Annotated in this window: 47 protein-coding genes and 1 other RNA gene (1 of these 48 running past the window's edge); 27 read left to right on the top strand and 21 right to left on the bottom strand. The window is 70.5% G+C overall.

The features are described from left to right. From pyrH to ACO0E1_RS17280, 7 genes are all read left to right on the top strand, one after another. Positions 1-247: the final stretch of a UMP kinase gene (gene pyrH / locus ACO0E1_RS17310; RefSeq protein ID WP_422875301.1), read on the top strand. The gene continues 473 nt to the left of window position 1, outside the view; the window shows 247 of its 720 coding nt (coding positions 474-720); the start codon falls outside the window, past its left edge; it ends in the stop codon at positions 245-247. A 46-nt stretch (positions 248-293) separates the two neighbouring features. Beyond that, the gene (gene frr, locus ACO0E1_RS17305) at positions 294-848 is read left to right on the top strand and encodes a ribosome recycling factor (protein ID WP_281264853.1); all 555 of its coding nucleotides are present in this window, start codon (positions 294-296) and stop codon (positions 846-848) included. Further along, a complete protein-coding gene (locus ACO0E1_RS17300) occupies positions 848-1846 on the top strand; it encodes a phosphatidate cytidylyltransferase (RefSeq protein ID WP_422875300.1) in 999 nt (332 codons plus the stop codon). The genes frr and ACO0E1_RS17300 overlap by 1 nt, the downstream gene beginning before the upstream one ends. A 50-nt stretch (positions 1847-1896) precedes the next feature. Further along, complete coding sequence (locus ACO0E1_RS17295; protein ID WP_422875299.1) at positions 1897-2454, top strand: DivIVA domain-containing protein; 558 nt, start codon at positions 1897-1899, stop codon at positions 2452-2454. 131 nt (positions 2455-2585) lie between these two features. Beyond that, positions 2586-3578: an aggregation-promoting factor C-terminal-like domain-containing protein gene (locus ACO0E1_RS17290; RefSeq protein ID WP_422875298.1), complete on the top strand. Its 993-nt coding sequence runs from the start codon at positions 2586-2588 to the stop codon at positions 3576-3578. 15 nt (positions 3579-3593) lie between these two features. Next, a complete protein-coding gene (locus ACO0E1_RS17285; protein WP_422875297.1) occupies positions 3594-3902 on the top strand; it encodes a hypothetical protein in 309 nt (102 codons plus the stop codon). Next, a complete protein-coding gene (locus ACO0E1_RS17280) occupies positions 3899-4657 on the top strand; it encodes an alpha/beta hydrolase (protein WP_422875296.1) in 759 nt (252 codons plus the stop codon). Before ACO0E1_RS17285 ends, ACO0E1_RS17280 begins: the two co-directional genes overlap by 4 nt. Positions 4658-4722: 65 nt before the next feature. Here the strand turns inward: ACO0E1_RS17280 and ACO0E1_RS17275 are convergent, their stop codons facing one another. Further along, positions 4723-6534 carry a coiled-coil domain-containing protein gene (locus ACO0E1_RS17275; protein WP_422875295.1) on the bottom strand — a complete coding sequence of 604 codons (1812 nt, stop codon included), beginning with the start codon at positions 6532-6534 and terminating at the stop codon, positions 4723-4725. Between the two features lie 187 nt (positions 6535-6721). On the opposite strand from ACO0E1_RS17275, the gene ACO0E1_RS17270 reads away from it, so the two are divergent. After that, positions 6722-8464: a DUF8094 domain-containing protein gene (locus ACO0E1_RS17270; RefSeq protein ID WP_422875294.1), complete on the top strand. Its 1743-nt coding sequence runs from the start codon at positions 6722-6724 to the stop codon at positions 8462-8464. Continuing rightward, positions 8461-9444, top strand: coding sequence for a tetratricopeptide repeat protein (locus ACO0E1_RS17265; RefSeq protein WP_422875293.1), 984 nt, complete (start codon positions 8461-8463; stop codon positions 9442-9444). Before ACO0E1_RS17270 ends, ACO0E1_RS17265 begins: the two co-directional genes overlap by 4 nt. Positions 9445-9636: 192 nt before the next feature. On the opposite strand, the gene glgB is transcribed toward ACO0E1_RS17265, so the two are convergent. The 3 genes from glgB to ACO0E1_RS17250 form a co-directional block, all read right to left on the bottom strand. Beyond that, on the bottom strand, positions 9637-12315 hold the full coding sequence (glgB, locus tag ACO0E1_RS17260; RefSeq protein ID WP_422875292.1) for a 1,4-alpha-glucan branching protein GlgB: 2679 nt from the start codon (positions 12313-12315) through the stop codon (positions 9637-9639). After that, positions 12312-14312 (bottom strand): maltotransferase domain-containing protein, encoded by a 2001-nt coding sequence (locus ACO0E1_RS17255; protein ID WP_422875291.1) that lies wholly within the window; start codon positions 14310-14312, stop codon positions 12312-12314. The genes glgB and ACO0E1_RS17255 overlap by 4 nt, the downstream gene beginning before the upstream one ends. A 278-nt stretch (positions 14313-14590) precedes the next feature. Further along, positions 14591-16618, bottom strand: coding sequence for a glycogen debranching protein (locus ACO0E1_RS17250; RefSeq protein WP_422875290.1), 2028 nt, complete (start codon positions 16616-16618; stop codon positions 14591-14593). A 59-nt stretch (positions 16619-16677) separates the two neighbouring features. Here ACO0E1_RS17250 and ACO0E1_RS17245 point away from each other — a divergent pair, with 59 nt between their 5' ends. The 11 genes from ACO0E1_RS17245 (at position 16678) to ACO0E1_RS17195 (ending at position 26565) form a co-directional block, all read left to right on the top strand. Beyond that, positions 16678-17841 carry a cysteine desulfurase family protein gene (locus ACO0E1_RS17245; RefSeq protein WP_422875289.1) on the top strand — a complete coding sequence of 388 codons (1164 nt, stop codon included), beginning with the start codon at positions 16678-16680 and terminating at the stop codon, positions 17839-17841. A 9-nt stretch (positions 17842-17850) separates the two neighbouring features. Next, entirely contained in the window at positions 17851-18321 is a 471-nt protein-coding gene (locus ACO0E1_RS17240; RefSeq protein ID WP_422875288.1) for a 2'-5' RNA ligase family protein, read from the top strand. Between the two features lie 134 nt (positions 18322-18455). Continuing rightward, entirely contained in the window at positions 18456-19460 is a 1005-nt protein-coding gene (locus ACO0E1_RS17235; RefSeq protein ID WP_422875287.1) for an alpha/beta hydrolase, read from the top strand. 9 nt (positions 19461-19469) lie between these two features. Then, positions 19470-19832 (top strand): hypothetical protein, encoded by a 363-nt coding sequence (locus ACO0E1_RS17230; protein WP_422875286.1) that lies wholly within the window; start codon positions 19470-19472, stop codon positions 19830-19832. 90 nt (positions 19833-19922) lie between these two features. Beyond that, positions 19923-21032: a peptide chain release factor 2 gene (gene prfB, locus ACO0E1_RS17225; RefSeq protein ID WP_422875285.1), complete on the top strand. Its 1110-nt coding sequence runs from the start codon at positions 19923-19925 to the stop codon at positions 21030-21032. A gap of 61 nt (positions 21033-21093) precedes the next feature. Continuing rightward, positions 21094-21852: a cell division ATP-binding protein FtsE gene (gene ftsE, locus ACO0E1_RS17220; protein WP_281264836.1), complete on the top strand. Its 759-nt coding sequence runs from the start codon at positions 21094-21096 to the stop codon at positions 21850-21852. Further along, positions 21849-22763, top strand: a complete 915-nt coding sequence (gene ftsX, locus ACO0E1_RS17215) for a permease-like cell division protein FtsX (protein WP_422875284.1) — start codon at positions 21849-21851, stop codon at positions 22761-22763. Before ftsE ends, ftsX begins: the two co-directional genes overlap by 4 nt. Before the next feature lie 146 nt (positions 22764-22909). Next, positions 22910-23386 carry an SsrA-binding protein SmpB gene (smpB, locus tag ACO0E1_RS17210; protein ID WP_144765472.1) on the top strand — a complete coding sequence of 159 codons (477 nt, stop codon included), beginning with the start codon at positions 22910-22912 and terminating at the stop codon, positions 23384-23386. Between the two features lie 96 nt (positions 23387-23482). Further along, positions 23483-23860: a transfer-messenger RNA gene (gene ssrA / locus ACO0E1_RS17205) on the top strand. 136 nt (positions 23861-23996) lie between these two features. Continuing rightward, positions 23997-24770, top strand: coding sequence for a hypothetical protein (locus tag ACO0E1_RS17200; RefSeq protein WP_422875283.1), 774 nt, complete (start codon positions 23997-23999; stop codon positions 24768-24770). A gap of 127 nt (positions 24771-24897) precedes the next feature. Continuing rightward, positions 24898-26565, top strand: coding sequence for an APC family permease (locus tag ACO0E1_RS17195; protein WP_422875282.1), 1668 nt, complete (start codon positions 24898-24900; stop codon positions 26563-26565). 136 nt (positions 26566-26701) lie between these two features. Here ACO0E1_RS17195 and ACO0E1_RS17190 read toward each other — a convergent pair whose 3' ends face one another. Further along, on the bottom strand, positions 26702-28009 hold the full coding sequence (locus tag ACO0E1_RS17190) for an LLM class flavin-dependent oxidoreductase (protein ID WP_422875281.1): 1308 nt from the start codon (positions 28007-28009) through the stop codon (positions 26702-26704). After that, positions 28010-29392, bottom strand: a complete 1383-nt coding sequence (locus ACO0E1_RS17185) for an O-acetylhomoserine aminocarboxypropyltransferase/cysteine synthase family protein (RefSeq protein WP_422875280.1) — start codon at positions 29390-29392, stop codon at positions 28010-28012. It abuts the gene before it with no gap. A gap of 101 nt (positions 29393-29493) precedes the next feature. On the opposite strand from ACO0E1_RS17185, the gene ACO0E1_RS17180 reads away from it, so the two are divergent. Both ACO0E1_RS17180 and ACO0E1_RS17175 read left to right on the top strand, forming a co-directional pair. After that, positions 29494-30069, top strand: coding sequence for a uridine kinase family protein (locus ACO0E1_RS17180; RefSeq protein ID WP_422875279.1), 576 nt, complete (start codon positions 29494-29496; stop codon positions 30067-30069). A 49-nt stretch (positions 30070-30118) separates the two neighbouring features. Continuing rightward, positions 30119-31333, top strand: a complete 1215-nt coding sequence (locus ACO0E1_RS17175) for an amidohydrolase family protein (protein ID WP_422875278.1) — start codon at positions 30119-30121, stop codon at positions 31331-31333. Between the two features lie 18 nt (positions 31334-31351). Here ACO0E1_RS17175 and ACO0E1_RS17170 read toward each other — a convergent pair whose 3' ends face one another. The 8 genes from ACO0E1_RS17170 to aroA all read right to left on the bottom strand — a co-directional run bounded on the left by ACO0E1_RS17170 (position 31352) and on the right by aroA (position 42800). After that, positions 31352-31891, bottom strand: coding sequence for an NUDIX hydrolase (locus tag ACO0E1_RS17170; protein ID WP_422875277.1), 540 nt, complete (start codon positions 31889-31891; stop codon positions 31352-31354). Between the two features lie 20 nt (positions 31892-31911). Beyond that, positions 31912-32628: a M50 family metallopeptidase gene (locus ACO0E1_RS17165; RefSeq protein WP_422875276.1), complete on the bottom strand. Its 717-nt coding sequence runs from the start codon at positions 32626-32628 to the stop codon at positions 31912-31914. A 134-nt stretch (positions 32629-32762) separates the two neighbouring features. Continuing rightward, entirely contained in the window at positions 32763-34544 is a 1782-nt protein-coding gene (gene glmS / locus ACO0E1_RS17160) for a glutamine--fructose-6-phosphate transaminase (isomerizing) (RefSeq protein WP_422875275.1), read from the bottom strand. A 401-nt stretch (positions 34545-34945) separates the two neighbouring features. Next, on the bottom strand, positions 34946-37657 hold the full coding sequence (locus tag ACO0E1_RS17155; RefSeq protein WP_422875274.1) for a helix-turn-helix transcriptional regulator: 2712 nt from the start codon (positions 37655-37657) through the stop codon (positions 34946-34948). 590 nt (positions 37658-38247) lie between these two features. Beyond that, a complete protein-coding gene (locus ACO0E1_RS17150) occupies positions 38248-39030 on the bottom strand; it encodes an inositol monophosphatase family protein (protein WP_422875273.1) in 783 nt (260 codons plus the stop codon). 20 nt (positions 39031-39050) lie between these two features. Beyond that, positions 39051-40214 (bottom strand): ABC-2 transporter permease, encoded by a 1164-nt coding sequence (locus tag ACO0E1_RS17145; protein ID WP_422875272.1) that lies wholly within the window; start codon positions 40212-40214, stop codon positions 39051-39053. Positions 40215-40342: 128 nt separating this feature from the next. After that, complete coding sequence (gene rsgA, locus ACO0E1_RS17140) at positions 40343-41401, bottom strand: ribosome small subunit-dependent GTPase A (RefSeq protein WP_422875271.1); 1059 nt, start codon at positions 41399-41401, stop codon at positions 40343-40345. A gap of 4 nt (positions 41402-41405) precedes the next feature. Next, on the bottom strand, positions 41406-42800 hold the full coding sequence (aroA, locus tag ACO0E1_RS17135) for a 3-phosphoshikimate 1-carboxyvinyltransferase (RefSeq protein ID WP_422875270.1): 1395 nt from the start codon (positions 42798-42800) through the stop codon (positions 41406-41408). Between the two features lie 36 nt (positions 42801-42836). On the opposite strand from aroA, the gene ACO0E1_RS17130 reads away from it, so the two are divergent. Further along, complete coding sequence (locus tag ACO0E1_RS17130; protein ID WP_422875269.1) at positions 42837-43667, top strand: sigma-70 family RNA polymerase sigma factor; 831 nt, start codon at positions 42837-42839, stop codon at positions 43665-43667. Continuing rightward, positions 43664-43906, top strand: coding sequence for a zf-HC2 domain-containing protein (locus ACO0E1_RS17125; protein ID WP_281264820.1), 243 nt, complete (start codon positions 43664-43666; stop codon positions 43904-43906). Before ACO0E1_RS17130 ends, ACO0E1_RS17125 begins: the two co-directional genes overlap by 4 nt. A gap of 10 nt (positions 43907-43916) precedes the next feature. Here the strand turns inward: ACO0E1_RS17125 and ACO0E1_RS17120 are convergent, their stop codons facing one another. Continuing rightward, positions 43917-45338 (bottom strand): LamG-like jellyroll fold domain-containing protein, encoded by a 1422-nt coding sequence (locus tag ACO0E1_RS17120; protein ID WP_422875268.1) that lies wholly within the window; start codon positions 45336-45338, stop codon positions 43917-43919. A 61-nt stretch (positions 45339-45399) separates the two neighbouring features. Then, entirely contained in the window at positions 45400-45981 is a 582-nt protein-coding gene (locus ACO0E1_RS17115; RefSeq protein WP_422875267.1) for a hypothetical protein, read from the bottom strand. A 118-nt stretch (positions 45982-46099) separates the two neighbouring features. Here ACO0E1_RS17115 and ACO0E1_RS17110 point away from each other — a divergent pair, with 118 nt between their 5' ends. After that, entirely contained in the window at positions 46100-46540 is a 441-nt protein-coding gene (locus ACO0E1_RS17110) for a GNAT family N-acetyltransferase (protein ID WP_422875266.1), read from the top strand. 104 nt (positions 46541-46644) lie between these two features. On the opposite strand, the gene ACO0E1_RS17105 is transcribed toward ACO0E1_RS17110, so the two are convergent. Beyond that, positions 46645-50382, bottom strand: a complete 3738-nt coding sequence (locus ACO0E1_RS17105) for a multifunctional oxoglutarate decarboxylase/oxoglutarate dehydrogenase thiamine pyrophosphate-binding subunit/dihydrolipoyllysine-residue succinyltransferase subunit (protein ID WP_422875265.1) — start codon at positions 50380-50382, stop codon at positions 46645-46647. 144 nt (positions 50383-50526) lie between these two features. Here ACO0E1_RS17105 and guaB1 point away from each other — a divergent pair, with 144 nt between their 5' ends. Next, positions 50527-51966, top strand: coding sequence for a GMP reductase (gene guaB1, locus ACO0E1_RS17100; protein WP_422875264.1), 1440 nt, complete (start codon positions 50527-50529; stop codon positions 51964-51966). Positions 51967-52106: 140 nt separating this feature from the next. Here guaB1 and ACO0E1_RS17095 read toward each other — a convergent pair whose 3' ends face one another. The 4 genes from ACO0E1_RS17095 to ACO0E1_RS17080 form a co-directional block, all read right to left on the bottom strand. Continuing rightward, positions 52107-53147 (bottom strand): hemolysin family protein, encoded by a 1041-nt coding sequence (locus ACO0E1_RS17095; RefSeq protein ID WP_281264814.1) that lies wholly within the window; start codon positions 53145-53147, stop codon positions 52107-52109. Next, on the bottom strand, positions 53144-54514 hold the full coding sequence (locus ACO0E1_RS17090; RefSeq protein WP_422875263.1) for a hemolysin family protein: 1371 nt from the start codon (positions 54512-54514) through the stop codon (positions 53144-53146). Before ACO0E1_RS17090 ends, ACO0E1_RS17095 begins: the two co-directional genes overlap by 4 nt. Positions 54515-54674: 160 nt before the next feature. Further along, entirely contained in the window at positions 54675-55757 is a 1083-nt protein-coding gene (locus ACO0E1_RS17085) for an NADH:flavin oxidoreductase/NADH oxidase (protein ID WP_422875262.1), read from the bottom strand. Then, positions 55754-56386: an HAD family hydrolase gene (locus ACO0E1_RS17080; protein WP_422875261.1), complete on the bottom strand. Its 633-nt coding sequence runs from the start codon at positions 56384-56386 to the stop codon at positions 55754-55756. Before ACO0E1_RS17080 ends, ACO0E1_RS17085 begins: the two co-directional genes overlap by 4 nt. 24 nt (positions 56387-56410) lie before the next feature. On the opposite strand from ACO0E1_RS17080, the gene ACO0E1_RS17075 reads away from it, so the two are divergent. Continuing rightward, complete coding sequence (locus ACO0E1_RS17075; protein WP_422875260.1) at positions 56411-57256, top strand: ADP-dependent NAD(P)H-hydrate dehydratase; 846 nt, start codon at positions 56411-56413, stop codon at positions 57254-57256. Positions 57257-57671: the final 415 nt, after the last annotated feature.

Below are 57671 nucleotides of genomic sequence, written 5' to 3'. Positions count from 1 at the left end.
CCTGGTCGCCAAGAACGGCGTCGACGGCGTCTACTCGGCCGACCCGAAGAAGGACCCGACCGCCGAGAAGCTCCACCACGTCACCTACCAGGACGCACTGCTGAAGGGACTGAAGGTCGTCGACGCCACGGCGTTCTCCCTCTGCATGGACAACGGCATGCCGATGCACGTGTTCGGGATGGAGCCGGGTGGCAACGTCCAGGCCGCGATCCGGGGTGAACGCATCGGCACGGTGGTCAGCAACTGACCTGCACGGCTGACTAGACTCGACGACGTACCGAAGGAGAACCACCGTGATCAGTGATGTCATGACCGAAGCCACCGAGAAGATGGCGAAGGCGGTCGACGTCGCCAAGGACGACTTCGCAACCGTCCGCACCGGCCGCATCAACGCCGCGCTCTTCCAGAAGATCCCGGTGGACTACTACGGGTCGCCGACGCCGCTCGCGCAGCTGGCGTCCCTGCAGACACCGGAAGCCCGCACGCTCATCGTGACGCCGTACGACAAGTCGGCGCTCAAGGAGATCGAGCGCGCGATCGCGACGTTCCCGAACCTCGGCGCCAGCCCGACGAACGACGGCGAGATCGTCCGCGTGACGATCCCGGAGCTCACGCAGGACCGCCGCAAGGAGTTCGTGAAGCTCGTCCGTGGGAAGGGCGAGGACCACAAGGTCGTCATCCGGAACATCCGCCGCAAGGCGAAGGACGACCTCGACGCGCTGAAGGGCGAGATCTCGGACGACGAGATCTCCCGCGGTGACAAGGACCTCGAGGTCCTCACGAAGAAGCACGTCGACCAGATCGACGACGCGCTGAAGAAGAAGGAAGCCGAACTCCTCGAGGTCTGATGCCGCGTCGAGACGAGGGCGTCGACCGCCCGACAGCAGATGACCCACGGCCACCGGCGAAGGGGCTCAGGCACGACTTCGATGCCAGGGCCCGCGCCGCGCGGTCGGACTTCGAGGCGCAGATCCGACAGCGCCGCGCGTCCTTCGACGCCCGGAACGAGGCGCTGACCGCGCGGACCGGCAGGAACCTCCCCGCAGCCATCGCGATCGCCCTGGCCTTCGCCGTGGTGATGCTCGGCTCGCTCCTGATCTGGACCCCGGCGTTCATGGTCGTCGCCGCGTTCCTGATCGGGTTCGCCGCGTGGGAACTCGCGAGTGCGATGCGGTTCGCGGGGCGCGACGTCCCGCGGATCCCGAGCGTCGCCACCGGCATCGCGATGGTGCCGGCCGCGTTCCTCGGTGGTCAGGTCGAGGCGCTCTTCACGATCCTCGGCGGCATCGTCCTGATCACCGTCTGGCGCTTGGTGGAGGTCGCGGTCAGTCGCGATCGCCCGTCGGCGGCGAACGTGTTCCGCGACCTGACGAACGGGCTGTTCGTCCAGGCGTACGTCACCCTGCTCGGCGCCTGCGTGGTGCTGCTGTCGGCACAGGACGGCGGGCCGCTGTGGGTCGTCGGGTTCATCCTGGTCGTCGTCGCGGTCGACACGGGTGCCTACGCGACGGGTCTGAACCTCGGCAAGCACCCGATGGCGCCGCGGATCAGCCCGAAGAAGACCTGGGAGGGCTTCGCCGGCTCCGTCGCCGCGAGCATCCTCGTCGGCATCATCGTGTCGTGGCTTATGCTCGGGCTCCCGTGGTGGGCGGGCATCGTCCTCGGCGTGCTGATCTCGGGGTCGGCCACGCTCGGCGACCTGACCGAGTCGATGATCAAGCGCGACCTCGGCATCAAGGACATCTCGTCGTTCCTGCCCGGTCACGGTGGGCTCCTCGACCGCATCGACAGCATCCTGCCGTCCGCTGCCGTCGCGTACGTCCTGTACCTGATCGTCAACCACTGAACGAACCCGGTCCGCGCGTCCAGCTTCCACCAGGGGAGTGGGCTGGCAGAATGTCGCCCGTGCCCACGACGTTCCCGACAGCCCCCCGCTCGGTCCTCGGCTACGACATCGACGAAGTCGAGCGTTTCCTCGAGGACGCGCGTCGCGCCTACACGGCGAACGACAGCGCACCCGGCATCGAGGCGGCGAAGATCCGCGCGACGGCCTTCTCGATGAAGAAGGGCGGGTACTCGACGCAGCACGTGGACGCCGCACTCGAACGGCTCGAGGACGCGTTCGCCACCCGCGAGCGGGAGCGTGAGATCGCCGACGTCGGGCAGAAGACCTGGTACGCCGAGGCGCGGACGAAGGCGTCCGACGTCGTGGAGCGGCTGGACCGCCCGGACGGGCAGCGCTTCCACCGCGTGAACGTCCTGTCGACCGGCTACCACCCGAAGGACGTCGACGCCTTCGCCAAGCGCCTCGGCGGGTACTTCCGAGAGGGCAAGCCGCTCAGCCTCACCGAGGTGCGGTCGATCGTGTTCCGCCCGAAGCACGGCGGCTACCGCGAGGCCCAGGTCGACGCGCTCCTCGACGCGGTCGTCGAGGTCATGCTGGCCGTCCGCTAGCCGGAGACCGACGCGCGGGGTGCAGGTGCTTCGCTTTCCGTGATCGTTCCGTTATCCTGGTCGAACTCATGGGCAGGCACACGGCAGACATTCGATCCGACCGCGCAACCCGGCAGCAGCAGGACCACCCCGTGGTCAGCGAACGCCGCGCGGCACTGAACCGAATCCGCACCGCGGAGACTCCGGTTCCACTGGCGAACCCGGCAGCAGCGAAGCCGGCAGCAGCGAACCAGGCTGCGGCGAACCCGATGGCCCAGGCCGCGGTGCAGCCTGAGCCGGTCATCGCTCCCAAGTCTGTCGCGGACAACCGCGTCAGCGACGCCGCACAGGCCGTCGCACACGGAGAGGCCGTCGCCCGCGCGGAGGCCGCCCCGTCGACGCCCTCGGACCCGCGCATCGTCAAGCAGCGCCGCGCGACGACCGCGCAGCGCCGCCCAGGACTCGCGCTGTCGCCGTCGACGGCCACGACCGCCGACACGACGCTCAACGGCTTCATGCGCCGTCGCGCGACGATCCCCGCGCTGTCCTTCTTCGCCGTGGCGTTCCTCGCCGGCGGCTCGCTCTTCAACCCGCTGCAGGCCGACGTCGCCCAGGCCGCGGTGTCGACGCCCGTGCTGACGAAGGCCCCGGCCCCGCAGGTCTACACGGCCCACGGCACGTACGGCTCGTTCGAGGTCTCCCGTGACGGCTACGAAGTCACGAAGCCCGCGCCGAAGGTCGTCACCCCGCCGGTGACCGAGACCGACGACACGGCTGCGACCTCGACCGCGAAGAAGGCCGTCACCCCGTCGAACAGCATCGCCGCCGTCGCCGCGACCCCTGACCCGGGCAGCGCGCAGGCCATCGCGCTCGAGCTCGTGTCCGCCCGCGGGTGGGGCACCGACCAGTACAACTGCCTCGTCTCCCTCTGGAACAAGGAGTCGGGCTGGCGTGTCAACGCGTACAACCCGAGCGGTGCCTACGGCATCCCGCAGGCGCTCCCTGGCAGCAAGATGGCCTCGGCCGGTGCCGACTGGCAGACGAACCCCGCGACGCAGATCACGTGGGGTCTCAACTACATCTCGGGCGTCTACGGGACCCCGTGCGGTGCATGGGGTCACAGCCAGTCCTTCAACTGGTACTGATCGGCGGTTCCGCAGGTGCCGCGCAGCAATCGGCCGCGGCGCCCTCGGGGCGACCGTCGCCCGGACGACGTCCAGGAACCGGTCGGTCTCGAACGCCTGATGAGCGGGTGGAAGCGGACCGAGGTCCGTCGCGGGCGTGAGTACGCCGTCCAGCCGATCTCGGCAGCGTCCGCGCAGAAGGAGTACCTCTGCCCGGGGTGCGGCCTGACCATCGAGCCCGGCGTCGCGCACGTGGTGGTGTGGCGTGCCGACGGTGTCCTCGGCGACGCAGCGGACCTCGCATCGCGTCGGCACTGGCACAACCACTGCTGGAGGACCGCATGAGCGACGCCGCGGACGCACCCGGAACCGAGGACACCGAGATCCGGTCCGGCACGGTGCTCCCCGCCGTGCGCACGGACATCGAGCTCGTCACCGACGACCACCTCACCCTCGTCGGGGAGCTCGCGGCGCCGCTGGGCCGTCCGGCGCGCGGCACGATCGTCACGCTCCACCCGCTGCCGACCGCGCACGGGTTCATGGACTCGCACGTGCTGAAGAAGGCGGCTGCCCGCTTGCCGGAGCTCGCGGACATCGCCGTGCTGCGGTTCAACTTCCGCTCGGTGACCTCGCCCCGCGGAACATCAGAGGGCACGTTCGGCGACGGTGTCTCCGAGGGGTTCGACCTCCGTGCTGCGGTCGCCGACGTCACGGCACGCGGACTGCCCACCCCGTGGCTGGTCGGCTGGTCCTTCGGCACCGAGGTGATCCTCAAGCACGCGCTCGAGCACGTCGACGCCGGGACCGTCGCCGGCGTGGTCCTGCTCTCGCCGCCGCTCCACCGCACGACCGATGACGAGCTCGCACGGTGGGCCGACGTCGCCGTGCCGGTCGTCGCCTTGGTCCCGGAGCACGACGACTTCCTGCAGCCGGAAGCGGCCGAACGGCGCTTCGCCGTCGCGCCGAACGTCCGCGTCGTCCCGGTGGCGGGCGCGAAGCACCTGTGGGTGGGGGAGCGGTACGTCCGGATCGTGCTGGACGCGATCGCGGACCTGGTGGTGCCCGGCAGCGCGCCGCTGCCGACGCACGTCACGCACTGAGACCGACCGCCTGTCGGCGGTGACCGGACAGGAGGCCCGGTGCAGGGCCTCCAGTCCGGGCCGGTTCAGGAGTCGGTGGCGTTCGCGTCGGCCGGGAACTCGATGACGCCGGCAGCGTGCGACAGCACGCCACGGAGGTTCTCGAGGTACCCGGCGACGGCTTCGCGCTCGGTGCGGATCGCGGCGAGGCGGTCCTCCGCCTCGGCGATCTGCGCGGCCGAGCGCTCCTCGGCCTCGGCGACGAGGCGGTGCGCACGTTCCTGCGCCTCGGCGAGGACGGTGCGGGCGCGCTCCTCGGCGTCGGACGTGCTGGTGCGCTCCAGGTCGTTCGCCTCTTGCTGGAGCCGCTCCGCACGCTCGCGTGCCTCGGTCGCGCGGCGCGTGGCCTCCGCGAGCTGGAGGTTCGCCTCGTCGAGGTACTTCTGCGTCTCGGTGACCGTCTCGTGGTGCTTCTGGAGGTAGTACTGCTCGGCGTCGTCGCGGCGGGCGGCGAGCTCGGACTCGAGGGTCGTCCGAGCCTCGTCGCGGTCACGGGCGATCTCGGCCCGGACCTCGTCGCGCTCCTTGGCGAGGCCGGCGCGTGCGGTGTCGATCTCCTGTCGGAGCGCGGTGCGCTCGGCTTCGAGGGCGTCGAGCTCGGCGCTGCGGCGCTCGGCGATCTCGGTGTCGACCTCGGCGTGCTCGCGCTCACGACGCGCGGCGAGCTCGGCGGCGTGCTCCTGGGCGAGCCGTTCGGCGGACGCGGTGGCCTCGGCGCGCTCGCGCTCGATGCGTCCGCGGTGCTCCTCGGTCTCGCGGGCGATGCGGTCAGCGGTCTCCCGCACGAGCCGCTCGTTCTCGGCTGCGGTGTGCTCCTGGTCGACGCGCAGTTGCGCACGAGCCGCTTCGAGCTCCTGCTCGAGTGCCGCCCGGGCGGACGCGAGCTCGCGATCCCACCCTGCGCGGCCGGCGGCGAGCTCCTCGTCGAGGAGTCGGCGGCGGTCGGCGAGCTCCGACTCGAGCTCGTCGCGGCGGCCGTCCACCTCGGCGGCGAGGTCAGCCCGACCGGTTGCGATCTCGAGCTCGAGCGCTCGGGAGCGTTCGCCGTGCTCGTGCTCCCACGCGGCCCGGCCGTCGGCGATCTCGCGCTCGAGGGCGTCGCGGCGGGTGCGCTCGTCGCGGTCGAGGTCCTCGGTCCGTCGGCTGTGGTCGGCCTCGAAGACACTGCGGCGGTGTTCGGTCTCGCGGTCCAGCTCGGCCGCTGCGCTCCGTGCGTCGGCGGACTCGCGCTGGGCGAGTTCGCGGAGTTCGGCGACCTCGTGCTCGACGCCTGCGCGGAGGGCGTTGGTCTCGCGGATCGCGATCGAACGGGTCTCCGCGGCCTCGGTGACCGCTGCACCGCGGATCGCCGCGGACTCGTTGCGGGCGTCCTGCGTGAGCATCCCGGCCTCGGCGCGGGCCCGCTCGACGGTGTCGGCTGCCTCGGCCCGGGCGCGGGCGAGTTCGTTCGTCGCCCGGGTCCTGGCGTCCTCGAGGGTGTCGCGCGCCTCTTCCTGGGCTTCGCGGACGGTGCGCTCGGCCTCGGCACGGCTGGATGCCCGCAGCCGCTGTGCGTCGATGTCCGCCTGGCTGATCAAGCGGGTGGACTGCTCCTCGGCGACGCGGAGGGTGGACTCCAGGCGGGTGCCGAGTCCGCTGTACGTGGGGGTGCCCGCCTCGTCGAGCTCCGCCTGCATGTCGGACAGACGGGACTGCAGGAGACGGATCTCCTTCGCGGCTTCCGCGCGGTCGTTGTTCGACTTGATGAGCTCCCGGCGGAGGTCGTTCAGAGCACGGTCGACGTCGTCCTTGCGGTACCCCCGCATCTCGGTCCCGAACTCTGCCTCGTCGTTCGCCACGTGTCGCTCCTGCTGGTCCTCCGGACGGCGCCGTACCGCCCGCGCGTCGAGTGTAGTGGTGCGGCACGGACCCCGTCTGAGCCGGTGGACAGCGAGCGGGGATGCACTCTCCAGCCTCTCTCGCGTATCCTGGGCCGTTGGTTCGCGCGCCGATTCCCCCCACCCCGGCGCGGAGGGAGAGAGATCCGTGCGATTCGTCCTGGCGATCGTCAGTTTCGTGATCGGGCTGCTGCTCGTCGGTCTGGGCGTCGCCCAGCGCACCGTCTTCGCGCCACCGTCCTCCACCGTGGCGCAGGCGTCGTCGATGACGAGGGCGCCCGTCACCGTCATCCCCGGCTCCACGCTCAACGCGAACCCGGGCTACCAGCGCATCAACGTCGCCGGCTCGGGGACCGTCTTCGCCGCGTACGGCAAGACCTCCGACGTCGACGCGTGGGTGGGTGACGCCAAGCACAACACGCTGCGGTACGACGCCGAGAGCGAGCGCCTCGTCGCGAGGACGTCCGGCAGCGACGCCTCCGTGCCCGACCCGAAGGGCAGCGACCTCTGGTACCAGGAGTACGACGGCGCCGGGCAGTTCACCGTACGCCTGCCGCAGGACGTCTCCGTGGTCCTCGTCGGCGACGGCAAGTCCGCCGCTCCCGCCGACGTCTCCGTGACCTGGCCGCGTGACACCGCGACACCGTCGGTCGGTCCGCTCATGGTCGCCGGTGGCGTCTTCGTGCTCGGCGGGATCGTCCTGCTCGTCTGGGCGTTCCTCCACCAGCGTCGTTCCCGTGGTCCGCGGCGTCGCAGCGGCGGGACCCGCCCGCCGCGCGTGCGTGCCTCGCGACGTGCAGCGGCAGCGGGGGCACAGGTCCCGGCCCGGTCGCGCCGAGGCCGCCGCTCGATGATCGCGGTGCCGGTCGTGCTCGTCGGCGCGCTCTCGCTCGCCGGGTGCTCCTCGGACTACTGGCCCCAGGGCGGCGGTGACGCCTCGGCGACCGCCACGCCGTCGGCTTCGGCCACCGGTGCCGCCGAACAGGCCGAACCGACCGCCGCGACCCGGCAGCAGATCACCCGCATCGTCGGGCGGATCGCCGAGGTCGCGACGAAGGCGGACACCGACAAGGACGCCGACCTCGCCGCGACGCGGTTCACCGGACCGGCGCTCGAGCTCCGCAAGGCCAACTACCAGATCCGCGACAAGGACCAGGACGTGCAGGCCCCGCCCGCGATCTCGGCCGCGGACATCTCGGTGTCGCTCCCGCAGCAGACCGACTCGTGGCCGCGCACGGTGTTCGTGGTCGCCTCCGACCCGAGCGACCAGAAGACGGCGCCGCAGGCCCTGACCCTCGTGCAGGAGTCCGCGCGCGACGACTACAAGGTCGCGTACGACGTCTCGCTCGAAGCCGACGCCAAGCTCCCGTCGGTCGCCCCGGTGTCGATCGGTACCGCGCAGCTCGCGTCCGACTCGAAGCTCCTCGCGCTCGCCCCGGACGCGGTGGGGCCCGCCTACGGCGACATCCTCTCGAAGGACGCGGACAGCGAGTACGCCGACCTCTTCGAAGCGGACGGGGACGACCTGCGCGGCAAGATCGGCAAGGACTACAAGGACAAGAAGTCCGCGTCCCTGCCCGACACCGCGAAGATCGAGTACTCGTCGGAGTCCCCGGACGGTTCCGCGATCGCTCTGGCGACCAACGGCGCCGGTGCGCTCGTGTCCGTGAACCTCAACGAGATCGAGAAGGTCACCCCGACCGCCGACGGCGCCGAGGTCAACACCGAAGGCGCGGTGAAGGCCCTGTCCGGGGTCGACTCCAGCAAGAAGGGCATCACCGCCACGTACGGCGTCCAGCTGCTCTTCTCCGTGCCGGCCGTCGGGTCGGACGACAAGATAGTCCTGCTCGGGTTCACGCAGGGCCTGATCGCAGCGAGTGAGGTGCAATGACGAACGTCCCCCCGACCCCGTCCGGACTCCGCGGAGCCGTCGACCTGTCATCCCTGGTCGAGCGTGCCCAACGTCCGGCAGCGCAAGCGGCAAGCCCGGCGGCACCCGGTGCCGGTTCCGAGACCGGTGCCGACCTGACCGTCCCGTCGCTCGTCATCGACGTCACCGACGAGACCTTCCAGGACGTCCTGCAGCTGTCCACGATCGTCCCGGTGATCGTCGACATCTGGGCCGAGTGGTGCGGGCCGTGCAAGCAGCTCTCACCGATCCTCGAGCAGCTCACCGAGGAGTACGCCGGACGTGTCGTCCTGGCCAAGGTGGACGCCGACACGAACCCGCAGCTCGTGCAGGCGTTCCAGGCGCAGTCGATCCCGACCGTGGCCGCGGTGATCGGCGGGCGCCCGCTCGGGCTCTTCGTCGGCGCGCTCCCGGAAGCCCAGGTCCGCGACGTCTACGAGCAGGTGCTCCAGGCGGCGGAACAGAACGGCGTGTCCGGTCGCGTGACGGTCGACGGCGCCGGAACCGACACCGAGCCGGTCGAACAGGGCGAGCGAGAGCCGGAGCCGCTGCCGCCGCACCACCAGGCGGCGTACGACGCGATCGAGCAGGGCGACTACGCCACGGCGATCCAGGAGTACAAGACCGCGATCGCGCAGGACCCGCACGACCAGATGGCCGTCGCCGGGCTCGCGCAGGTGTCGCTCCTCGACCGGCTGAACGGCCGGACGGCGGACGAGATCCGCTCGGCGGCGGGCGACGGGCCGTCCGACGTGGGCGCGCAGCTCGCCGTCGCCGACCTCGACATCAGCGGCGGTCACGTCGAGGACGCCTTCGGGCGCCTGCTCGACCTGGTTCCGACGGTGTTCGGCAGCGACCGTGAGTCCGTGCGTGTCCGGCTCGTCGAGTACTTCGAGCTCATCGGCGCGGAGGACCCACGCGTCATCGCGGCGCGTCGGCGCCTCGCGAGCGCGCTGTACTAGCCGCGACCCACACAGACGGACGGGAGGCTCGGTGCCAGCTGGCACCGAGCCTCCCGTCCGTCCGTCCGTGCGTGCGTTCCTGCCCATCGCACCCGCGGTAGAAAGCCGAAACGCGCGTAAGTGGCCGGAAAATCGGGCCTCCTACGCGCGTTTCCGCTTCCTACGCGCGAAACGGCCTGGCGGGTCAGCGGGTCAGCGGGTCAGCTTCAGCCAGACCGCGCCGAGCGGCGGCACCACGAGGTGGGCTGATGCCGGGCGGCCGGCCCACGGGGTGTCCTCTGCCGTGACGACCCCGAGGTTCCCGACACCCGAGCCGCCGTACTCGGCTGCATCGGTGTTGAGGACCTCCTGCCACTGCCCAGCTGCAGGCAGCCCGAAACGACGCTCGACGGGGACGCCCGAGAAGTTCACGAACACCGCCAGCCGCTCGTCGCCGGTCTTCCGCAGGAACCCGATCGTGGAGTGCGGGGCGTCGCCGCCCTCGATCCACTCGAAGCCCTCGGACGTGGCGTCGTGTGTCCACAGCGCTGGCGTGTCCTTGTAGACGCGGTTGAGCGCCGCCACGAGGTCCTGAACTCCTCGGTGGCCGGGGTCGTCGAGGAGCCACCAGTCCAGCCCGCGTTCCTCGGACCACTCGGAGGCCTGCGCGAACTCCTGGCCCATGAACAGCAGCTGCTTGCCGGGGTGTGCCCACATGAACGCCAGGTAGGCGCGGACGTTCGCGAGCTTCTGCCACTCGTCTCCGGGCATCTTGCCGTAGAGCGAGCCCTTGCCGTGCACGACCTCGTCGTGGCTGATCGGCAGGGTGAACTGCTCGCTGAACGCGTACACGAACGAGAACGTCAGCTCGTCGTGGTGGTAGCTGCGGTACACCGGTTCGCGCTGCACGTACTCGAGCGAGTCGTGCATCCAGCCCATGTTCCACTTCTGGCCGAACCCGAGCCCGCCGGCGTCCGTCGGCTGGGTCACGCCGGGCCACGAGGTGCTCTCCTCGGCGATCATCACGATGCCCGGGTAGCGCTTGTACGCGGTGGCGTTCGTCTCCTGCAGGAACGAGATCGCCTCGAGGTTCTCGCGGCCGCCGTGGATGTTCGGCAGCCAGTCGGTGCGGGAGTAGTCGAGGTAGAGGATCGACGCGACGGCGTCGACCCGGAGGCCGTCGATGTGGAACTCCTCGAGCCAGTACAGCGCGTTCGCGACGAGGAAGTTGCGGACCTGCGGCTGCCCGAAGTCGAACACGTAGGTGCCCCAGTCGAGCTGTTCGCCGCGGCGGGGGTCCGGGTGCTCGAAGAGCGCGTGGCCGTCGAACTTGCCGAGTGCCCACTCGTCCTTCGGGAAGTGCCCGGGGACCCAGTCCATGATCACGCCGATGCCCGCCGAGTGCAGCCGGTCGATGAGGTACCGGAGGTCGTCCGGCGAACCGAACCGCGAGGTCGCCGCGTAGTACCCGGTGACCTGGTAGCCCCACGAGCCGCCGAACGGGTGCTCCGCGAGTGGCAGGAACTCGATGTGCGTGAACCCGAGGAACTGCACGTGGCCGATGAGCTGGTCGGCGACCTCCCGGTAGCTCAGCCCGGGGCGCCACGAGCCGAGGTGCACCTCGTAGACGCTCATCGGGCGGTCGTGCGTGGTCGTCCTCGCCCGGTGTTCCATCCACGCACGGTCGCCGTCGGACCACTCGTAGTCGGAGGTCGTGATGACGGACGCGGTCAGCGGTGGCACCTCGGTGCGCCGCGCGAACGGGTCGGCGCGCTCCACCCAGCCGCTGTCGGTGAGGATCTGGAACTTGTACCGCTGCCCTTCGACGGCGCCCGGCCAGAACAGCTCCCAGACGCCGAGGTCGCTCAGTCGGCGCATCGCCGTGGTGCGGCCTTCCCAGCCCTCGAAGTCGCCGATCACGCGGACGGCGGTGGCCCGTGGCGCCCAGACCGAGAACGCGACGCCCTCGACCCCGTCCATCGTGCGGACGTGTGCGCCGAGGTGGTGCCAGAGCTGCTCGTCGCGGCCCTCGCCGAACAGGTGCAGGTCGAGCTCGCCGAGCGTCGGCGGGAACCGGTACGCGTCGTCGGTCGTCCAGGTGGTGTCGTCGGTGTCGGTGCTCTCGTCGTAGTCGTAGTCGGCCTCGACCCGGTAGCGACCGAGCGGCTCGGCAGTGGCGCCGGCCCAGAGCCCGCCGCCCTCGTGCGTCAGCTCGATGTCGTCGCCCTCGAGCCGGACGAGCCGGACGGCGTGGGCGAGGTGACGGACGACACGGACGCTCGTCCCGCCGTCGACGGGGTGCGGGCCGAGGACGTCGTGCGGCTGGGACCAGCGGCCCTCGGCGACGGCGGTCCGCAGCCACTCCTCGACGGGTGCCGGGTGCGGCTCCGTTGCGGCGTCGGCCACCGGGCTGGAGGCTCCGCTCGGTTCGGGCGCGTCCGTCCGGTCCTGCGCCCCTTCCTGCGCTGCCTCCGGCACGGCTTGCTGCACGGGTTCTGCTCCGGCTTCCTGCATCGCTTCCGCGGTGACGTGGCGCGGGTGCGCGGAGTCGGCCGCGTGGCCGGAGAGCGTCGCCGACTCCGGGACACCGCGATCGGGTGCTTCGCGTCGCGGGAGTCGGGCGCCCGGCATGTCCTCGCCGGGTGCGGAGCTCCGCGGCTCGTACCGCGGCGACTCGAAGCGCGCGGAGGGCGGCGTCGGGACCGGGGACGGCGCCGGTGCCGGTGCCGTCGCGGGATCGATGTGCTTCGCGGGGTGCGTCGGCCGGGGAGTGTCCTCCGGCATCAGGCGGGGGAGCACGGGCGGGGGCGGCGGCTGGACCGGCGGCACGCTCGGCCCCTGCCCACGGTCCTGACCGGTGGTGCGGTCGGGCTGTTCGGGGTCGATGGTCATCGGTGCGGTCCTTCCACGACGAGCAGGTGTACGGGTTCTTGGAACGCGTCCAGGCGGACGTAGTTGGACGAGCCCCAGACCCAGCGCTGCCCGGTGACGACGTCGCGGACGTCGAAGGACTGCTCCGGGTCGAGGCCGAGGGCGGCGAGGTCGAGGTGCACGGTCGTCTCGCGGGCCGAGTGCGGGTCCACGTTGGCGACCACGATCACGGTGTCGTCCCGACCGGACCGGATGAACCGACCGGGCAGGTGCTTCGAGTAGACGACGATCGCGTCGTCCTCGGCGTCGTGCACGTGCAGGTTCCGGAGCTGCCGGAGCGCCGGGTGCGCCGATCGGAACCGGTTGAGCATCGTCACGTACGGCGCCAGGCTCGCGCCCTCGGCCTCGGCCAGGGCGAAGTCGCGCGGCTTGTACTCGTACTTCTCGTTGTCGATGTTCTCCTCGGAGCCCGGACGTGCGACGTCCTCGAAGAGCTCGTACCCGGAGTACATGCCCCACGTCGGAGCACCGGTCGCGGCGAGCGCAGCACGGATCTTGTACCCGGCGCGGCCGCCGAACTGCAGGTACTCGGTGAGGATGTCCGGCGTGTTCACGAACAGGTTCGGACGGAGGTACGCGCTCGTCTCGTGGGCGAGCTCGTCGAAGTAGTCGGCGATCTCGTCCTTCGTGTTCCGCCACGTGAAGTACGTGTACGACTGCTGGAAGCCGGCTTCGGCGAGCGCCCGCATCATCGCCGGACGCGTGAACGCCTCGGCCAGGAACACCGTCTCCGGGTGCTCGTCGCGGATCTCCCTGATGACGCGCTCCCAGAACCAGAGCGGCTTGGTGTGCGGGTTGTCGACGCGGAAGATCCGGATGCCGAACGCGATCCAGTGCCGGAGCACCCGTTCGACCTCGGCCACGAGGCCCTCCGGGTCGGTGTCGAACTGGATCGGGTAGATGTCCTGGTAGCGCTTCGGCGGGTTCTCCGCCGTGGCGATCGAGCCGTCCGCACGGACCGTGAACCACTCCGGGTGCTCGGTCACCCACGGGTGGTCGGGGGAGCACTGCAACGCGAAGTCGAGCGCCACTTCCATCCCGGTGTTCTTCGCCGTCTCGACGAAGTCGCGGAAGTCGTCTTCGGTCCCGAGGTCGGGGTGGATCGCGTCGTGCCCGCCGTCTTCGGACCCGATCGCCCACGGGCTGCCCGGGTCGTTCGGTCCGGCGTCGAGGGTGTTGTTCGGGCCCTTCCTGGCGGTGTGCCCGATCGGGTGGATCGGCGGCAGGTAGACGACGTCGAAGCCCATCCGCGCGACGCCGGGCAGTCGGCGTGCCGCCGTCCGGAAATCGCCGCTCTTCCAGGAGCCGTCCGTGCCCCGCTTGGCGCCTTCACTCCTGGGGAAGAACTCGTACCAGGCACCGACCCCGGCCCGAGTGCGCTCGACGTCGAGCAGCTGCACGGGGGAGTGCGTCCGGAGCGAGGTGAGCGGTGCTTCGGCCACTTCGCCGGTGATGCGGGGATCGTCGACCGCTGCGAGCCGTTCGGCGGGGTCGAGGTCCTCGTCGCGGACGCGTTCGGCGGCGCGGGCGGCGGCGGGGGAGTCGGTCTCGGCGGCGAGCCGATCGAGCAGGGCCGCACCGTCGAGGAGCGTCGCTTCGGTGTCGACGCCCGCCGCGATCTTGAGTCGTGCGCCGTGCAGCCAGGTCTCCCAGTCGTCGGAGTACGCCTCCACGTGCCAGGCCCACACGCCGGTGTGGTCGACCTGCACCGTCGCTTCGTACCGGTCGGTCCCCGGTGCGACGAGGATCAGCGGGACCGTCCTGGTCCCGCCGTCGGGGCGCTCCACGACGAGGTCGGCGCCGATGACGCCGTGTCCTTCTCGGAAGACGGTCGCTCCGAAGGTGATCACCTCGCCGTCGAACGCCTTGCCCGGGAAGCCGTTCGGCGTCCTCGGGGCGAGATCGGTGATCGGGATGCGCCCGATCTTCGGACGCCGGGGTCGGTCTGCGGTGGCCACGGAACCGACGCTACCCGGCGGCGCCCTCCGTGTTCACCGGAACCCGGAGACTGTGGAGAACCCGTCGCCACCGATCGGCGGACGGGAGGCTCGTGGCGGCCCGGCACCGAGCCTCCCGTCCGCCGTCCGCTCGCGTTCCTGCCCATCACGGCCCGGATGGAAAGCCGAATCGCGCGTAGGTGGTCCGAAGTTCCGACCACCTACGCGCGATTCGACCCCCTACGCGCGAATCGACCACCCACCGGGGCGGCGGACGCCAGCGGGCGTACGCCTGCGCGTCAGACGATCTCGAACACGTGGATGCCCGGGCCGTACGCGGTGAACACCGTGCCGGCCGGACGATGCCGGTCGTGGTCGCGGTGCTTCTCGCTCGACCACGCCAGGCGGTAGGCGAGCACGTCGTCCCGCACCGGCAGCGTCAGGTCGCGTGTCCGGCCGCTGCCGTGCACCACGACGAGCACCCGGTCGTACGGCTCGTGCTCCGGTGTCGACTCGACGAAGTACTGCAGCGCTCGATGGATCGGCTGGTCCCACCACTCACCGGTCATCGGACCGCCGTCGGGGCCGTACCACGTCATCCGCGAGGCCGATGGGGTGACCTGCCCGTCGACCCCGTAGCGCGACGGTCGGAGCGCCGGGTGGGCGGCACGGAGCGCCGTCAGCGCGGCGACCGTCTCGGTCATCGACTCGGCGTCCTCGTTCGTCGACCAGTCCACCGGCGTCAGGTCGTCGGACACCACGTACGCGTTGTTGTTGCCGTGCTGCGTGCGGCTCCGCTCGTCACCGGCGGTCAGCATGGGCACGCCGGCGGAGAGCAGGAGCGTGCCGAGCAGGTTCCGCATCGAGCGACCGCGGGCGGCCCGGACGCCGCGGTCCTCGGTCGGTCCCTCCACTCCGTGGTTGAACGAACGGTTGTCGTTCGTCCCGTCGCGGTCGTCCTCGCCGTTCGCCGCGTTGTGCTTGTGGTCGTACGCCGTCAGGTCGTGCAGCGTGAAGCCGTCGTGCGCGGTGACGAAGTTGATGCCGGCGAGTGGCCCCCGTGGCACGCCGAAGAGGCTCCGCGAACCGGTCAGGGCCCCGGCGAGCGGACCGATCCCGGCACCGGGCACGCCCGTGCGCCGCTCCTGCGCCACGTCGGTCAGCCAGAACTGTCGGACCGTGTTCCGGAACCCGTCGTTCCACTCGCTCGCGCGCTCGCCGAAGTGGCCCGTCCGCCAGCCGTCCGGCCCGACGTCCCACGGCTCGGCGATGACGAGCACGTCCTGCAGGTCCTCGTGGTTCCGGATGCGCTCCAGCAGGGGGTGATCAGGGGCGAACACGTGGTCGGCGTCGCGGGCGAGGGCGGCCATCAGGTCGAAGCGGAACCCGTCGACCTGCATCTCACGCGCCCAGTACCGGAGGCTGTCGACGACGAGGTCGGCGGTGGCCTCCACCGAGGTGTCGAGCGTGTTCCCGCAGCCGGTGGTGTCGTAGTACGTCTCGTCGGCGGCCCAGCGGTAGCGGTTCGCGCCGTCGATGCCGCGGAGCGACGACGTCGGACCGCCGAGGCCCTCCTCCGCGGTGTGGTTGTAGACCACGTCCAGCACGACCTGGATGCCGGCCTCGTGCAGGAGTCGGACCATGCCCTTGAACTCGCGGAGCACCCCGTCGGCACCCTGCTCACGTGCCGCCGCCGAGGCGTACCCCGCGTGCGGCGCGAAGAACCCGAGGGTGTTGTAGCCCCAGGCGTTCTCGCGGCCGGCCTCCCGCAGCCAGTGCTCGGTGTCGAACGCCTGCACGGGGAGGAGCTCGAGCGTCGTCACGCCGATGCGGTGCAGGTGCGCGATGGTGCTCTCGTGCGCGACGCCGGCGTAGGTCCCGCGGAGGTGTTCCGGCACCGCGTGGTTCGCGCTCGTCAGCGTCCGGACGTTCGCCTCGTAGACGACGACGCGGTCGAGCGGCACCTCGGGCTTGCCGACCTCGCCCCAGTCGAAGGACCCGTCCACGACGACGCTCGTCCAGCGGTCCTCGCCGTCGCTCGGCACGATGCCGCGTGCGTACGGGTCGAGCAGGGGCCGCGTGCCGTCGAACTCGTGCCGCGGTCCCTCGGGTCCGTCGACGAGCAGGTGGTACGTGTCACCGACCCGGACCCCGTCGACGCTCCCGGTCCAGAGGTCGGTGCCGTCGACCCGCTCCAGGGCGACCGATCCGCGGCCGTCGACGACGAGCGTCGCCGAGGTCGCGGACGCCGAGCGCATGCAGAAGCGCGCGGTGCCGTCGGGGCCCAGGAGGAGCCCCTGGGACGTCTCGATCGCGGTCTCGTGCACCCGACAAGGGTACGAGGACCGACGGGTATCCTGAAAACGCTCGAAAAGGGGGTACCTGCGTGCCGGTCTACCTCGACCACGCTGCGACGACACCGATCCTGCCGGAGGCGCTCGCCGCCTTCACGGATGCGCTCGCGACCGTCGGCAACCCGTCGTCGATCCACAGCGCCGGTCAGCGCGCCAAGATGCTGCTCGAGGACGGCCGAGCACGCGTCGCCGCGTCCCTCGACGCCGAACCGGTGGAGGTCGTCTTCACCTCCGGCGGCACAGAGAGCATCAACCTCGCGATCAAGGGCCTCTACTGGGCCAGGCAGCAGGACCGGCCGCGGCCCCGCATCGTCGTCGCCGCGGGGGAGCACCACGCGACCGTCGACACCGTCGACTGGCTCGAACGCCACGACGGAGCGGTCGTCGACGTGGTCCCGTTGGACACGGACGGTCGCGTCGACCTCGCCGGACTGGAGGCACGGCTCGCCTCCGCCGACGACGTCGCCCTGGTCACGTTCCTCTGGGCCAACAACGAGGTCGGCACGATCCAGCCGGTCACCTCGATCGTCGCGCTGGCGCACGCCGCCGGCGTCCCCGTGCACTCCGACGCCGTGGCTGCATACGGGCAGGTCCCCGTCTCCTTCCGAGTGTCCGGGTTGGATGCCCTGAGCGTCTCCGCGCACAAGATCGGCGGGCCCGTCGGCATCGGGGCGCTCGTCCTCGGGCGGACCGCGACCGTCGAGCCGCTCATCCACGGTGGCGGGCAGCAGCGGCAGGTCCGCAGCGGGACGCAGGACGCCCCGGCGGCGATCGCGTTCGGTGTCGCCGCGTCCGCCCCGCACGCCGACGTCCGGGTGCTCCGTGACCGCCTGATCGCCGGCGTGCTCGAGGCGGTGCCGTCCGCCGTGCTCCGCGGCGACCGCGTCGACCGACTGCCCGGCAACGCGCACTTCACCTTCCCGGGCTGCGAGGGCGACTCGCTGCTCTTCCTGCTCGACGCGGCAGGGGTCGCCGTGTCGACCGGATCGGCGTGCCAAGCGGGCGTCCCCGAGGCGTCACACGTGTTGCTCGCGATGGGTCTGTCGGAGGACGAGGCCCGCGGAGCGCTCCGCATCACGCTCGGACACACCTCGACCGACGCCGACGTCGATGCGTTCCTCGCGGCGCTGCCCGAAGCGGTGGCGCGGGCGGGTGCTGCTGGCATGGCATCTCGGGCGCCCTTGCTGGGGCGGTGACGGCGCCGGATGGACAGGCTGGTCGTCGTGGGAACGCCTGAGCGCTTGCCCGGAACTGTCGATCGCTCGAACTGGCCCGTGCACGTGACCGTCCTGCCGAACTTCGTCGTCGACGGCCCCACGGTCGCTGCAGTGACGTCGATCGTGCGCGAGGCCGCTGACCGACAGTCGGCGTTCGACGTCGACCTGGGACCACGCGCCATGTTCGGTCCGGGCCGTGACGTCCCGGTGCTGTTGGCCGAACACCCGGTCTTCCACGCACTGCACGGATCGTTGTCCGGATCGGTCGAGTCGCTGTCGGGATTCGTCCCCGACCATGCCGATTACTGGGGAGGGGGCTACCGGCCTCACGCAACGGTCGTGTCTGGAGCGGAGTCAGCGGACGGGCGGCAGCTCAGCGTCACGAACCTCGCGGTGGTGTCCCTCACCGGTCCCCGGGCACGCATGCTCCGGAACTACCCGCTCGCTGCCCGGTCGTAGCGGGCGGACCGGCACCAGGACGGGTGGGTGCGCTACAGTCGTCGGCAGAGGGAAAAAACCCGCTCTGCTCCGGCGGATCGGATCGCACACGCGTCTCACGGGAGTCGCCACTTCTTCATCGAAGGAGTCCGCCCGTGCCCGATCAGATCACCGTGACCGACCTCATCGTCCGTCCGCCGTTCGACGCCGAACTCGCCGTGTTCCTCACCGCGCTCGAAGCCCGCGGCCCCTTCACCATCACCGAGGAGATGCTGCCCCACATGCGGCAGCTCGACGTGCCCGAGGAGGTCCTCGACGAACGCCTGCGGTCGCGCGGGTACCAACGGCGGAACGTCACGGTTCCCGGCCACCTCGGTGACCCGATCGACCTCGCGATCATCGACCGCATCGAGCGCACCGGCACGACCGCGGCCGTCTACACGATCCACGGCGGGGGCATGGTGTTCGGGCACCACCTCGGGAACCTCGACGGCTACGACGACTGGCTCCTCGACCACGACGTCGTCCTCGTCAGCGTCGACTACCGGCTCGCACCCGAGCACCCGGACCCCTACCCGGTCGAGGACTGCTACGCCGGCCTGGTCTGGGTGGCCGAGCACGCCGCCGAGCTCGACATCGACCCGGCACGGATCGTCATCGCGGGACAGAGCGCCGGCGGCGGCCTCGCAGCAGGAACGGCGCTCCTCGCACGCGACAGGAAGGGGCCGGAGCTGATGGCACAGATCCTCGTGTCCCCGATGCTCGACGATCGCGACGACACCGTGTCCACCATGCAGATCGACGGCGTCGGGGTCGCAGACCGTCGGATGACCCGCTTCGGCTGGGATGCGTACCTCGGGGATCGCCGCGCCACGGCCGACGTGTCCGTCTACGCCGCGCCGGCTCGTGCGACGGACCTGTCCGCGCTCCCGAAGACCTACATCGACTGCGGGAGTACTGAGGTCTTCCGGGACGAGGACGTCGCCTACGCCAGTCGCCTCTGGGCATCCGGGGTCGATGCAGAGCTACACGTCTGGCCCGGGGCGTTCCACGGCTTCACGAGCATGGTGCCCGACGCCGCGATCTCGAAGACCGCGACCGCAGCACTCGCGGACTGGACCACGCGGCTGCTCGGCGCTCCGTCCCCGATCGCGCCCTAGGCTTGCCGGATGCTCTCCCGACGCGAAGCGGCCATCCGGCTCGACATCCCCCTCGAGATGGCGACCCATCACGGGATCCCCGCACGCCTCAGTGAAGCGGAGCTCGAGGCGATCGAGCAGGACCCGCCCGCCTGGCTCGTGCAGTCCCGCGCGAACCGCACGGGGAAGAAGAAGGTCTGGATCCGTCTGGAGTGCGTGGTCTGCGGGTACGCGGAGGACGCCCGGCCGAAGAAGTGGTGGCCCGACTGGGACTACCTGATGTGCGACTACCACGTGCCGTACCAGGCCCCGGACCCCACGGCGGGGCTCACCCGGCGCGAGGTCGAGGGCATCGGCAGCCGGTTCGTCGCCCTCGTCGACGAGAAGCCGTAGCGGGGATCGGGACCGGCGGGGCGGACGCGCACCCAGCCTCCTGTCCGGACGGTCGGCCGTGTCGGACGCACGCCGGTAGGATCGGTGACCATGGTCGAACTGGACTTCACCGAGCAGCTCTCCGCACTCCGAGAGACCTTCGGCAACATCCGCTCGGTGGTCGACGTCGACCGCCTGGAGCGTGACATCGCCGATCTCAGCGAGCAGGCGGGTGCCCAGGATCTCTGGGACGACGTCGAGCACGCGCAGCAGGTGACGAGCGCGCTCTCGCACCGGCAGTCGGAGCTCAAGAAGATCACCGACACGCAAGCGCGCATCGACGACCTCGAGGTGCTGGTCGAGATGGCGAACGAGGCCGACGACCAGGACTCCGCCGACGAGGCCGCCGCCGAGCTCAAGGCGATCACCAAGACGATGGGCGACCTCGAGGTGCAGACGCTCCTCGACGGCGAGTACGACGACCGTCCCGCCGTCATCACGATCCGCGCAGGTGCCGGTGGTGTCGACGCGGCGGACTTCGCCGAGATGCTCATGCGCATGTACCTGCGGTACGCCGAGCAGCACGGCTACAAGACCACCGTGATGGACACGTCCTACGCCGAAGAAGCGGGGATCAAGTCCGCCACGTTCGAGGTGGACGCCCCGCACGCCTTCGGCACGCTGTCGGTCGAGGCCGGCACGCACCGACTGGTCCGGATGTCGCCGTTCGGTGCCGCCGGCAAGCGCCAGACGTCCTTCGCAGCCGTCGAGGTCATCCCGCTCATGCCGGAAACCGCCGTCATCGACATCCCGGAGAACGACATCCGCGTGGACGTCTTCCGCTCGTCCGGTCCTGGTGGGCAGTCGGTCAACACGACCGACTCCGCTGTGCGCCTGACGCACATCCCCACCGGCACCGTGGTCTCGATGCAGAACGAGAAGTCGCAGATCCAGAACCGTGCTGCGGCCATGCGCGTGCTGCAGTCACGCCTGCTCCTCCTGAAGAAGGAAGAGGAGAACGCGAAGAAGAAGGAGCTCGCCGGCAACATCACGGCGAGCTGGGGTGACCAGATCCGCTCGTACGTCCTGGCGCCGTACCAGATGGTCAAGGACCTCCGCAGCGAGCACGAGGTGAACAACCCCTCAGCGGTGTTCGACGGCGACCTGGACGGGTTCATCAACGCCGGCATCCGCTGGCGGAAGCAATCCGTGGAGTCCTGAGCTCACTCGTGCCGCGCGCCTGGCTTGCTTTCCAAGCGGGGCGACCTACCCTGATCCGGTCATGATCAAATTCGACCAGGTCACCAAGGTGTACTCGGGCAACCCGAGTCCAGCGCTCGACAACATCACCCTCGAGATCCTCAAGGGCGAGTTCGTCTTCCTCGTCGGCGCGTCCGGCTCCGGGAAGTCGAGCTTCCTGCGCCTCGTGCTCAAGGAGGAGAAGCCGTCGCGCGGGCAGATCCACGTGCTCGGCCAACGCCTCGGCGCCCTGTCCTCGCGGAAGGTGCCGTACTTCCGACGGAACCTCGGCGTGGTCTTCCAGGACTTCCGACTCCTGCCGAACAAGACCGTCTTCGACAACGTCGCGTTCTCGCTGCAGGTCATCGGCAAGAGCAAGGGCTTCATCAGCGAGGCCGTCACCGACGTGCTCAAGCTCGTCGGGCTGAACGGCAAGGCGACCCGCATGCCGCATGAGCTCTCCGGTGGTGAGCAGCAGCGCGTGGCGATCGCCCGTGCCGTCGTGAACAAGCCGTCGGTGCTCCTCGCGGACGAGCCGACCGGCAACCTCGACCCGACGACCTCGGCGGGCATCATGGCGCTCCTCGAACGCATCAACCAGGGAGGCACCACCGTGCTCATGGCGACGCACGACGCCAGCATCGTGAACCAGATGCAGCGCCGGGTCATCGAGCTCTCCGGCGGCACCGTCCTCCGCGACGAGCAGTCCGGCGGGTACCAGACCCAGGCGCTCCCGACCATCCAGCAGGCCGGCGTCTCGAACACCACCGGCATCCAGACCATCCCGGGGCTCATCCGATGAGGCTCGGGCTCGTCATGTCCGAGGTCGGTTCCGGCCTCCGACGCAACGCCTCGATGGTCGTCTCGGTCGTCCTGGTCACCTTCATCTCGCTGACCTTCGTCGGCACGGCGATCCTGCTCCAGATGCAGATCAACCAGATGAAGGGGTACTGGTACGACCGGGCCCAGGTCGCGGTCTACCTCTGCACGGACACCGACACCACCGGAAACTGCACCGGCGCCAAGGCAACCGACGACCAGCGGAAGCAGGTCGAGGAGCAGCTCAAGGGCTCGACGCTCGCGCCGTACATCGAGAAGACGTACTACGAGGACCAGCAGCAGGCGTACGACCGCTTCAAGCAGCAGTTCAAGGACTCGCCTGCCACGGAGTTCGTCAAGCCCGAGTACCTCAACGAGACGTACTGGGTGAACCTCAAGAACCCGTCGCAGGCGGACGTCCTGCAGGAGAGCCTGTCGAAGGTCGCCGGCGTGCAGAGCGTTGTCGACCAGCGTGGGTACCTGCAACCGATCTTCAACCTGTTGAACGCGTCCTCCTACACGGCCATCGGCATCGCGGCGCTCATGCTCGTCGCGGCCGTCCTGCTGATCGCGACGACGATCCGGTTGTCGGCGTTCAGTCGACGGCGAGAGCTCGGCATCATGCGACTCGTGGGTGCGTCGAACCGGTTCATCCAGACACCCTTCGTGCTCGAGGGGGTGATCGCGGCGGCCATCGGAGCGGTCCTGGCCGGTGGTGCGATCACCGCTGTGGTCTGGTTCTTCGTCCGCAACTACCTGACGAAGCGATTCTCCGGCACCGCGTTCATCGGGATGAGCGACGCGGCGGTCGTCGTGCCGGCGGTGATCGTCATCGGGGTGGTCCTCGCGGCGGTGTCGGCGTCGATCGCGATCCGCCGGTACCTCAAGGTCTAGCCGAACGGTCCGTGCCGCGCGGTCGCGTGGCCGCGCGGACTGCCACCACGCGGACGGGCGGCGCGCCGGGAAGGTGCGCCGCCTGTCCGGTGTTCGCTAGTCTGTAGGGCTGCACCCCCGCAGCGACCGTTCGAGAGGAGACGCGCATGGCGAAGGAACGCGGCGAGAAGATCGTGGCGACCAACCGTCGCGCGCGCCACGACTACCTGATCGAGGACACGTACGAAGCGGGCATGGTGCTCTCGGGCACCGAGGTGAAGTCGCTCCGCGAAGGGCGTGCGTCGCTCGTGGACGGGTACGCCTTCGTCGACGGGGGAGAAGCATGGCTCGATGCCGTGCACATCCCCGAGTACACCGAGGGGACGTGGAACAACCACGCCCCGCGGCGCAAGCGGAAGCTGCTCCTCCACAAGCAGGAGATCGTGAAGATCTCGCACAAGACCCAGCAGGGCGGCTACACGCTTGTCCCGCTGCAGATCTACTTCCACGACGGTCGTGCCAAGGTCGAGATCGCGGTCGCGAAGGGCAAGCGCGAGTTCGACAAGCGCCAGGCCCTGCGCGAGAAGACGGACAAGCGTGAGGCCGAACGGGCCATGCGCAGCCGGAACCGCCTCGGAGAGTAGCGGCGCGAGCCGTTCCTCGGTAGACTGAACAGCTGCGTGCGAGAGCGGGCATTCAGAACTCCACAGTGTGACAGCGGCTCGCTGTTCGGCCCCCATGGGGATGATCGGTTTCGACATCGCCTGTGTGCCGACGGGAAGCGGGCCGAGGACCCACGGTTATCTCGTTAACGATCCGTGGAAAACAACAAGTGCCAATTCCAAGCGCACTGACTTCGCTCTCGCTGCGTAAGCAGCCCAGCACATGAAGTCCGTCGGCCAGGTGATCGTCTCCTAACCTGAGTTCCGGCGTCATCCAGGGGGCTTGCTGCACGGTTGCGCCTCAGGGCCGTGCGGGACTTGCACTGAGACTGGGCCCGTCGTCCTAGAAGCCGGTAGCAAAGGACGGGGCCGAGCAGAACGAATCATCCGGATACGCCCGTAGAAGACGTCGAATTGCAGCGATGGACGGGGGTTCGATTCCCCCCATCTCCACCATCGCCGGACGACGGCCGCTGTCACACTCGTGGACACCACGAAATCAGACCCACCAGGGCAGTTCACCTCGGAGGACTACGCTCCGGGCAAGGCGCGAGGACACGCCCGCGCCGCCCGTCGAGTGGAAGGTCTTGTCGTGCAGGAGATCGCGATCCGTGTCCGGCTGCGAGAGCAGGAACGAGTCGGCCTGGCCGAGTACGAGCGCATCGTGGGGTCCGTGGCGACCGTCGCAGCGCTCACGGCATGGTTGCCCACCCCCGACGCCCGCCTGGTGATCCGCGGCCGTGGTGCAGAACCGGTCCGCCTCGAGACGGTGTCGTACGGGTCGACGTTCGAGATGCTCGTGGTCCTCGACCAGCGCAGCGCCGCCGTCGAGCGGGCCGCCGCGACCGTGGCCGCCCTCATCGAGTCGGTGCGGTACGAGCACGTCGAGGACGACGTCTCCGGTGTCGCCGGCGAGCTCGACCGCCTCGACCGTTCCGCGCCCCGTGGACGCTCGGTTGCCGAGCGGTCCCTCCGTGCGTTCCTCGAGGGGGCACGTGCCGACGTGCTGGCTCGCAAGAGCACGACGCGCCTCCGTGCAGCGTCCGCGCTGGTCCGACTGGCCGAGGACGCCGCCGAGATCACCGTCGAACGCGTCGAGGACGCGCTGGCGTCGGAGCTCACGGAGCGGCCCGTCGACGTCCTCGCCGACACCGGCGCCGCGGTCGTCGTCGAGCCCGTGGACGGGATCGAAGCGCCGGAGGAACCGTCGAAGCGGGACGAGCCCGGCTCTGCCGACAAGAAGCAGGCGAAGAAGAAGTCCAAGGACAAGGACAAGGACAAGGACGACAAGAAGAAGCCGTCGAAGAAGAAGTCCAAGGACAAGGACGACAAGAAGAAGCCGAAGAAGAAGGCGAAGAAGAAGTAGCCTGAGTGCTTATACAGGGCATTTGTTTCCACCTCGTTAACAAATCGTCCGAGATCGCCACCAAGTGCCAGAGTCGATGACCACGACCCCTGAAGAAGGGGTCGTGGTCATCTCGACAGGAGCAACAGTGGCAACATCGACAGCACAGGCGCTGCCCGACTCAGGGCTCAAGCGCAACGTCGGCTTCATCGGCCTCATCTGGGCCTCGACCGGTTCGATCATCGGATCCGGATGGCTCTTCGGCTCGCAGGAAGCACTGAAGACCGCCGGTCCCGCCGCGATCATCTCGTGGCTCATCGGCGGCGTCGCGATCCTCGTCCTCGCACTCGTGCACGCCGAACTCGGCGGCATGTTCCCGATCGCGGGTGGAACAGCGCGGTTCCCCCACATCGCGTTCGGTGGCGTCGCGGGCGCATCCTTCGGCTGGTTCTCGTGGCTGCAGTCCGTGACGGTCGCCCCGATCGAGGTCGAGGCGATGATCAAGTACGCCCAGCACTGGGAGTTCGCCCATCCGTGGTTGCACACCACCACGATCGACGGTGAGACCCAGCAACTCCTCACCGGCTCCGGCATCGCGGTCGCCATCGTCCTGATGGCCGTCGTGACCGTGATCAACATGCTGAGCGTCCGGATCCTCGCGAACACGAACTCGGCCGCGACCTGGTGGAAGGTCGCCATCCCCCTGCTCGTCATCATCGTGCTGGCGTTCAGTGGCTTCCACGGCTCGAACTTCACCGCGGCGAACGGGTTCATGCCCGAGGGCGCGAAGGGCATCCTGGCGGCAGTGTCGACGTCGGGCATCATCTTCGCGTTCCTCGGCTTCGAGCAGGCGGACCAGCTCGCGGGCGAGGCGAAGAACCCGAAGCGGGACATCCCGCGCGCCGTCATCGGTTCGGTGCTCATCGGGCTCGTGATCTACCTGCTGCTGCAGATCGTGTTCCTCGGCGTGCTGCGCTCCGACGCGATCCGGGGCTCGTGGGCGACCGCGGACTTCACGAAGTACACCGGTCCGTTCGCGGACATCGCGATGGCGGCGGGCATCACCTGGTTGGCCGTGGTCATCTTCATCGACGCGATCATCTCGCCGGCCGGTACCGGGCTCATCTACGTCACGGCCACGTCCCGCATCTCCTACGGGCTCAGCCGCAACGGCTACTTCCCGAAGGCGTTCGAGTGGACGACGAAGCAGGGTGTGCCGTGGGTCGGCCTCATCGTGGCGTTCGTCGTCGGGTGCGCCTGCTTCGCGCCGTTCCCGTCGTGGCAGGGCCTCGTCAGCCTCATCACGAGTGCGTCCGTCCTGATGTACGCGGGGGCGCCGCTGGCGCTCGGTGCGTTCCGGAAGCGCATCCCCGAGATCGAGCGGCCGTACCGCATGCCGATCGCGTCGGTGCTGTCGCCGATCGCGTTCATCGTCGCCAACCTCATCATCCTCTGGACCGGGTGGGACACGGACTGGAAGCTCGGCGTCGCGATCCTCATCGGCGCCGTGGTGATCATCCTGAACAACGTGTTCCGCGGCGCATCGAGCGTCCGGCCGCGCTGGGACTGGAAGGCGGCGCAGTGGCTGCTGCCGTACCTGATCGGCATGGGGCTCATCGTGTTCCTCAGCGACTTCGGTCCGCTGACGCACCCGGTGTTCCCGCTGTGGATCGACATCGTCGTGGTCGCCGTGTTCTCGCTGGTGGTCTACTACTGGGCGATCAACTCGGCGTCGCCGCGTGAGGAGATCCTCCGGACCGCCGAGGACGTCCGCGACACCGAGGAGTCGTCCGTCGTCGAACCCGTCCACCACTGACGAGAGCGCAGGAACGGCGACCGGTACGGGTGCCGGCTCGCCGTTCCTGCGCACTCGCGGCCGGCAGGCGACCAGCAGACGGACGGGAGGCTCGTGGCGGCGCCGCCACGAGCCTCCCGTCCGTTGCGTGACGCGACTAGAAGTCGAACAGGTTCGCGCGGATCCCGCCGGCCCCGTACTCACGCCGGAGCAGCCCACGCTGCCGGAGCACCGGCACCAGGTCACCGAACATCCGGTACACCTGCGCCGGGTGCAGGTCGCCGGAGAAGATGATGCCGTCGTTGTCCGCGTCGGACCCGAGCTCCTCGATGAAGTCCGCGAACTCGTCAGCGGTGCCGACGAAGCCCGCACGATCGGAGACCCGACCCTTCCTGGCCTTCCTGGTCAGGAGTTCGCGGAGCGGAGCGTCGGGCGTGTCACCGACCAGGCCGCGGATCGTCCCAGCGGAGACGTGGTCCCCGAAGGTCCCGTCCGGGATCGGCGCGTCGAGGTCGAGCGCGAGCAGGTCCGTCTCGGAGTCGCTCGACCAGGCGATCGCCGCCGTCCGGAGATCGTCGTCCGACGGGTGCCGCGACGCGTCGACGATCCGGTCGGCCTCTGCCGCCGAGACGGTGATCTCGGGCTTGAGGACGAACAGGATGCGCAGGTCGGCGGCGGTGCGGCCGGCCTCGAGCGCGGCGGCGATCACCCGCGCGCGGTAGTCCGACACCGCCGATGCGGACAGCGGCGCGAGCGCGAGCTGCACGTCGGAGTGCGTCCCGGCGAAGCCCAGCCCGCGACCGGAGCCGCCGGGGGAGACGACGATCGGGTCGGCGTCGAGCGGCAGCGCGTTGAGCGGGCCGTCAGCGGTGAAGTACGCGCCCTCGTGGTGGAACGCGTCGAGCTGCTCGCCGTCGGCGAAGTGCCAGTCCGGACGCGATCCGACGTACCCGTCGGACCCCCATGAACGCCAGAACCGCCGGAGCAGGGTGATCCACTCCTCGGCCCGGTCGTACGCCTGGTCGTGGGGGAGCGGTGGGAGTCCCGCGTGCCGGGCGCTGCCGACGTCCGTGACGACGTTGATCCCGAGTCGCTCGGACGACAGGTGCGCCAGCGTGGCGAACTGCCGAGCGGCGAGGTACGGCGGGGTGATCCCGGCGTTCACCGTCGGCGCGATGCCGATGTGCGAGGTCGCCGCGAAGAGGTACGGCGCGAGCAGCAGCGGGTCGTGCTTCGGGCCGCCGTACGCCTGGCGGATGCGGAGATCGAGCGTCGAGGGGTTCCCGAGCGAGATCGCGTCCTCCGCGATCACCAGGTCCATCCCCGCTTGCTCGAGGGCCCGGACGGACTGCTGGTACAGGTCGGGCTTCGTCCAGTCGTGGCCCCAGTCCCAGTCGGACCGGCCCCACGCCTGCGGGCCGAACCCGCGCGAGAAGAAGTACCCGAAGTGTTGCAGGTCCGCCATCTAGAGCTCCTCGGCGATCACGTGCCGCCCTGGGACCGAGTGTTCCAGGGAGGCGAGCTCCGTGTCGGAGCCGCGCCGAGCCTCCAGACCGCCCCGCAGTGCGGCGAAGCCGCGCTCCAGGTCGCGGATCAGGTCCGCGACGTCCTCGATGCCGATCGACAGCCGGATCAGTCCGTCGTCGATGCCCTGCGCCGCGCGTTCCTCCGGCGTCCGCCCGGCGTGCGTCGTCGTGGCCGGGTGCAGCACGAGCGAGCGGACGTCGCCCAGGTGGGTCATCCGGCTGAACAGCTGCACCGCGTCGATGAAGGTGCGCGCGGCCGGCTCGCCGCCGGCGAGCGTGAACGCGAACACCGACCCGGCTCCGCGGGGAAGGTACCGCTCCGCCAGGTCGTGGAACGGACTGGAGGCAAGGCCGGCGTGGTCGACGCTCGTCACCTCCGGCTGCTGGTCCAGCCATTCCGCGACGGCCAGCGCGTTCGCGCTGTGACGCTCCACCCGCAGGCTCAGGGTCTCGATGCCCTGGCGGAGCAGGAACGCGTTGAACGGTGACGGCGTCGGGCCGATGCGGGAGCTGATGACGTCGCGTGCGAAGACGACGTACGCGCGGTTCCCGTACTTCTCCACGTAGCTCTGGCCGCCGAGCGCGCGTTCCGGGGTCGTCAGGTGCGTCCACCGCTCCGGGGAGGCGGACCAGTCGAACGTGCCACCGTCGACGACCACGCCGCCGAGGCCGGAGCCGTGGCCGCTGAGGAACTTTGACGCCGAGTGGATGACGATGTCCGCGCCGAAGTCGATCGGTCGGACCAGGTACGGCGTCGCGAGGGTGTTGTCGACGATGAGCGGGACGCCCGCCCGGTGCGCGGTGTCCGCGACGCCCGTGATGTCGAGCACGTCGTTCTTCGGGTTCGGGATCGTCTCCGCGAAGAACGCCTTGGTGTTCGGGCGGACCGCCGCCGCCCACGCGTCCAGGTCGCGTGCATCGGCCACGAAGTCGACCTCGATGCCGAGCCGACCGAGGTTCTGCAGCAGCAGGCCGCGGGTGCCCTCGTAGATGCTCTGGGCGCTGACGACGTGGTCGCCGGCCTGCAGGAGCCCGAGGAACGCCACCGTCGCCGCCGCCTGGCCGCTCGACACGAGGATCGACTCGGCCCCGCGCTCGAGCAACGCGATCCGACGCTCGACGTCGGCGTTCGTCGGGTTGCCGAGTCGGGTGTACGTGTACCCGTCGTCCGTGCCGGCGAAGCGGTCGCGGGCCTGCTCGAAGTCGTCGAAGAGGAAGCCGGACGACATGTGGATCGCGGGAACCCTCGCACCGTGTGCGGCGTCGGGGACGAACCCGCCGTGCACCTGCTCGGTCGCGAATCCGTGGTCGTCGTTCGACATGTGGTACCTCCGTGTGCGTTGTCACGTACTCTCGCAGGCTTCGCTTCGCGGATACTCCTTTGCGGCGCTCCGTTACATCCGCGGGACCCTACGCTGGGAGCGTGAACCCGGATCGCGCCCTCCTCGACCGGATCGAGTCCGAGGCCGTGCTCGCTGGTCGTCCGATCGTCATCGGTGTCTCCGGCTACTGCGGGTCGGGCAAGTCGACGCTCGCTCGTGCGTTGGTCGACGCCGTTCCGGACAGCGTCCGGATGCGCGGCGACGACTTCCTCGACCCGGCTCGCTCGCACCGTCGGTCGTCGGACTGGGACGGCGTCGAGCGAGTCCGTCTGCGGGACTCCGTGCTCCGACCGTTCCGCACGGGACGCGGGGGATCCTTCCGTCGGTACGACTGGTCCGTGCGGTCGCTCGGCGAGCCGGAACCCGTGCCGACCGCCCGTGTCATGGTCGTCGACCTCATCGGACTGTTCCACCCCGACACCGCCGACGAGCTCGATCTGCGGGTGTGGTGCGACCTCCCGCTCGAGACGGCGGTCGCACGCGGGATGGCGCGGGACCGAGCCCTGGGGCGTCCGCACGACGTGCTGTGGCGCGAGGTCTGGGCGCCGAACGAGCGCGAGTTCGAGGAACGGTTCGCGCCGCGCTCCCGCGCCGACGTCGTCGTGCCCACCGACTGAGGCGCGGCAACGGCGCGGGGGAGCGGAAGCGCTGTGCCAGCATGAGGGCATGGTGGACGACGACGTGGACCTGGTCATCCGAGACGTGCGGCCGTGGGGAGGCGCGTCCTCGGACATCGTGGTCAGCGGGTCGCGCATCGAGTCCGTGCTCCCGAGTGGCACGGCATCGACGGACGGCGCGCGGATCGTCGACGGGTGTGGCGTGCTCGCGCTGCCCGGTCTGGTGAACACCCATGCACACGCGGACAAGAGCTGGTGGGGACACCCGTGGGAGTCGTTCGGCGGGGAGTCGACGACCGAGGGGCGGATCGCGCACGAGCGTGCGCGCCGTGACGACCTCGGCATCCCGAGCGTCGCCATCGCGAAGCGGGTGCTGCAGGAGTACCTCCGCACCGGGACCACACGGGTCCGGACGCACGTGGACGTCGACCTCGGCCTGGGACTGCGCGGCATCGACGCCGTGCGGGAGGCAGCAGCCGAACTCGACGGGGCGATCGAGCTGTCGATCGTCGCGTTCCCGCAGGACGGCGTGCTGCGTCGACCCGGTGTGCTCGACCTGCTGCGCCAGGCCGCGGCGAACGGTGTGGAGCACATCGGGGGCCTCGACCCGTCGCTCATCGACCGCGACCCGGTCGGGCAGCTCGACGGACTGTTCGACATCGCCGCCGAGCACGGGGGCGGGATCGACATCCACCTGCACGAACCGGCGGACCTCGGCGCGTTCTCGTTCGACCTGGTGCTCGACCGGGTGGAACGGCACGGCATCGCCCCGGGGAAGGTCAACATCGCGCACGGCTTCGCGATCGTGGACCTCGACCCGGTTCGTCGGCGTGACCTGCTCGCTCGGATGGCCGGGCTCGGTGTGACGATGACGACCGTCGCGCCCGTCCGGATGCGGCAGCTGCCCCTGCACGAGTTCGACGAAGCAGGGGTGCGGTTCGGGCTCGGCACGGACGGCATCCGCGACCTGTGGAGCCCCTACGGCGACGGCGACCTGCTCGGCATCGCGTGGCAGTACGCGCGCGGCGGCGGGTACTCGCGCGACGAGGACATCACGCGGGTGGTGGAGCTCACCACGCGGGACGGTGCCCGGTTCGTCACCGACGAGGAGCACGACCTGGTCGCAGGTGCCCGCGCGGACGTCGTGCTCGTCGACGCGGAGAACCCCATGGACGCACTCGTCCGCCGGGTGCCGCGGTCGCTCGTCGTCGCCGGGGGCCGGGTGTTCGACCCAGCCGACCTCGCACGCCACCCCTGGGAGTGAGGGCAGGCGCGTTCGGCGTCAGGAGTGTTCGCGCCGGGCGGTCGCAAGGACGGCGTCGAGGCGTCGGGCGAAACCGTCGGGAAGTGACCCGGGAAGTGCGTCGACGGGGAACCACCGGACGTCGTCGCTCTCGTCGCTGACCGTCGTGTCGGTGTCGCGGGGGACGATCGCGACGAAGCCGACGTCCCAGTGCGCGGCGCACGAGAACCCGCCGTGCAGGTCGTGCCGGTCGAGGTCGACGATGCGCGTGGCGGCGAGGTCGAGCGCGGCGATGCCGGACTCCTCTCGGGCTTCGCGGCGGGCGGCGTCTGCGAGCGAGGTGTCGCCCGGTTCGAGGTGCCCGCCGAACTGCACCCAGAACCGGCCTTTCCGGTGGAGGCAGAGCAGCACGTGCGCCAGGTCGGGCGAGAACACGAAGCAGGACGCCGTGAGGTGCTCGGGTCCGCCCGCTCGCCACAGCGCTGCGTCTCCGTGCTCATCGACGAACGCGAGGTACCGGTCACGGAGGGCGCTCGCGGACGCTTCGGCGAGTGCGCTGGCGACGTCGGTGGCGTGCATGGAGTCCATCGTGGCAGGCGCTAGACGAGCGCGCGGACGCCGGTGACGATCGTGTCCCAGACCTCGAGCAAGGGGCCCCGCGCGAGCCAGACCGCCGCGCCGTTGACGACCACGAACAGCACGAACCACACCGCGGCCGGCAGGCGCATCTCGGCCGCGGCGATGTGGAAGTCGGTCTGCACGCGGGCGCCGGTGAGGAGCCAGCGTGCGACCTGCACGACCGAGCGCAGGCCGTCCACCACGAACAGTGCACCGACCGCCGCGACGACCAGCACGGTCAGTTCGGACGGGCGGAGCGCGACCCACAGCGCCAGGACGTCGAAGCCGATCACCACGAGCAACCCGAACCAGTTCCGGACGAACACGAGCGCGACGAGCCCGATCACGCCGAGCACCACGACCGGGAGCCACCGCGACCCGTGCAGCACCCCGGTCAGCAGCAGTGCGCCGGCCCAGAGCGGCGCGCTGTACCCGGCGTAGAGGTTGAGGATCCGCACCAGCCAGCGCACGGCACCGGGGACACCCCCGAGCTGGACCCAGGCCTCACCCGACCCGTCCGGGCGGAGGTCGATCCGGCGGATCCGGCCACCGAACGGGACGACCACGACGCAGTGGCCGACCTCGTGGGCGATCGTGGCGGCGATCCGCGCGACCCGTCCGACCACGGGGGCGAACGGGAGCACGGCACCGACGAGGATCGCCACGAAGACGAGGGACGCGGAGGAAGCGGTGGACATCAGCCGCCACTGTGGCAGAGCAGCCTAGGAGGGCACCGAGGGCAGCAGCACGATCACGACGACCGTGGCGAGCACGGCGATCGCGGTGAGGACGACGAGGAACACCGTGAGGCGATTCATGGGCTTCGGCACGCCTACTCGACCGTCACCGACTTCGCGAGGTTCCGCGGCTTGTCGACGTCGCAGCCGAGTTGCAGCGCGAGTTCGCGGGCGAACATCTGGAGCGGCACGACGGCCTCGAGCGGCCCCCACGGTCCGGTCGGTCCGAGTGCCGGGACGTCGGAGCCCGGCCCGCCGATCGTGATCACGAACCCGCCTCGGGCTCGGACCTCGGCGATCGCGGCCTGCAGTCGGTGCTCACCGTGGTCGACGACCACGACGGGCGTGCCCTCGTCAACGAGTGCCAGCGGGCCGTGCTTGAGCTCGCCGGCCGGGTACGACTCGGCCCACCGGTAGCTGAGCTCCTTGAGCTTCAGGGCGCCCTCCGCCGCGTACGGCAGCCCGACACCCCGCCCGAGGAACAGGAACCCGGTGGCGTCCTTGACGCTCGAGACCAGCAGCGGGATCCGATCGGCGGCGACCTGCCCGGCTCGCTCGATGCGCGCCGGGAGCTCGCGGAGGCCCGCGACGTGTGCTGCCGCCTGCGCCGGGTCGATGCGCCCGGACGCCACGAGCGCGGAGATCATCGCCGCGACCCCGACCACCACCTGGGCGGTGAACGTCTTCGTCGCGGCGACCCCGATCTCGGGGCCGGCGTGGCAGTCCAGGACGGCGCCGGCCCGACGGGCGAGCGACGAGTGCACGTTGTTCGTGAGCGCGAGGACGGGGAAGCGGTCCGCGAAGCGGTCGAGCGCCCGGAGGACGTCAGCGGTCTCGCCGGACTGGCTGATCGCGACGACGAGCGTCCCGGGGCCGAGCACGGCCTGGTCCGCCTCGCTCGCGACGACGATGTCGGTGGGCACGCCGCCGATGCCGCGGAGCGCGGTCGCGATGACCTGTCCGGCGTTCAGGGAGGTGCCGCAGGCGACGATCGCGAGGCGGTGGAACCCGGGGAGCCCGAGTCCGACCCACATGCTGCCGTCGGCCGCGCGTCCGGCGATGCGGTCGACGATGGCGGCCACGACCGCCGGCTGCTCCTCGATCTCCTTCGCCATGTGGTCCGGGTGGTCGCCGAGGTCGAGCGCCGCGGCCGCGAACGGCGACGGCGTCGGGAAGGGCACCGGCACCGAGATCCCGGCGGATGACCAGTTCCACGACTCGCCGAGCTCGACGACGTCGCCGTCGCGGAGTGCCACGAAGGTCTCGCACCACTCGGCGATCGCGCCGACGTCGCTCGCGACGAAGTCGCCACGAGATGCTCGGGCGACGACGAGCGGCGATCGCTCGGCCGCGACGACCATGCGGTTCGTCCGGGAGTCGAGCACGACGATCGCCCACGAGCCCTCGAGCTGCGCCGTCGCGATCTGGACGGCGAGCATCAGGTCGGCGTCCACGGCGAGCGCGCGTTCGACGAGGTGCGTGATGACCTCGGAGTCGACGTCCGACGCGAAGACGTGTCCCTGCGCTTCGAGCATCGTGCGGAGGCGGTCCGCGTTCTCCACGATGCCGTTGTGCACGACGCTGATCCGGCCGGTGCAGTCCGTGTGCGGGTGGGCGTTCTGCTCGGAGACGCCACCGTGCGTCGCCCAGCGGGTGTGCCCGATGCCGGTGCCGGTCAGGGCGTCACCCGATCGGGCCGCGACGAGCGTTCGGAGGTCACCCACCCGGGACACCGACCGGATGGTCTCGGTGCCACCGGTTGCCGTGCGGACGGCGATGCCCGCGGAGTCGTACCCGCGGTACTCGAGCCGTTCCAGGCCGTCGAGGAGGTATGGGGTCGCGTCGTCGGTGACGCGGGCCGCGATGATGCCGCACATCGGATGTCCCTTCGGGTGGGAGGACGGTGGGGGAGCGGTGCAGGAGCGGGGTCGGCACCGACCGCCGCGTTCGGGTCTGCCACGCGATCGGGGCCGCCGGCCAGGACCGCCGCCCGTCCTCGGATCAGGCGAGGACGGACGACGGCGTACCTGGGCCGACGGTTCGGGTACCGATCGGGGTACCGTGGGCTGGCCTCCCGGGGGAGGCGCGGCGGTCGGTGCATGGACAGCATCACCGGCGGCGGTACCGGTGGACAACGCTCCGCGACGCTTGTTGCGGTTCTTCGCGCGGACCGTGCGAATCCGCGCGGTGGCGTGCGGTGTCACGCAACCCGCAGACGGACAGGAGGCCCGGTGCCAGCTGGCACCGGGCCTCCTGTGTGCGGATGCGGTGGTTCAGATCACGTGAGGAGCGCGACCAGGTGGGACCGGGACCGCGCCCCGACCTTGCGGTAGATCTGCGTCAGCCGCAGCTCGACCGTCCGCTGCGACATGTACAGCGACGAGGCGATCTCGCGGTTGCGGTACCCCTCCGTCACCTTCTGCACCACGGCACGCTCCTCGGCGGTCAGCGACGTGAGCACCGCTTGCGCGTCCGGCGCGCTCCGCGGCGTGCCGGGTGTCACCGGCGTCGACGCGGAGAGGAGTGCGCCGGAACGCACCCCGCCGGAGAACGGACCGGATCCGATCGCGTTGCCGCCGAGCGACGGCATGGCGACCGTCGACGCCGGCGTCGCGAGCGGTCGGCGGAGGCCCGCCGCCTCGTACGCCGCTGCGGCTGCTGCTCCGAGTCGTGCCCGGTCACCGGGTGCGCCGATCGCGGCGAGCGCCGCCAACGTCCTCGCCCGCTCGAACTGCGAGTCGGCCGGTTGGAAGATCTCCAGCGCCCGACGCCGCGAGGTGTCGCGGGTGGTGTCGTCCGCGATGAGCGCGAGGCTCCTCGCGAGGACCAGCGCACCCCACCTGGACGGTCGGGCGTGGTGGTCGGCGGCGAGACGCGCCGTGATGGTGCGCGCGTCGTCCGTTCGTCCGAGCCGCACGTACACCTCGACCAGGTCGCCGAGGTGCCGGAGCACCGCTGGGTTCCTGAGGCTGCGACCGATGGCGTCGGCCGCCTCGAGGGAGGACGCGGCCTCCTCGAGGCGCCCGTCGAGCAGCAGCACGCGGCCGCGGAGGGCGTACAGCTTCGCCGTCGCGCCCCAGAGCCGGTTGGTGGAACGCTGCCGCAGGCAGTGGTCGACGACGTCGAGCGCGTCGGCGGAGCGGCCCTCCGCGAAGTGCCGCCAGGCGACGGCGATCGCCCTGGACGGTTCGCGGAGGCGTTCGATGACGGCCGAGCCGGCCTCCCACACGTCGATCGCGCGGAGCGCCTGCCGGAAGTTGCCGGAGCGCACCTCGTTCTCGGCGGACAGATACCGCGCCGCCTCGAGCCACACCGGTGCGGTGGCGGTCGTCCTGGCGAGGACCAGGGCGAACACCCGCCGGGCGCTGCGGTAGCGCTCGGCGAGGCTCAGGGCGTGTGCCAGGAGGAGCAACGCCGGGTCGGACATGACGAGCAGTCGGTGCGCGGCGAGTCCCTCGTGCAGTTCGGCGTCCGGCGGCAGCGTGCCGTCGACCGCCGCCACGAGCTCGCGTGCCGCGCCGAGGATCTCCGCGGTGTGCGCGGAGGCACGGTCCTCGAAGGGCTCGGCCCGGTGCAGGAGGTCGCGTGCCTGGTCGATCTCCCACGCCTCGGCGCGGAAGCAGGCGACCATGGCGAGCAGCCCGGAGAGCGCGTCCGCGTCGCTGTCGTCGGCCGTGTCGACGGGCACCGAGAGCTCGTCGGCGTGCACGGCGTCCCCGCTGAGGTACTGCACCGAGTACTGCAGACGGAGCCGCCTGACCTCGTCGCGGAGTTCCCGGAACGGCCGGATCGCCGCCAGGTACCGTGCCGCGAAGCCGAGGAGCCGGTGCGCGAGCAGCGCTTCGGCCACGCCCAGCAAGGCGAGGTGTTCGATCTCGGACGCGGTACCGATGTGCAGGGCGCGCTCGGTGAGGGCGACCGCCGCGTGGGCGTCGCCGTCCACCGCGTACGACCGTGCGGCGGCGAGCAGTGCGACGGCATCTGGGACGTCGTCGACGAAGCTCGCGTGCCAAGCGGCCGAACGGTCGTCGTGCGCCGCTGCGCTCGTCGCCAGTGCGGTGTGCGCCTCGCGGCGGTCCCGTGCGGGCATGCTCCAGTACAGCGCGGAACGGACGAGCGGGTCACGGACGGCGATCGACGGTCCGCGGACGGTGGCGAGACCGGCGCCCACGAGGTCGTCGATCGCGTCCCGGTCCCAGGCGGCGACGCGCGCCGTCGGGACGAGGGCCAGTCGTGCGAGGACGTCCAGATCGCGTCCCGCAGCGGCTTCGAGGACGAGCGCCGCCGCAGCGGAGGTCGTCGGGGTCGGCCGCAACGGCAGCACGAGCGGCTCGGTGCCGACGAGCTGTTCACGTCGGAGCGCACCGATCTGCTCACGGAGCGCACCAGGGTTGCCGCCGGTCTCGTCGGCGAGGACGGCGAGGACACCGTCGTTCGCCTCCTCCGGCGCCATGTCGCGGGCGAGCACGAGCGCCTCGTCCGGCTGCAGCGGCTGGAGCCGGAGCATCGGGAGGGCCGCGAGCGGACCGTTCGACGGCACACGACGGACCGTTGCCACCAGGCGCATGGCGGTGCCGGCGAGTCGCCCGGCCAGGAACGCGATGAGCTCCTGGCTCTCGGCGTCCATCCGGTCGAGGTCGTCGATGAGCACGAGCGTCGGTGGGAGCGTCAGCGCGTGCACGGCGTCGAGGAAGTCGTGCGCTGCGGCGAGGCCCTCGTCGACGTTGCGGACCAGCCGCGCGATGTGCGCCGAGGCCCTCGGGTCGTCGAGTGCGGTGAAGAGGGATGTCACTCCGGACATGGGCCAACGGGCTTCAGAGCCGTTGACGCCGAGCCGGACGACGGGGATGGAGACGCGGTTCGAGACCGCGTCGAGGACGCTGGTGCGTCCGGAGCCAGGGTCGCCGACCACGACCATCGCGGACTCCCGAGGGAGTACAGCGAGGGCCGCGATCCGGTCGACCTCAGAACGTCGACCGGTGAGTTCCATGGGGACTCACCGGCCTCCGGGTCCGGAGGCGAGCGTGGAGACGGGACGGAGTGCGCCCGGGCGTGCTGCGCCCTGGGTCACTGCGGAGATCCGGGCGATCGTGCGGCGGGTGACCGCACGGGTGCTCGGACGCGAGGCGGCAATCAGATGCGCGCCGGACTGATCGTGGTTGGAATGCGGTCGAGTGAGGGTGCACTCGATCCTGCTCGGGAACGATGATGTCATCGTCTGTATCACCCCTCGGGTTAGGGTCTTCGACGAACACGACCGGTCCGGATCTGCTTCGGGACTAGGGATCCCGAGACGCCACCTGACCTGTCGTCTGGGGCAAAGATAACCCAGCAGATGCGCTGGTTGGCCGGTCCGCGCAATCGAATGTGAACGATGATCACCCCAGTACGGGGGGTCCTGCCCCGAGTCCGGGGGACGTGCTCCGTACTCTGTGGTACGCGATCGGGGTACGACCTGCATCGGTTCCGCCTGACGAGTCCCGGACTGCCGGGAGCGACTCGTCGCCGAGCTGGTCGTCTCGGGGTACGGGTGCCCGTCACGTGTCCGGGAGCCCCCCCGAACGGGGGCGATCCGATCGCTTACCGGCGGATGACCTCGACCACTTCGTCGTGGACGAAGCCGTTCGTCGCGAGGGCGCTGCCGTGCCAGGGACCGGGATCGCCGTCGAGCGAGGTGAAGCGGCCGCCGGCCTCTTCGACGATCGGGACCAGCGCGGCGATGTCCCACGGCTTCAGGTCGGGCTCGCCGGCGACGTCGAGGACACCCTCGGCCACCATCATGTACGACCACATGTCGCCGTACGCACGGGTGCGCCACACCTTCCGGGACAGGTCGATCAGCGGCTGCAGGCGGTCGTCGTCGTCCCACTGCTGGATGCTGTTGTAGCTGAGGCTCGCGTCGCCGAGTTCCGCGACTCCTGACACGTGCAACTCGCCGTCGAGCGAGTGCGCGCCGAGCCCCTGCGCGCCCCACCACCGCTTGCCGAGCGCAGGGGCACTGACGACGCCGAGGACCGGGCGACCGTCCACCGCGAGCGAGATGAGCGTCGCCCAGACCGGGACGCCGCGGAGGTAGTTCGCGGTGCCGTCGATCGGGTCGACGACCCACTGCCGGTGGCCTTCGCTCGTGGCCTCGGCGCCGGAGTCCGCTGTGGTCTCCTCACCGAGGAACGAGTCGTCCGGGCGCTCGGCCGCGATCCGCTCCCGCAGGGCCCGCTCGACCGCCTGGTCGGCGTCGGTGACGTGGGTGCTGTCGGCCTTCTTCGTCACGTGGAGGTCGGCCGCTCGGAACCGTTCGAGGCTGATCGCGTCGGCGGTGTCGGCGAGGGAACGGGCGAAGTCCAGGTCGGCGCTGAGGTCCACGGGATCGAGCGTAGCGGGGGTCAGGCCGCGACGACCTCTTCCTCCTCGAGGCGGGACACCTCGCGCTCGCGGGCGATGCGGGTGCGGCGGGCGACGAGACCGTGCACGACGACGCAGAGGAGTACGGCGCCGACCAGCCACAGCGTCAGCACGAGGGAACTCCGGCCGAGCGAGGCGCCGGGGAAGTACTGCAGGTCCTGGGCCGCCTGGAGCCACGCGGCGCCGGACCAGAACGAGTTGAGCGCTGCGAAGAACCCGGGCTGGAACGCCGGCTGGAAGATCCCGCCGGAGGATGTGAAGTTCAGCATCACGAAGAGCATCGTGAGCACCGGGGTGGTCCAGCGTCCGAGGATCGGGTGCAGGCCGATCCCGAGCCCGATGATGATCGCGTCGTACATCCACGCGAACAGGAAGATCTGCCACTGGTGCGTGGTGATGACCCCGTAGATCGGCCCGGCGATGACGATCCCGATGCCCGCGACGACGCCGGCGGTGGCGAGCCCGATCACCGCGGTCCACACCGTGCGGAGCCTCGTGGCGAACGCCGCGACCGCGATCGCCGACGCGTAGCCGCCGACGCTCAGGGCGACGAGCAGGAAGAAGAGGCCCTGGCCGGTGCTGTCCTGGTCCCCCGAGGGGACGACGTCGACGACGTGGAACGGCAGGTGCTGCTCGTACGCGATCGGCATGAAGATCTTCTGCGCCGCGGTGGCTGTGGTCTCGCTCGCCGCCGTGGAGACGTAGAGCGATGCGTCGGTCGCCGTCGGGGCGAAGACCGCTGCGAGCTCGCGGTCCCGGACCTGCTGCTTCGCCGAGGCGTCGCTGGCGACGACGTGTGCCACGAGGGCGCCGTCGGACTGGTCCGTCACGGACTGCGCGAACACCTGCGCGGTCGCTCCCTGGCCGACGATGCCGACGGGGAGGTCCTTCGGTGCGGGGGCGTGGAAGGCGCCGAGGTACGCCAGGCCCATGCCGGCCGCGAGGAACAGCGGCACGAGGATGTGCGTCGCGAAGGTCAGGAGCGTCTTGCCGAGGCCGGCGGGGCGGAGGACGTTGGGCGCACGGTGTGGGGGCCGGGGAGCGGCGTGGCCCCGGTGTGCGGACGCGGCGTCGTCGGCGCGGTCGGATGAGGCGGGAGCGTCGACGCGGGTCGGCGCAAAGTTGTACTTTGCAACTTCAGACACGAGTGGCAACTGTACAACTTCGTTGCCCGCTTGTCGACCGGGAGCGGATCGGACTGCGCTGAGATCGCACTTCGTGTCGGATCGCCTGAGCCCGTTCCGACACGAACTGCGATCTCACCGGAACAGCGCTACTCCGTGCCGGGGTCCGCGGCGCCCATGCCGGTCAGGAGCGCGCGGAAGGAGTTCAACCGCTCGATGCCCGTCGGCCCGAGCTCGCCGGCGTTCACCCGGTCGACGATCTCCCAGTCGTGCGCCTGGTCGAGCGGGATGCCGGTGTCCTCCAGCCCGGACTCGGACGGGGCGACGGGGATCGCGTGCGAGGCGAACGCCCGGAACACGTTCGCGGGGTCGACGTGCCCGAGCCCGAACGACCGGACGCCAGGCGTGTCGATGATCCACCCGCCGTCCTCGACCCGGAGCGCGATGGACGACGACGACGTGTGGCGCCCACGCCCGGTCACGGCGTTCACGACACCGGTTGCCCGCGTGGACCCGGTCAGGGCGTTCACGAGCGTGGACTTCCCGACGCCCGAGTGCCCGACGGTCACGGTCACCTCGCCGTCGAGGAGTTCGTGCAGGGCCTCGAGCGGGAAGTCGTCCTGGCGGCTCGTGACGATCCGGATGTCCAGGCACACGAAGTGCGCGAGGAACGGAGCCGGATCGGCGAGGTCGGTCTTCGTGATGCAGAGGATCGGGTCGAGTCCGGCGTCGAACGCGGCGACGAGGTACCGGTCGATGAGCCGGGTCCGGGGCTCGGGGTCGGCGGCCGCGACGACGATGAGCATCTGCGTCGCGTTCGCCACGACCACGCGCTCGACCTCGTCGCTGTCGTCCGCACTCCGCCGGAGCAGTGTCGTGCGCTCGGCGACCCGGACGATCCTGGCGAGCGAACCCTCGGCGCCGGAGACGTCACCGGTCAGGAACACCGTGTCGCCGGTGACGACGGACTTCTTGCCGAGCTCGCGCGCCTTCGTGGCGGTGATGAGCTCCCCGTCGACGAGCACGCCGAACCGACCGCGGTCGACGTTCGTCACCCAGCCCTGCGGCGCGTCGTCGTACGTCGGGCGGGTCTTCGTGCGGGGTCGGTTGCCCTTCGGGTTCGGGCGGACCCGGACGCTCGACTCGTCGTACTGGCCGTACGGCTCGTCCTCGTCCGCGTCACCGTCGACGTCGTCCCACCAGCTCATCGCGTCACGCCCCCAGAGAAGTCGACGAACCCGGAGAAGAAGCCGTCGCCACGAGCGCCGCCCACAGCGCCGGGAACTGCGGCAGCGTCTTCGCGGTCGACCCGATGTCGTCCACCGCGACGCCCTCCGTCACGAGGCCGATCACCGCGCCGGCCGTCGCCATCCGGTGGTCCTCGTACGCGGCCCACGCCGCGCCGTGGAGCCGGGCCGGCTCGATCCGCAGGCCGTCGTCGAGTTCGTGCACCGAGCCTCCCGTCCGGTTCACGTCGGCGGCGAGCGCGGCGAGCCGGTCGGTCTCGTGTCCGCGCAGATGGCCGATGCCGGTGATCGTCGTGGGACCGTCCGCGAGCGCAGCGAGCGCGACGAGCGCAGGGGCGAGCTCGCCACCGCGGGTCAGGTCGAGTTCCAGACCCGGGAGGGAGGCTCCGCCCAGCACCCCGACGCCGCCGTCGAACACCAGGTCGTCACCGTCCCGGGCCACGGTCGCGCCCCACAGGGGCAGGAGCGTCTCGAGATCGGCGCCGACCTGCGTCGTCTCCGTCGGCCACGTCCGGATCCGGACGGTCCCGCCCGCGACGAGTGCCGCGACCGCGAAGGGTGCCGCATTCGAGAGGTCGGGCTCGATGGTGACGTCGCGCGCGGCGATCGGTCCGGGGTGCACGATCCACTCGCCGACCGCGGGCTCGTCCACCCGGACGCCGCGTGCTCGGAGCGCCTCGACGGTCATCTCGATGTGGGGGAGGCTCGGGAGTCGCTCGCCCTCGTGCTTCAGGTGCAGCCCCTCGTCGAACCGGGGCGCGGAGAGGAGGAGTCCCGACACGAACTGGGACGAGGCACTCGCGTCGATGGTGAGCGTGCCGCCCCGGACCGATCCGGTGCCGGTGAACGTGAAGGGCATCGCGCCGTCGCCGTCGTCGGCGACGTCCACACCGAGGTCGACGAGCGCGCTGATGATCGCGTGCATCGGGCGCTTGCGTGCGTAGGGGTCGCCGTCGATCGTGACCTGCCCGGTGGCGAGAGCGGCGAGCGGGGGCAGGAAGCGCATCACGGTGCCGGCGAGCCCGCAGTCGACGCGGACGCCGCCGGTCATCGGCGCCGGCGTGATCCGGAGGTCGGGGCCGTACGGGTTCGGTGCGCCGTCGGGTTCGACCTCCTCGATGCCGACGCCGAGCTGCCGGAGCCCCGCCACCATCAGGGCGGAGTCGCGCGAGTGCAGGGGGAGGTGGATGGTGGACGGGCCGTCGGCGAGAGCGGCGAGGACCAGCTCGCGGTTCGTCAACGACTTCGAACCGGGCAGTGCGACGTCGCCGTGGAGCGGACCGGCTGCCACGGGGGCGATCCAGGGCGCGGCCTCGCGCCCGCTGCCTGCGGCGGCGTGGGAATGCGTCGTCTCTGCCATCGGTTCACAAGACTACTGAAACGATCGGGAGGACCCTTGGCGACAGCACTCGCACCCGCGCGGCAGCACCTGCCCACCGCGGTCACCGCGCTCGCTCTAGACTGGCCCGCGATGACGACCGACGAGCCACAGGCAGCACCGCACGACCTGGTCGAGGAGACCGAGGCGCAGCTCGACGCTGTGCAGGCAGAAGAGGACGTCGTCGACGCGACCACCGCCTCGGACGCCGAGCTCCGCACCCTGTTCGAGGACCAGGCGCTGCCCTTCATGGACCAGCTCTACGGTGCCGCGATGCGCATGACGCGCAATCCCGCCGACGCGTCCGACCTGGTGCAGGAGACCTTCGTCAAGGCGTTCGCCGCGTTTCGGCAGTTCAAGCAGGGCACGAACCTCAAGGCCTGGCTGTACCGGATCCTCACGAACACGTTCATCAACACCTACCGCAAGAACCAGCGGAACCCGTACCAGGGCACGATCGACGAGCTCGAGGACTGGCAGCTCGGCGGCGCGGAGAGCGTCACCCAGTCCATTTCCGCACGTTCCGCCGAGGCGGACGCGATCGACCACCTGCCGTCCTCCGCCGTGAAGGACGCGCTGCAGGCCATCCCGGAGGACTTCCGGATGGCCGTCTACTTCGCCGATGTCGAGGGGTTCTCCTACCAGGAGATCGCCGACATCATGAAGACCCCCGTGGGGACGGTCATGAGCCGTCTCCACCGTGGTCGCCGGCTCCTCCGTGGGCTCCTGGCGGACCACGCACGTGAGACCGGCATCGTCCCGGACGCAGCGTCGACGGCGACGATGCGCGGGCGGGGCCGGAAGGTTGCTGCGACCACCGGTCGCGACGGACGGAAGGAAGCGCGATGAGCGGCTGCGACTGCTCGAAGGCCAAGGCGGAGCTCGAGGAGTTCCTGCACGACGAGCTCTGCCGCGAGGACGCGGCGGACATCCGCGAGCACATGGACGGCTGCGAGGACTGCACCACCGAGCACCGCGTCAACGTCGTGCTTATGGAGACGGTCCGTCGTGCCTGCAAGGAGTCCGCACCGGAGCAGCTCCGGAGCGAGATCCTCGCGCGCATCCGGGTGGAGCAGGCGACACACTGACCTACACCGGTCACCGGCCGGCGGCGAACCGCTGGGCGATGGCCGCGTCGTCGAGCACCGTCGAGTGGACCCGGGCGGAGTCGATGTCGCCCGTGAAGGCGTACGAACCCGTCTCGGGCCAGCCTGAGAGCGTGCCACGAGCCGCGCGCCAGTAGCCGTCGTACTGTCGGAGTGTGACCGCGTCCGCGCGTGAGCCCTGGCGGACACCGTCGACCCAGAGGGTCATCGAGCGCGACCGGAACGTGCCGACGGCGTGGTGCCACTGGCCGTCGACGACGGTGGTACTGGACGCGACGGTGAACGCGAACCCGTTCGAGCCCTGCACGCCGAAGCGCACGGTGCCGTTCTTGTCGACGTAGAGGTGTCGGTCGCGGTAGGTCGAGGCGGCCGCCCGGTCCGACGTGAACCCGAAGATGCGTCCACCGTCGGCGCGCTCGGTACGGAACCACGCCTCGATCGTGAACTCCTGCGGTGCTGGTTCCGCGTTGTCGGCGATGGCCCATGCCTCGGCGTCGCCTCCGACACCGAAGCGCGCGAAGGGGTTGTCGGCGCAGCTGCCGTCGATCCTCGCCCCACCGGCGCCGACGAGCGACCCTCCCCGACCGTGACCACTCGAGTCGCTGACGGTGCGACCCTCCTTCTCGGAGAAGTCCCACGCCAGGTCCGCTGTCGACGTCGGGCCGTGGAAGCAGGAGAACGACGGGCTGCGGAGCGACGACGCGGTCGTCGTGGACCCGCTGAACGCAGCGTCCGCGGTCACGGTCAGCGCGATCGTCGCGAGTGTGACGGCCGCCACCAAGGGAAGCGTCCACGTGTCGGACGGAGCTGGACGGGTCGTGCCCGGTGCGATCGCGGCGGTGGCAAGGTCCCAGCGCGGCGTGCCGCAACGCGGGCACGGCGACCCTGTCCGGGCGGGACGGTCGGCGCCGCTTGCCGCGACGAGCACGGCGATCGCGGCGACCGCGATCAGGAGGCTCGACCACGCCCCCTCGCGGATCCACACGGTGGGCAGGCCGACCCCGGGGAACCGCAGCACGCCGATCCCGCGCACGGCATCCGAGTGCACCGTCGACCGGTCCGCCGCCGCGTTCGCGTCACCGCGGAGACGGAGCGCACCGTCCGACTCGATCCGCTCCAGTCGGTGCAGTCGGAGCCGGTCGTCGTGGTCCGGGTCCTCCACGAGGAGGACCCGACCCTGGGTGATCTGGTCGTCGCGTGCTGGCATCGCTGCGACCACGTCGCCGGTGCGGACGCCGGGCGCCATGGAGTCGGAGACCACGGTCGTCACGGCCCACCCGAACGCTCCGGGGAGCGCTGCCCACCCCGCGAGGAGCAGGATGGTCCAGAGCGCCGTCCGAGCCGTGGTGGCGACGAGCAGTCGTGACAGATCGCCCACGCACCATCCGGTGCGCGGTCGGATGGGTGATGTCATCGGCTGCTCCTCCCTCGTGGTTCGCTGTTCTCGCGGCTCGTTGGCTGGTTCCCGGCCAGGACTAGGCGGTCTGGGCCTCCCACACGAACGTGGTGCCGGCTTCGGAGTTCTGCGTCGTGTTCGGCGCATCGTCCGCGAGGTCGTACGAGAACCGGTAGGTCGTCGCCGACTCGCCGACCGATGGTGCCCAGTCGCCGACGCCGGTACCGAAGGAGGTCTTGGTGAGCAGGTCACCGAGGCTGCCGTCGTGCACCGTCGACTCGGCGGTGAACGTGGCGCAGTCGCCAGCGGTCGCGAGCGAACCGCGTTCGATGGTCATACCGACGTACTGCGCGAGAGCATCGTCGTCGGCCTGGTCAGCGGTGTAGAGCTGCACGGTCGTCGGGTTCGTCGTGGTGGCGGTGACGGTGATGCAATTCATCCCGGTCGACCCGGGGACCAGGTCGCCGGCGTCGAAGAGCGCTTCGCCCTGGAGGTCGTCGGTGAGGGAGACGCCGCCCGTGCGCCAGGCGTTGCCCGCGTTGTCGGTGGTGTCGGAGAACGCAGCGTACGACGCGGTCGCGATGACGGCTGCGCTCGCGACCACCGCGAGGGGGAGCGTGATCCAGGCGGCGGTGCGGCTGTGGCGTGCAGAGATGTGCATTGTCGATCCTGTCCTGAGGCAATCACCCCGGTGGTGATATGCCAACAGGATATATCAATATCGACCGATATGCCAGGTGTGACGAAACGCGATGGACCTGGCAGGTAGGGTCGCGTGCATGACCCTCTCCGTCGAGTCGATGACCACCTGGTCCGACGCGGACGTCGCTGACGTCACCGCCCTCGTCCGTCTGCTCGGTCACACCGTCGACGAACCCGCGATGCGATCGCGGCTCGCACGGCTCACCCCGGAAGCCGGCCACCGCACGTGGCTGGTGCGTGACGACGACGGCCGAGCCGTCGCCGTCGCCGGTGCGCAGGTCACGTGGGCGTACGCCTCGGACGAGCCGACGGCGCAGCTGCTCCTGCTGGTGGTCGACCCGTCAGCCAGGAGGCTCGGCACCGGTTCGGCGCTCATCAGCACCTTCGAGACGTGGGCGCGTGAGCAGGGCGCACGGCGGCTCTCCGCCGTCAGTGCTGCCGCCACCGACAGCGCCCACCGGTTCTACCAGAAGCGCGGGTACCACGAGGCCGGGGTGCGGTACACACGGATCGTGTAGGCGGGCCGGGGGCAGGGCGCGCGTGCCGGACGCGGCTTGGAACCCCGAAACGGACACAGCACCGCGGGATCCCGCGGTGCTGTGCCCGTTTCGGGGTTCGGTGGCTAGCCGAGCGCCTTCGTGATGACCTCGGTCGCCTCTTGCGCGGAGCGCTTCGAAGAGCCCGTCGCCGGTGCGGCGCTCGCGGCACGGGCCGCGACCGAGAGCGGACGGCCGTCGAGGTGCGGCGAGAGGTTCATGCACACGAACGGCCAGGCGCCCTGGTTCTCGGGCTCTTCCTGTGCCCAGACGACGTCGGCGTTCGGGTAGCTCGCGAGCACCGCGAGGATCCGTTCGAGGGGGAGCGGGGCGAGCTGCTCGAGCCGCACCAGGGCGACGTCGGTGATCCCGCGCTTCTCGGCCTCCGCGCGAAGGTCGTGGTGGACCTTGCCGGAGTGCAGCACGACACGGCGCACGGCACCCTTGTCGGTGATCGTGGCGTCGTCGATGACCTCGTCGAAGGTGCCGTTCGTGAACGCCTCGACTGGGCTCGTCGCCTGTCGGAGCCGGAGCATCGCCTTCGGGCTGAACACGACGAGCGGCTTCTGCGGGCGCTCCCACGCCTGGCGACGCAGCAGGTGGAAGTACGACGCCGGGGTCGACGGCCGTGCGACCACCATGTTGTCCTCGGCGCACAGCTGCAGGTAGCGCTCGATGCGGGCGGACGAGTGGTCGGGTCCCTGGCCCTCGTAGCCGTGCGGCAGCAGGAGGACGAGGCCGGAGCGCTGTCCCCACTTCTGCTCGGCGGAGGAGATGAACTCGTCGATGATCGTCTGCGCGCCGTTGGCGAAGTCGCCGAACTGCGCCTCCCAGAGCACGAGCGCCTCCGGGCGTTCCACCGAGTAGCCGTACTCGAACCCCATCGCCGCGTACTCACTGAGCAGGGAGTCGTAGATGTAGAAGCGCGCCTGGTCCTCGGTGAGGTTCGACAGCGGCAGCCACTCCTGGCCGTTCACCCGGTCGTGGAACACCGCCTGGCGCTGCACGAACGTGCCACGACGGGCGTCCTGCCCGGCGAGCCGGACCGGCTTGCCCTCGGTCAGGAGCGACCCAATCGCCATGAGCTCCGCCATCGCCCAGTCGACGCCGCCCTTGCGGGTCATGTCGGTGCGCTTCGACAGCAGGGCCTGCAGCTTCGGGTGGATGGAGAACCCGGCGGGCGGGTTGCCGTGTGCGTCGCCGATGAGCTCGACGAGTTCCTTCGAGATCGCGGTCTCGTGGACGTCGTTCTCGGAGTCGTCGCGCTGCGCGGTCGGCCGCTCGAGTCCCTGCACGGCGCCGTCGTCGTCGACGGTGATCACCGGGATGGTGCCGGTCTGTGCTTCGTGCGTCTCCGCGAACGCGCGCTCCAGGCGGTCCTGGAAGTCGCGGTGGGCCTCGTCGTACTCCTCTTGCGTGATGTCGCCGCGGCCGACGAGGGCCTCGGTGAAGAGGGTGCGGACGGAGCGCTTCGCCTCGATGAGGTTGTACATGAGCGGCTGCGTCATCGAGGGGTCGTCGCCCTCGTTGTGCCCGCGCCGACGGTAGCAGACCAGGTCGATCACGACGTCGCGGTGGAACTCCTCGCGGTACGCGAACGCCAGGTCGGCGACGCGTGCGACGGCCTCGGGGTCGTCGCCGTTGACGTGGAAGATCGGCGCCTGGATCGTCTTCGCGACGTCGGTGGAGTACACCGAGCTGCGTGCCGACTCCGGCGGGGTGGTGAACCCGACCTGGTTGTTGATGACCAGGTGGACCGTGCCGCCGGTGCGGTACCCGCGGAGCTGGGACATCTGGAGCGTCTCGACGACGACACCCTGTCCGGCCATCGCGGCGTCGCCGTGCACGAGCACGGGGAGCACGCCGAACTCGCCGGCGGGCTTCCGGTCCTGCTTGGCACGGACGATGCCCTCGAGGACACCGTCGACCGCCTCGAGGTGGGACGGGTTGGCCGCGATCGTGATCGGGATCGACGTGCCGTCCGATGCCTTGAACACGCCTTCGGTGCCGACGTGGTACTTCACGTCGCCGGAGCCCTGGCCCTGCACGGCACCGGGGAGCGTGGTGCCCTCGAACTCGCGGAAGATCTGGCCGTAGGTCTTGCCGGCGATGTTGGTCAGCACGTTGAGTCGACCGCGGTGGGCCATGCCGATCGCGACCTCGTCGAGTCCGGCTGCCGCGGCGCCCTGGATCAGGGTGTCGAGGAACGCGATCGTGGACTCGCCGCCCTCGAGCGAGAAGCGCTTCTGGCCGACGTACTTCGTCTGCAGGAAGGTCTCGAACGCCTCGGCCTCGTTGAGCTTGCCGAGGACGCGCAGCTGCTCGTCCTTCGACGGCTTCGAGTACGGCACCTCGATGCGGGACTGCACCCAGCGGCGCTGTTCCGGGTCCTGGATGTGCATGTACTCGATGCCCACGGTGCGGCAGTACGCGTCCCGGAGGACCCCGAGGATGTCCCGGAGCGGAGCACTCGTGGTGCCGGCGAGCCCACCGGTGACGAACTCGCGGTCCAGGTCCCAGAACGTCAGTCCGTGGCTCTCGATCTCGAGGTCCGGGTGTGTGCGCTGTCGGTACTCGAGCGGGTCGACGTCGGCCATCAGGTGTCCGCGGACCCGGAAGCTGTTGATGAGCTCCTGCACGCGGGCCGTCTTGCCGACGCGGTGCGCGAGGTCGACGTTGATGTCGTTCGCCCACTGGATCGGCTTGTACGGGATGCGGAGCGCCGAGAAGATGCCCTCGTAGAAGTCGTGCTGGCCGATCAGCCGCTCGTGCACCTTCTTGAGGTACTCGCCGGACCCGGCGCCCTGGATGACGCGGTGGTCGTACGTGCTGGTGAGCGTGATGGTCTTGCCGACGCCGAGCTCGACGAGCGTCTTCGGCGACGAGCCCTGGAACTGCGCCGGGTACTCGAGCGCACCGGCGCCGATGATCGCGCCCTGGCCCTTCGTCAGGCGGGGGACCGAGTGCACCGTGCCGATGCCACCCGGGTTCGTCAGGGAGATCGTCGTGCCCTGGAAGTCCGTCGGCGTGAGCTTGTTGTCGCGGGCCCGCTTGACGAGGTCCTCGTAGGCGGAGAGGAACTGCCCGAACGTCAGGGTCTCGGCGCGCTTGATGCTCGGGACGAGCAGGGAACGGGTGCCGTCCTTCTTCGGGACGTCGATCGCGATGCCGAGGTTGACGTGCGCGGGCTGCACGACGAACGGCTTGCCGTCGCGCTCCTCGTAGAAGACGTTCTGGCTCGGGAAGTCCTTGAGCGCCTGGACCATCGCCCAGCCGATCAGGTGGGTGAAGGAGATCTTGCCGCCGCGGGCACGGCGCAGGTGGTTGTTGACGACGATGCGGTTGTCGATCATCAGCTTCGCCGGGATCGTGCGGACGCTCGTCGCGGTCGGGACCGTGAGTGATGCGTCCATGTTCGACGCGAGGGTCTTCGCCATGCCACGGAGCGGGGTGGCCACGTCCTCGTGGGTCTCGTCGTGGTCGTCGGCCTCGTCGTTCGCCTCGGCCGGGATCGGCTGGGGCGAGGGCTGCTTCGACGTGGTCTTCGCCTGGATCTGCCCGCCCTTCGCCTCGGCCCCAAGAGCTGCGGGCGCAGGAGCTGCGGGCGCAGGAGCTGCGGGCGCAGGCGATGCGGAAGCGGATCCTGCTGGTGCCGTGCCCGCGCCCTTGCCGGAGGTCTGGTGGTAGCTCTCGAGGACCGGCCACCACGACTTGTCGACCGACTCCTTGTCGGCGAGGAACTGTTCGTACAGCTCGTCCACCAACCACTCGTTCGCGCCGAATTCGCCCGCGGTCTCGTCAGTTCCGGTCAGATGGCTCGACACAGCCGATCGCCCACTCTCCGTCGATTGATGCTCGTGTGTGTCGTGCGGGGCAACCCTGCTCCACACAGGGGTCAAGCGTAGCCGTTTCCACATGTCCGTTCCGTGTCAGACCGAGGCATGTCGCCGAGCCGTACAGTGGGCGGCATGAGGTTCTACGAGACTCGGCCGACGCACGATCTGACCTACTCCGACGTCTTCCTGGTCCCGAGCCGTTCCGCGGTGACCAGCCGCTTCGACGTGGACCTCTCCGCGAACGACGGCAGCGGCGCCACGATCCCGATCGTCAGCGCGAACATGAACTCGGTCACGGGCCCGCGACTCGCGGCGACCCTGGCGCGTCGGGGTGGCCTCGGGGTGCTGCCGCAGGACATGCACCTGCAGGACCTCGACGCCGCGATCCGCTGGGTGAAGGAACAGCCGGTGGACTTCGACACCGCGATCGAGATGGGCGCCGACACCACCGTCGCCGAGACCCTCGAACAGCTCCTGCCGGTCGCCGGTCGCGGTGTGGTGGTGCGTGACGGCGAGGGGGAGTACCTCGGGTGCGTGCCGGCCACCCGTCTCGGCACCGCCGGCCCCGACGCCACGCTGCGCGACCTGCTCCACGGCGCGTCCACCGGCATCGACGCCGAGGACGCGGGTACGCCGCGCCACGTCTACGACGTCCTCACCGCCGCCGACGCCGACTTCGCACCGGTGACCCGGCACGGCCGCGTCGTCGGTACGACCAGCCCGACGAGCGCGATCCGGTCGAGCATCTACCGTCCGGCGGTCGACGCGTCCGGCCGACTCCGCGTCGCGGCCGCCATCGGCATCAACGGCGACGTCGCCGCCAAGGCCCAGGCCCTCGCCGCGGCCGGAGTGGACGTCCTCGTGCTCGACACCGCGCACGGCCACCAGGACGGCATGCTCCGCGCGCTCCGCACCGTCGCGGCGCTCGACCTCGGCATCCCGCTCGTCGCGGGCAACGTCGTCACCGCCGACGCCGTCCACCACCTCGTCGAAGCCGGAGCGTCGATCATCAAGGTCGGTGTCGGCCCCGGCGCGATGTGCACCACCCGCATGATGACCGCGGTGGGTCGACCGCAGTTCTCCGCCGTGCTCGAGACCGCGGCGGCCGCCCGGTCCCTCGGCGCGCACGTGTGGGCGGACGGTGGCGTGCGGTACCCGCGCGACGTCGCACTCGCACTGGCCGCGGGCGCGAGCGCCGTCATGATCGGCTCGTGGTTCGCGGGCACGCTCGAAGCCCCTGGTGTCCTCCGTCGCGACGCGAAGGGCGCCGCGTACAAGGAGAGCTGGGGGATGGCGTCAGCGAAGGCGGTGCGCGAGCGCTTCGAACGGCTCGACCCGTACGAGCGTGCGCGCAAGGCGCTCTTCGCCGAGGGCATCTCGTCGTCGACGATCTACCTCGACCCGGAGCGGCCGAGCGTGGAAGACCTGCTCGACATGATCACGACCGGTGTCCGCAGCTCCGCCACGTACGCCGGTGCGACGAGCCTGGCCGAGTTCTCCGACCGCGCGCTCGTCGGCATCCAGTCCGCCGCCGGGTACGAAGAGGGCAAGCCGCTTCCCGTCAGCTGGTAGCGGCCACGGACGGACGGGAGGCACGGTGCCAGCTGGCACCGTGCCTCCCGTCCGTCCGTGCGCCCGTCTCTGCCACGAAAGCGACAGTTCGGTGCGGAATGCCCGCCTGAACCTGTCGCTTTCGCGGGCGGAACGCGCGGCTAGCGGCGTCTCGTCGCGTCCTCGACGGTGCCCACGAGCTCCTCGAGGATGTCCTCGAGGAAGAGCACGCCCGTCGTCCGGCCGTCCGCGTCGAACGCGCGCGCCACGTGACGTCCGGCTGCGCGCATCGTCGCGAGTGCGTCCTCGAGGTCCATCTCGGTCCAGAGCGAGATGAGCTGCCGGATGCGCTTCGGCGGCACCGGGTCGTCGAACTCGTCCGGACGCAGGTCGATGACGTCCTTGACGTGCACGTAGCCGGTCGGCTCGCCCGTCTCACCGATCAGCACGTAGCGGGAGAAGCCCCGCTGCGCGACCGCACGCTCGACGTCGCCGGGGGTGGCGTCCTCGGGCAGGGTGACGAGCTCGGACATCGGCACCGCGATGTCCCTGACCTTCTTCTCGGTGAACTCGAACGCCATCTTGAGCGTGCCGCCGTCGTCGGACAGGGTGCCCTCGCGACGGGACTGCTCCACGATCGTCTGCACTTCCTCGACGGTGTAGGCGCTGACGGCCTCGTCCTTCGGCTCGACCTTGAACAGCCTGAGCACGGCGTTCGCGACCTCGTTGAGGCCGACGACGACCCAGTGCAGGCCGTGCCCGATGTACCAGAGCGTCGGCACGAGGAGCAGCGCGGCACGGTCGGGCATCGAGAACGAGATGTTCTTCGGGACCATCTCGCCGAACACCACGTGCAGGAACGAGACCAGCAGCAGGGTGAACACGAACGCGACGATGCCGATGACCTCGACGCTCCACCCGGTGAGGTGCAGCGGGACCTCGAGCAGGTGGTGGATCGCCGGCTCGGAGACGTTGAGGATGAGCAGCGAGCACACCGTGATGCCGAGCTGCGTGGTCGCGAGCATGCGGGTGGCGTGCTCCATCGCCCACAGCGTCATCTGTGCGGCGCGGGAGCCCTCTTCGGCGCGGGGCTCGATCTGGGAGCGGCGGGCGGAGATGACGGCGAACTCCGCCGCGACGAAGTAGGCGTTGCCGAGCAGCAGCACGACGAGCCAGAAGATGCCCCACCAGTCGGAACTCATCGGGTGGCCTCCTTCTGCTTGTGCTTCGTGGGCGTGTTCGGGATGGTGACGCCGCCGGGCGGGGTGTCGGTCGGGGTCGGGGTCCAGCGGATCCGGTCGATCCGGCGTCCGTCGAGGCGTTCGACGCGGAACACGCCGTCCTCGAGCGGGACCTCGTCGCCGACGACCGGCAACCGGCCGAGCGTCGCCATGATGAACCCGCCGACGGTCTCGTACGGGCCGTCCTCGGGGACCTTGACCCCGGCGCGGTCCTCGAGCTCGTCCGGGCGGAGGAGCCCGGGGAACGTCAGCCAGTTGCGGGACCGGACCACGTCGATGCGTGCCCGGTCGTGCTCGTCGGAGACCTCGCCGACGATCTCCTCGATGAGGTCCTCGAGCGTGACGACCCCAGCTGTGCCGCCGTACTCGTCGACGACGATCACCATTTGGTAGCCGCGACCCCGGACCTCGGTGAGGAGGGTGTCGCCCGGCATCGTCTCGGGAACACGTTCGGCGTCGGTCATGAGCGCACCGACCGGGACCTCCGCGCGCTTCTCGCGCGGGACGGCGACGGCCTGCTTGACGTGCACGATGCCCACGACGTCGTCCGCGTCCTCCTCGATGACGGGGAAGCGGCTGAAGCCGGTGCGACGTGCGAGCGCGATGACGTCCTCGGCCGACTCGGACACGCGGATCGTCGACAGGCGGGGCCGCGGGGTCATCACGTCGCTGGCGTCGAGCTCGGAGAACGACAGCGTGCGCTGCAGGAGCGTCGCGGTGTCCTGTTCGAGCGAGCCCTCCGACGCGGACCGGCGGAGCAGCGAGGTGAGTTCCTCGGCGCTTCGCGCACCGGAGAGCTCCTCCTGCGGCTCGATGCCCATCGCGCGGAGCACGGCGTTGGCGGTGCCGTTCAACACGGCGACGGCGGGCTTGAACACGGTCGAGAAGGCGATCTGCAGCGGGACCACGAGCTTCGCGGTCTGCAGGGGCAGCGCGAGCGCGAAGTTCTTCGGCACGAGCTCGCCGAGGATCATTGACAGCAGGGTCGCGATGACGAGCGCCACGATCGACCCGACCGTCTCGACGATGCCCTCCGGCAGGTTCATCGCGAGGAATGGGGCCTCGAGGAGCTTGGCGATCGAGGGCTCGAGCAGGTAGCCGGTCAGCAGCGTGGTGAGCGTGATGCCGAGCTGCGCGCTCGACAGGTGTGTCGAGGTGACCTTGAGTGCGCCGATGACGGGCGCCAGGCCGGCCTCGCCGCGGTCACGGCGTGCCTCGACGTCGGCGCGGTCGAGGTTCACGAGCGCGAACTCGGACGCCACGAACACGCCGGTGCCGAGCGTCAGCAGGATGCCGCCGATCAGCATGACGATGTCGACGACGCTCATCGGGTCCACCCCCGCGGGGAAGCGGTGCGGGCACACGACGAGTCAGGGCAGCTCACCGAGTGAGCGCCGGATGAGTGATGGGGCGAAGAGCTATTCGGAGGATCGTCCACAGTGTCTGCAATCGTAGTGCCGCGCCGGGCGGCCTTTCCGAGAATCCGCCCTACTTCGTGACGGTTGCTCGGTGGTACTGCTGCGGCTCGTAGTCGACCTGCACACCGAGCTCGCGGGCTGCCCGCAGCGCGAACGACGGGTCGCGGAGGAACTCGCGCCCGATCATCACGACGTCGGCCTGGCCGGTCGCGACGATCTGCTCCGCCTGGAACGCGTCCGAGATCATCCCGACGGCGATCGTCCCGATGCCGGCGCCCTGCTTGACGGCGGCCGCGAACGGCACCTGGTAGCCGGGGCCGACGGGGATCGGCGCGCTCGCGACGTTGCCGCCGGTCGAGACGTCGGCGAGGTCGGCACCGTGCTCCGCCGCCCAGCTCGCCACCTGGACGACCTCGTCGAGCGTCAGCCCGCCGTCGGTCCAGTCCGTCGCCGAGAACCGCACGACGACGGGGAAGCCGTCCCCGACCTCGGCGCGGACGGCGTCGACGACGTCGAGCAGGGCACGTGCGCGGTTCTCGAGCGACCCGCCGAAGTCGTCGGTGCGGTGGTTGCTCAGCGGCGAGAGGAACTCGTGGAGCAGGTACCCGTGTGCGGCGTGGATCTCGACGAGGTCGAAGCCCGCCTGGATCGCACGACGGGCCGCTGCGGCGAAGCCGAGCGCGACCAGACGGATGTCCTCGGCTCCGAGCTCGCGCGGGACGTCGTAGCCGGGGAACGCGACGGCCGACGGTGCCACGGCGGTCCATCCACCGTCCGAGGCCGGCACGGTGCCCTGCGTCGGCGACCAGCTGCGGTACGTCGAGGCCTTGCGACCGGCGTGCGCGAGCTGCACGCCGGCGGCGGCGCCCTGCGAGTGGATGAAGTCGACGATCGGCCGGAACGCGTCGCGCTGCTCGTCGTTCCAGAGGCCGAGGTCCTGCGGGCTGATCCGGCCCTCCGGCACGACGCCGGTGGCCTCGACGACGACCGCGCCCGCGCCGCCCTTGGCGAACCCGCCGAGGTGCACGAGGTGCCACGGCGTCGGGACACCGTCCTGCTGTTCGACCGAGTACTGGCACATCGGGGAGACCCAGATGCGGTTGCGGACCGTCAGGTCGCGGATGGTGATCGGTTCGAACAGGGCGTGCGTCACGCGGTTGCTCCTTCGGTCTCCGACAGGCGCTCGAGGAAGCTCCGCAGCCCGGCCGGTGAGGTGTAGTGGTGGCCGACCGCCCCGATCGCTTCCGCACCGGTGGCGTTCTCGGCCCTGTTGTCCACGAACACCATCTGCGCCGGGGTGATTCCCAGCCGGTCGCACGTGGTGCGGTAGATGGACGGGTCGGGCTTCAGCACGTGCTCCTCGGCGCTGACCACGACGGTCTCGAACATCGACGCCATCGGTGAGCGGCGGTAGGGGTCACCGAAGTCGAACCCGGCGTTCGACAGCAGGGCGATGCGGGTCCCGGCGTCGTGCAGCTCCTCGACGAGGTCGAGCACGTCGGGGTCGACCTCGAACCAGCCGGTGAAGTCGAGGGCCCAGAAGCGGTGGACCTCGCTGACCGACCAGGTCCGACCGGTGCGTGCAGCGATGGCGCGCCAGTAGTCGAGCACCGAGAGGTCGCCGCGGTCGAGCTCGTGACGGAGCTCCTGGTACACGGGGAAGAGCTCGTCTGCGGACAACCCCGTCGCCGCGAGCAGTGCGTCCCTGGCCGCGTGTGGTGTCCGGCTGATCACCTCGCCGTAGTCGAAGACGACGACACGACCAGGCAGGAACAGGCTCATGCGCTCCACCGTAACGTGGTGGTGGTGAACGACTTCGTGCCCGTCTCCCCGTCCGATGCCGCCTCGTGGATCACGGTCCCGACCGGCGACACGACGAAGTACCGGCGGGGGGTCCTCGGCGTCGCGACCGGGTCCGCCGCCTACCCCGGTGCCGCGGTCATGGGTGTCGACGCCGCCGTGCACACCGGGGTCGGCATGGTCCGGTACGTGGGGCCGTCCCGTGCGACGGACTCCGTGCTCGCCCGCCGCCCCGAGGTCGTGTCCGGCGTCGGGCGCGTCCAAGCGTGGCTCGTCGGGTCCGGCATCTCCGCGGGCTCTCTCGAGGACCTCGACGAGACCACCGCCGACGCGTTCCGGCACGCGTCCGACGACGGCGTGCCGGTCGTCGTCGACGCCGGGGCCATCCCGCTCGTCGACCTCGGCGCGCTCGCCGTGCTGACCCCGCACGCCGGGGAGCTCGCTGCGCTGCTGCAGGTGTCCCGGGACGCCGTCGAAGGTGACCCGCGGGGGTCGGCACTCCGCGCGGCCGAGCGGACCGGCAGCGTCGTGCTCCTCAAGGGGGCCGACACGCACGTCGTCACGCCGGACGGCTCGGTGCGGCTCGTGGCGTCGTCCGCCACGCCGTGGCTCGCCGCCGCGGGCGCCGGAGACGTCCTCGGCGGAGTGCTCGGTGCGCTCGTCGCCGGTCGGGCAGGTCGGGGCGAGGTCGGTCCTGAGGAGCTCGCGCACCTCGCGGCCGCCGCGGCCGTCGTGCACGGCACCGCGGCGCGGCGTGCGTCCGGGGGCGGGCCGTTCACGATGACGGCGCTGGTCGAGGCGCTGCCCGGCGTGGTCCGCGACCTCGCCGTCACCGGGGACGCCACCGTGTGACGCACGCTGTCGGCTGATTTGTGCCGGCTGGCTCGCGCGCACTTGTGCACCGATCGGAGCCCGACTCGGAACGACAGCGCCGCTGTCGTACGACGTCCGCGTTGTCGTCGCACCACGCGCGCAACTGTTGCGGGCGCGACGAGTTCGTGGTGCGGCCACGTGCTCTGGTCGCGGCCACGGCCGGACGGGAGGCTCGGTGCCGGACGTGCGCCGAGCCTCCCGTCCGGTGGGTGGTGCGACCGGGCGACTCCGAACGACAAGCGCGCTGTCGTACGACAGCTTGGGTTCATTCGGTGGTCGCAACACCTTGAGCGATTGGGGTGGTTGTGGTGGGTCGCCAGGCAGCGTATTCGCGGGAGTTTCGTGCTGTGTTCTTCGGGGTGTTGCGACGCTCGGGGACGCTGACGGAGGCTGC

This window comes from Curtobacterium guangdongense, assembly GCF_049341845.1.
Lineage (GTDB): Bacteria > Actinomycetota > Actinomycetes > Actinomycetales > Microbacteriaceae > Curtobacterium > Curtobacterium guangdongense.
The sequence above is the reverse complement of the archived record's forward strand: the minus strand, read 5'-3'. Positions and strand labels throughout refer to the sequence as shown.

Coding starts and splice junctions, on each gene's coding strand:
- ACO0E1_RS17300 (WP_422875300.1), top strand. CDS start 848: ATGCCGCGTCGAGACGAGGGCGTCGACCGCCCGACAGCAGATGACCCA.
- ACO0E1_RS17295 (WP_422875299.1), top strand. CDS start 1,897: ATGTCGCCCGTGCCCACGACGTTCCCGACAGCCCCCCGCTCGGTCCTC.
- ACO0E1_RS17280 (WP_422875296.1), top strand. CDS start 3,899: ATGAGCGACGCCGCGGACGCACCCGGAACCGAGGACACCGAGATCCGG.
- ACO0E1_RS17265 (WP_422875293.1), top strand. CDS start 8,461: ATGACGAACGTCCCCCCGACCCCGTCCGGACTCCGCGGAGCCGTCGAC.
- glgB (WP_422875292.1), bottom strand. CDS start 12,315: ATGACCATCGACCCCGAACAGCCCGACCGCACCACCGGTCAGGACCGT.
- ACO0E1_RS17240 (WP_422875288.1), top strand. CDS start 17,851: ATGGACAGGCTGGTCGTCGTGGGAACGCCTGAGCGCTTGCCCGGAACT.
- ACO0E1_RS17230 (WP_422875286.1), top strand. CDS start 19,470: ATGCTCTCCCGACGCGAAGCGGCCATCCGGCTCGACATCCCCCTCGAG.
- prfB (WP_422875285.1), top strand. CDS start 19,923: ATGGTCGAACTGGACTTCACCGAGCAGCTCTCCGCACTCCGAGAGACC.
- ftsE (WP_281264836.1), top strand. CDS start 21,094: ATGATCAAATTCGACCAGGTCACCAAGGTGTACTCGGGCAACCCGAGT.
- ftsX (WP_422875284.1), top strand. CDS start 21,849: ATGAGGCTCGGGCTCGTCATGTCCGAGGTCGGTTCCGGCCTCCGACGC.
- smpB (WP_144765472.1), top strand. CDS start 22,910: ATGGCGAAGGAACGCGGCGAGAAGATCGTGGCGACCAACCGTCGCGCG.
- ACO0E1_RS17190 (WP_422875281.1), bottom strand. CDS start 28,009: ATGGCGGACCTGCAACACTTCGGGTACTTCTTCTCGCGCGGGTTCGGC.
- ACO0E1_RS17185 (WP_422875280.1), bottom strand. CDS start 29,392: ATGTCGAACGACGACCACGGATTCGCGACCGAGCAGGTGCACGGCGGG.
- ACO0E1_RS17175 (WP_422875278.1), top strand. CDS start 30,119: ATGGTGGACGACGACGTGGACCTGGTCATCCGAGACGTGCGGCCGTGG.
- ACO0E1_RS17170 (WP_422875277.1), bottom strand. CDS start 31,891: ATGCACGCCACCGACGTCGCCAGCGCACTCGCCGAAGCGTCCGCGAGC.
- ACO0E1_RS17165 (WP_422875276.1), bottom strand. CDS start 32,628: ATGTCCACCGCTTCCTCCGCGTCCCTCGTCTTCGTGGCGATCCTCGTC.
- glmS (WP_422875275.1), bottom strand. CDS start 34,544: ATGTGCGGCATCATCGCGGCCCGCGTCACCGACGACGCGACCCCATAC.
- ACO0E1_RS17155 (WP_422875274.1), bottom strand. CDS start 37,657: ATGGAACTCACCGGTCGACGTTCTGAGGTCGACCGGATCGCGGCCCTC.
- rsgA (WP_422875271.1), bottom strand. CDS start 41,401: ATGAGCTGGTGGGACGACGTCGACGGTGACGCGGACGAGGACGAGCCG.
- aroA (WP_422875270.1), bottom strand. CDS start 42,800: ATGGCAGAGACGACGCATTCCCACGCCGCCGCAGGCAGCGGGCGCGAG.
- ACO0E1_RS17125 (WP_281264820.1), top strand. CDS start 43,664: ATGAGCGGCTGCGACTGCTCGAAGGCCAAGGCGGAGCTCGAGGAGTTC.
- ACO0E1_RS17120 (WP_422875268.1), bottom strand. CDS start 45,338: ATGACATCACCCATCCGACCGCGCACCGGATGGTGCGTGGGCGATCTG.
- ACO0E1_RS17115 (WP_422875267.1), bottom strand. CDS start 45,981: ATGCACATCTCTGCACGCCACAGCCGCACCGCCGCCTGGATCACGCTC.
- ACO0E1_RS17110 (WP_422875266.1), top strand. CDS start 46,100: ATGACCCTCTCCGTCGAGTCGATGACCACCTGGTCCGACGCGGACGTC.
- guaB1 (WP_422875264.1), top strand. CDS start 50,527: ATGAGGTTCTACGAGACTCGGCCGACGCACGATCTGACCTACTCCGAC.
- ACO0E1_RS17095 (WP_281264814.1), bottom strand. CDS start 53,147: ATGAGTTCCGACTGGTGGGGCATCTTCTGGCTCGTCGTGCTGCTGCTC.
- ACO0E1_RS17090 (WP_422875263.1), bottom strand. CDS start 54,514: ATGAGCGTCGTCGACATCGTCATGCTGATCGGCGGCATCCTGCTGACG.
- ACO0E1_RS17080 (WP_422875261.1), bottom strand. CDS start 56,386: ATGAGCCTGTTCCTGCCTGGTCGTGTCGTCGTCTTCGACTACGGCGAG.